The organism is Actinacidiphila sp. bgisy160 (assembly GCF_057707815.1).
The window spans coordinates 1-56,449 of record NZ_JBYIQW010000013.1 but is presented as its reverse complement, the minus strand read 5'-3'; the positions used below and the strand labels follow the sequence as shown (position 1 = coordinate 56,449).

51 protein-coding genes and 2 pseudogenes (1 of these 53 cut by a window edge) are annotated in these 56,449 nt (G+C 71.9%); 16 read left to right on the top strand and 37 right to left on the bottom strand.

Annotation, left to right across the window (positions count from 1 at the left end; all coding sequences use genetic code 11):
- The 7 genes from AC3EUJ_RS13810 to AC3EUJ_RS13780 form a co-directional block, all read right to left on the bottom strand.
- Nucleotides 1-537, bottom strand: the 5' portion of a protein-coding gene (locus AC3EUJ_RS13810) for a potassium channel family protein (RefSeq protein ID WP_431961462.1). The gene continues 120 nt to the left of window position 1, outside the view; the window shows 537 of its 657 coding nt (coding positions 1-537); the start codon lies at nt 535-537; its stop codon lies off the left edge, out of view.
- Nucleotides 534-1,193, bottom strand: coding sequence for a potassium channel family protein (locus AC3EUJ_RS13805; RefSeq protein WP_431961461.1), 660 nt, complete (start codon nt 1,191-1,193; stop codon nt 534-536). The genes AC3EUJ_RS13810 and AC3EUJ_RS13805 overlap by 4 nt, the downstream gene beginning before the upstream one ends.
- The gene (locus tag AC3EUJ_RS13800; protein WP_431961544.1) at nt 1,190-3,922 is read right to left on the bottom strand and encodes a cation-translocating P-type ATPase; all 2,733 of its coding nucleotides are present in this window, start codon (nt 3,920-3,922) and stop codon (nt 1,190-1,192) included. The genes AC3EUJ_RS13805 and AC3EUJ_RS13800 overlap by 4 nt, the downstream gene beginning before the upstream one ends.
- Nucleotides 3,923-4,133: 211 nt before the next feature.
- Nucleotides 4,134-4,403, bottom strand: a complete 270-nt coding sequence (locus tag AC3EUJ_RS13795) for an SHOCT domain-containing protein (protein ID WP_431961460.1) — start codon at nt 4,401-4,403, stop codon at nt 4,134-4,136.
- 10 nt (nt 4,404-4,413) lie between these two features.
- On the bottom strand, nt 4,414-5,133 hold the full coding sequence (locus AC3EUJ_RS13790) for a CBS domain-containing protein (protein ID WP_431961459.1): 720 nt from the start codon (nt 5,131-5,133) through the stop codon (nt 4,414-4,416).
- A gap of 27 nt (nt 5,134-5,160) precedes the next feature.
- Nucleotides 5,161-7,860, bottom strand: a complete 2,700-nt coding sequence (locus AC3EUJ_RS13785) for a bifunctional acetate--CoA ligase family protein/GNAT family N-acetyltransferase (RefSeq protein WP_431961458.1) — start codon at nt 7,858-7,860, stop codon at nt 5,161-5,163.
- A gap of 249 nt (nt 7,861-8,109) precedes the next feature.
- Nucleotides 8,110-8,787, bottom strand: coding sequence for a CBS domain-containing protein (locus AC3EUJ_RS13780; protein ID WP_431961457.1), 678 nt, complete (start codon nt 8,785-8,787; stop codon nt 8,110-8,112).
- A gap of 227 nt (nt 8,788-9,014) precedes the next feature.
- On the opposite strand from AC3EUJ_RS13780, the gene AC3EUJ_RS13775 reads away from it, so the two are divergent.
- Both AC3EUJ_RS13775 and AC3EUJ_RS13770 read left to right on the top strand, forming a co-directional pair.
- The gene (locus AC3EUJ_RS13775) at nt 9,015-9,896 is read left to right on the top strand and encodes a universal stress protein (RefSeq protein ID WP_431961456.1); all 882 of its coding nucleotides are present in this window, start codon (nt 9,015-9,017) and stop codon (nt 9,894-9,896) included.
- A 145-nt stretch (nt 9,897-10,041) separates the two neighbouring features.
- On the top strand, nt 10,042-12,441 hold the full coding sequence (locus AC3EUJ_RS13770) for a glycoside hydrolase family 65 protein (RefSeq protein ID WP_431961455.1): 2,400 nt from the start codon (nt 10,042-10,044) through the stop codon (nt 12,439-12,441).
- 572 nt (nt 12,442-13,013) lie between these two features.
- Here the strand turns inward: AC3EUJ_RS13770 and AC3EUJ_RS13765 are convergent.
- The 9 genes from AC3EUJ_RS13765 to AC3EUJ_RS13725 all read right to left on the bottom strand — a co-directional run bounded on the left by AC3EUJ_RS13765 (nt 13,014) and on the right by AC3EUJ_RS13725 (nt 20,665).
- Nucleotides 13,014-14,378 (bottom strand): Ni/Fe hydrogenase subunit alpha, encoded by a 1,365-nt coding sequence (locus tag AC3EUJ_RS13765; RefSeq protein ID WP_431961454.1) that lies wholly within the window; start codon nt 14,376-14,378, stop codon nt 13,014-13,016.
- A complete protein-coding gene (locus AC3EUJ_RS13760) occupies nt 14,375-15,166 on the bottom strand; it encodes an NADH-quinone oxidoreductase subunit B family protein (RefSeq protein WP_431961453.1) in 792 nt (263 codons plus the stop codon). Before AC3EUJ_RS13760 ends, AC3EUJ_RS13765 begins: the two co-directional genes overlap by 4 nt.
- A 1-nt stretch (nt 15,167) precedes the next feature.
- The gene (locus tag AC3EUJ_RS13755; protein WP_431961452.1) at nt 15,168-15,977 is read right to left on the bottom strand and encodes an FAD/NAD(P)-binding protein; all 810 of its coding nucleotides are present in this window, start codon (nt 15,975-15,977) and stop codon (nt 15,168-15,170) included.
- Nucleotides 15,974-16,450 carry a cyclic nucleotide-binding domain-containing protein gene (locus AC3EUJ_RS13750; RefSeq protein ID WP_431961451.1) on the bottom strand — a complete coding sequence of 159 codons (477 nt, stop codon included), beginning with the start codon at nt 16,448-16,450 and terminating at the stop codon, nt 15,974-15,976. The genes AC3EUJ_RS13755 and AC3EUJ_RS13750 overlap by 4 nt, the downstream gene beginning before the upstream one ends.
- Nucleotides 16,447-17,616 carry a 4Fe-4S dicluster domain-containing protein gene (locus AC3EUJ_RS13745; protein ID WP_431961450.1) on the bottom strand — a complete coding sequence of 390 codons (1,170 nt, stop codon included), beginning with the start codon at nt 17,614-17,616 and terminating at the stop codon, nt 16,447-16,449. The genes AC3EUJ_RS13750 and AC3EUJ_RS13745 overlap by 4 nt, the downstream gene beginning before the upstream one ends.
- Nucleotides 17,617-17,740: 124 nt before the next feature.
- Nucleotides 17,741-18,247 carry a hydrogenase maturation protease gene (locus AC3EUJ_RS13740; protein WP_431961449.1) on the bottom strand — a complete coding sequence of 169 codons (507 nt, stop codon included), beginning with the start codon at nt 18,245-18,247 and terminating at the stop codon, nt 17,741-17,743.
- An 88-nt stretch (nt 18,248-18,335) separates the two neighbouring features.
- Nucleotides 18,336-18,695 (bottom strand): universal stress protein, encoded by a 360-nt coding sequence (locus AC3EUJ_RS13735; RefSeq protein ID WP_431961448.1) that lies wholly within the window; start codon nt 18,693-18,695, stop codon nt 18,336-18,338.
- 130 nt (nt 18,696-18,825) lie between these two features.
- Nucleotides 18,826-19,107 carry a dsRBD fold-containing protein gene (locus AC3EUJ_RS13730; protein WP_431961447.1) on the bottom strand — a complete coding sequence of 94 codons (282 nt, stop codon included), beginning with the start codon at nt 19,105-19,107 and terminating at the stop codon, nt 18,826-18,828.
- Between the two features lie 49 nt (nt 19,108-19,156).
- Nucleotides 19,157-20,665 carry an AAA family ATPase gene (locus AC3EUJ_RS13725; protein WP_431961445.1) on the bottom strand — a complete coding sequence of 503 codons (1,509 nt, stop codon included), beginning with the start codon at nt 20,663-20,665 and terminating at the stop codon, nt 19,157-19,159.
- Between the two features lie 298 nt (nt 20,666-20,963).
- Here AC3EUJ_RS13725 and AC3EUJ_RS13720 point away from each other — a divergent pair, with 298 nt between their 5' ends.
- Genes AC3EUJ_RS13720 through AC3EUJ_RS13680 form a run of 9 tightly spaced genes read left to right on the top strand, consistent with a single transcriptional unit; the run spans nt 20,964 to nt 28,634 of the window.
- Complete coding sequence (locus AC3EUJ_RS13720) at nt 20,964-21,410, top strand: hypothetical protein (protein WP_431961444.1); 447 nt, start codon at nt 20,964-20,966, stop codon at nt 21,408-21,410.
- Nucleotides 21,407-22,333, top strand: coding sequence for a hypothetical protein (locus AC3EUJ_RS13715; RefSeq protein ID WP_431961443.1), 927 nt, complete (start codon nt 21,407-21,409; stop codon nt 22,331-22,333). The genes AC3EUJ_RS13720 and AC3EUJ_RS13715 overlap by 4 nt, the downstream gene beginning before the upstream one ends.
- Complete coding sequence (locus AC3EUJ_RS13710) at nt 22,320-23,726, top strand: V-type ATPase 116kDa subunit family protein (protein ID WP_431961442.1); 1,407 nt, start codon at nt 22,320-22,322, stop codon at nt 23,724-23,726. Before AC3EUJ_RS13715 ends, AC3EUJ_RS13710 begins: the two co-directional genes overlap by 14 nt.
- Nucleotides 23,723-24,145 carry an ATP synthase subunit C gene (locus AC3EUJ_RS13705; protein ID WP_431961441.1) on the top strand — a complete coding sequence of 141 codons (423 nt, stop codon included), beginning with the start codon at nt 23,723-23,725 and terminating at the stop codon, nt 24,143-24,145. The genes AC3EUJ_RS13710 and AC3EUJ_RS13705 overlap by 4 nt, the downstream gene beginning before the upstream one ends.
- A gap of 2 nt (nt 24,146-24,147) precedes the next feature.
- Nucleotides 24,148-24,369 (top strand): hypothetical protein, encoded by a 222-nt coding sequence (locus AC3EUJ_RS13700; protein ID WP_431961440.1) that lies wholly within the window; start codon nt 24,148-24,150, stop codon nt 24,367-24,369.
- On the top strand, nt 24,366-24,869 hold the full coding sequence (locus tag AC3EUJ_RS13695) for a V-type ATP synthase subunit E family protein (protein ID WP_431961439.1): 504 nt from the start codon (nt 24,366-24,368) through the stop codon (nt 24,867-24,869). The genes AC3EUJ_RS13700 and AC3EUJ_RS13695 overlap by 4 nt, the downstream gene beginning before the upstream one ends.
- A complete protein-coding gene (locus tag AC3EUJ_RS13690; protein ID WP_431961438.1) occupies nt 24,857-26,602 on the top strand; it encodes a V-type ATP synthase subunit A in 1,746 nt (581 codons plus the stop codon). Before AC3EUJ_RS13695 ends, AC3EUJ_RS13690 begins: the two co-directional genes overlap by 13 nt.
- Nucleotides 26,599-27,990, top strand: a complete 1,392-nt coding sequence (locus AC3EUJ_RS13685; RefSeq protein WP_431961437.1) for a V-type ATP synthase subunit B — start codon at nt 26,599-26,601, stop codon at nt 27,988-27,990. The genes AC3EUJ_RS13690 and AC3EUJ_RS13685 overlap by 4 nt, the downstream gene beginning before the upstream one ends.
- Entirely contained in the window at nt 27,987-28,634 is a 648-nt protein-coding gene (locus tag AC3EUJ_RS13680; RefSeq protein ID WP_431961436.1) for a V-type ATP synthase subunit D, read from the top strand. Before AC3EUJ_RS13685 ends, AC3EUJ_RS13680 begins: the two co-directional genes overlap by 4 nt.
- A gap of 29 nt (nt 28,635-28,663) precedes the next feature.
- Here the strand turns inward: AC3EUJ_RS13680 and AC3EUJ_RS13675 are convergent, their stop codons facing one another.
- The 13 genes and pseudogenes from AC3EUJ_RS13675 to AC3EUJ_RS13615 all read right to left on the bottom strand — a co-directional run bounded on the left by AC3EUJ_RS13675 (nt 28,664) and on the right by AC3EUJ_RS13615 (nt 40,921).
- Complete coding sequence (locus AC3EUJ_RS13675; protein ID WP_431961435.1) at nt 28,664-29,542, bottom strand: universal stress protein; 879 nt, start codon at nt 29,540-29,542, stop codon at nt 28,664-28,666.
- Between the two features lie 54 nt (nt 29,543-29,596).
- The gene (locus AC3EUJ_RS13670) at nt 29,597-30,496 is read right to left on the bottom strand and encodes a universal stress protein (RefSeq protein ID WP_431961434.1); all 900 of its coding nucleotides are present in this window, start codon (nt 30,494-30,496) and stop codon (nt 29,597-29,599) included.
- Between the two features lie 18 nt (nt 30,497-30,514).
- On the bottom strand, nt 30,515-30,985 hold the full coding sequence (locus tag AC3EUJ_RS13665; RefSeq protein ID WP_431961433.1) for an Hsp20/alpha crystallin family protein: 471 nt from the start codon (nt 30,983-30,985) through the stop codon (nt 30,515-30,517).
- Nucleotides 30,986-31,115: 130 nt separating this feature from the next.
- Nucleotides 31,116-32,603 carry a bifunctional aminoglycoside phosphotransferase/ATP-binding protein gene (locus tag AC3EUJ_RS13660; RefSeq protein WP_431961543.1) on the bottom strand — a complete coding sequence of 496 codons (1,488 nt, stop codon included), beginning with the start codon at nt 32,601-32,603 and terminating at the stop codon, nt 31,116-31,118.
- 109 nt (nt 32,604-32,712) lie between these two features.
- Nucleotides 32,713-33,591, bottom strand: a complete 879-nt coding sequence (locus AC3EUJ_RS13655; protein ID WP_431961432.1) for a universal stress protein — start codon at nt 33,589-33,591, stop codon at nt 32,713-32,715.
- A 187-nt stretch (nt 33,592-33,778) separates the two neighbouring features.
- A complete protein-coding gene (locus tag AC3EUJ_RS13650) occupies nt 33,779-34,765 on the bottom strand; it encodes an Acg family FMN-binding oxidoreductase (protein WP_431961431.1) in 987 nt (328 codons plus the stop codon).
- A gap of 62 nt (nt 34,766-34,827) precedes the next feature.
- Nucleotides 34,828-35,073 carry an acyl carrier protein gene (locus AC3EUJ_RS13645; RefSeq protein ID WP_431961430.1) on the bottom strand — a complete coding sequence of 82 codons (246 nt, stop codon included), beginning with the start codon at nt 35,071-35,073 and terminating at the stop codon, nt 34,828-34,830.
- Nucleotides 35,070-36,413, bottom strand: a complete 1,344-nt coding sequence (locus AC3EUJ_RS13640) for a dihydrolipoamide acetyltransferase family protein (protein ID WP_431961429.1) — start codon at nt 36,411-36,413, stop codon at nt 35,070-35,072. Before AC3EUJ_RS13640 ends, AC3EUJ_RS13645 begins: the two co-directional genes overlap by 4 nt.
- A 1-nt stretch (nt 36,414) precedes the next feature.
- Nucleotides 36,415-37,407: an alpha-ketoacid dehydrogenase subunit beta gene (locus AC3EUJ_RS13635; RefSeq protein WP_431961428.1), complete on the bottom strand. Its 993-nt coding sequence runs from the start codon at nt 37,405-37,407 to the stop codon at nt 36,415-36,417.
- Complete coding sequence (gene pdhA / locus AC3EUJ_RS13630) at nt 37,404-38,438, bottom strand: pyruvate dehydrogenase (acetyl-transferring) E1 component subunit alpha (protein ID WP_431961427.1); 1,035 nt, start codon at nt 38,436-38,438, stop codon at nt 37,404-37,406. The genes AC3EUJ_RS13635 and pdhA overlap by 4 nt, the downstream gene beginning before the upstream one ends.
- On the bottom strand, nt 38,435-40,231 hold the full coding sequence (gene acsA / locus AC3EUJ_RS13625) for an acetate--CoA ligase (RefSeq protein WP_431961426.1): 1,797 nt from the start codon (nt 40,229-40,231) through the stop codon (nt 38,435-38,437). The genes pdhA and acsA overlap by 4 nt, the downstream gene beginning before the upstream one ends.
- 100 nt (nt 40,232-40,331) lie before the next feature.
- Nucleotides 40,332-40,520 (bottom strand): annotated as a pseudogene (locus AC3EUJ_RS13620) (DUF1918 domain-containing protein); the annotation flags it as partial.
- Between the two features lie 44 nt (nt 40,521-40,564).
- The gene (locus AC3EUJ_RS13615) at nt 40,565-40,921 is read right to left on the bottom strand and encodes a DUF5335 family protein (protein ID WP_431961425.1); all 357 of its coding nucleotides are present in this window, start codon (nt 40,919-40,921) and stop codon (nt 40,565-40,567) included.
- A gap of 348 nt (nt 40,922-41,269) precedes the next feature.
- Between AC3EUJ_RS13615 and AC3EUJ_RS13610 the strand changes: the two genes are divergently transcribed.
- A complete protein-coding gene (locus tag AC3EUJ_RS13610) occupies nt 41,270-42,604 on the top strand; it encodes a nicotinate phosphoribosyltransferase (protein ID WP_431961424.1) in 1,335 nt (444 codons plus the stop codon).
- Nucleotides 42,605-42,650: 46 nt separating this feature from the next.
- Here AC3EUJ_RS13610 and AC3EUJ_RS13605 read toward each other — a convergent pair whose 3' ends face one another.
- A complete protein-coding gene (locus tag AC3EUJ_RS13605) occupies nt 42,651-43,970 on the bottom strand; it encodes a PP2C family protein-serine/threonine phosphatase (RefSeq protein ID WP_431961423.1) in 1,320 nt (439 codons plus the stop codon).
- A gap of 533 nt (nt 43,971-44,503) precedes the next feature.
- Between AC3EUJ_RS13605 and AC3EUJ_RS13600 the strand changes: the two genes are divergently transcribed.
- Nucleotides 44,504-46,000: a DUF1254 domain-containing protein gene (locus AC3EUJ_RS13600; RefSeq protein ID WP_431961422.1), complete on the top strand. Its 1,497-nt coding sequence runs from the start codon at nt 44,504-44,506 to the stop codon at nt 45,998-46,000.
- A gap of 30 nt (nt 46,001-46,030) precedes the next feature.
- Here AC3EUJ_RS13600 and ftsH read toward each other — a convergent pair whose 3' ends face one another.
- The gene (gene ftsH, locus AC3EUJ_RS13595; RefSeq protein ID WP_431961421.1) at nt 46,031-47,968 is read right to left on the bottom strand and encodes an ATP-dependent zinc metalloprotease FtsH; all 1,938 of its coding nucleotides are present in this window, start codon (nt 47,966-47,968) and stop codon (nt 46,031-46,033) included.
- Nucleotides 47,969-48,357: 389 nt separating this feature from the next.
- Here ftsH and AC3EUJ_RS13590 point away from each other — a divergent pair, with 389 nt between their 5' ends.
- Complete coding sequence (locus AC3EUJ_RS13590; RefSeq protein WP_431961420.1) at nt 48,358-48,603, top strand: hypothetical protein; 246 nt, start codon at nt 48,358-48,360, stop codon at nt 48,601-48,603.
- 221 nt (nt 48,604-48,824) lie between these two features.
- On the opposite strand, the gene AC3EUJ_RS13585 is transcribed toward AC3EUJ_RS13590, so the two are convergent.
- From AC3EUJ_RS13585 to AC3EUJ_RS13570, 4 genes are all read right to left on the bottom strand, one after another.
- Nucleotides 48,825-49,820, bottom strand: a complete 996-nt coding sequence (locus tag AC3EUJ_RS13585; protein ID WP_431961541.1) for a lysylphosphatidylglycerol synthase transmembrane domain-containing protein — start codon at nt 49,818-49,820, stop codon at nt 48,825-48,827.
- A 260-nt stretch (nt 49,821-50,080) separates the two neighbouring features.
- Nucleotides 50,081-51,718 carry a hypothetical protein gene (locus AC3EUJ_RS13580; RefSeq protein ID WP_431961419.1) on the bottom strand — a complete coding sequence of 546 codons (1,638 nt, stop codon included), beginning with the start codon at nt 51,716-51,718 and terminating at the stop codon, nt 50,081-50,083.
- Between the two features lie 313 nt (nt 51,719-52,031).
- Nucleotides 52,032-53,441: an amino acid permease gene (locus AC3EUJ_RS13575; RefSeq protein WP_431961418.1), complete on the bottom strand. Its 1,410-nt coding sequence runs from the start codon at nt 53,439-53,441 to the stop codon at nt 52,032-52,034.
- A 181-nt stretch (nt 53,442-53,622) separates the two neighbouring features.
- A complete protein-coding gene (locus tag AC3EUJ_RS13570; RefSeq protein ID WP_431961417.1) occupies nt 53,623-54,039 on the bottom strand; it encodes a CBS domain-containing protein in 417 nt (138 codons plus the stop codon).
- 1,077 nt (nt 54,040-55,116) lie between these two features.
- Here AC3EUJ_RS13570 and AC3EUJ_RS13565 point away from each other — a divergent pair.
- A pseudogene (locus AC3EUJ_RS13565) lies at nt 55,117-55,284 on the top strand (IS21 family transposase); the annotation flags it as partial.
- An 18-nt stretch (nt 55,285-55,302) separates the two neighbouring features.
- Here AC3EUJ_RS13565 and AC3EUJ_RS13560 read toward each other — a convergent pair.
- Nucleotides 55,303-55,896, bottom strand: coding sequence for a hypothetical protein (locus AC3EUJ_RS13560; protein WP_431961416.1), 594 nt, complete (start codon nt 55,894-55,896; stop codon nt 55,303-55,305).
- Nucleotides 55,897-55,946: 50 nt separating this feature from the next.
- Between AC3EUJ_RS13560 and AC3EUJ_RS13555 the strand changes: the two genes are divergently transcribed.
- Entirely contained in the window at nt 55,947-56,141 is a 195-nt protein-coding gene (locus AC3EUJ_RS13555) for a hypothetical protein (RefSeq protein WP_431961415.1), read from the top strand.
- Nucleotides 56,142-56,261: 120 nt separating this feature from the next.
- Here the strand turns inward: AC3EUJ_RS13555 and AC3EUJ_RS13550 are convergent.
- Nucleotides 56,262-56,449: hypothetical protein (locus AC3EUJ_RS13550; RefSeq protein ID WP_431961414.1), on the bottom strand; the 188-nt coding region annotated here is incomplete at its 5' end.

The window sequence follows — 56,449 nt, the reverse complement described above, 5'->3', positions numbered from 1 at the left end:
GGTGGCGATCACACTGCCCTCCGGCATGACCACCTCGGCCAGCGGGCGGCCCGCGGCCCGGGACGCCGTGCTGATGGCGGTCTCGATGACGTTGATCCCTGCCTTGCTCAGCCGCAGCAGGGCCACCGTGTCGGTGGCTCCCGTCGCCTCCTCGATCAAAGAGATCAGCGGTGTGGCGGCGGGCACCGCGGCGTCCACCCCCCACGTGCCGTCGAACAGCCAGGCGTTCTCCTCGTCGTTGACACGGGCCGCCACCCGCGGGACGCCGAAATGCCGCTTGGCCAGGAGGCTGATGACGAGGTTGTCCTCGTCCTCCCCGGTGGTGGCGATGAGCAGGTCGGTGTTGAGCGCGCCCGCGTGCTCGAGCAGGTCGGGGTCGCATGCGTCACCGGTCAGCATCCGGACGGGGAGCCGCCGGCCGAGTTCTGCGGTGCGTGCCTCGTCGCGTTCGACGACGGTGACGTCGTACCGGGCGGCAGCGAGCACCTGGGCGACTTGGGCGCCGAGCCGTCCGGCGCCGGCGACGATGGCTTTCACGTCCCGAGCTCCTTGCCGAGGAAACCGCGCAGACGGCCGAGGGCGCCGGCGGCGACGGTGAAGGTGACCACGTCCCCGGGCTCGGCCAGGGTGTGGTGTGAGGGAACGAGGGAGTGCCCGCCGCGGGTGACCTCCGCGACGCGGATCTCGCCGTCCACCTCGAACGCCGACAGGGGCCGGCCGGTGAGGTAGCCGGGAAGACCGGAGCGGATCAGCAGCGTCTCGCCGTTGCCGAATCCCAGTTCCGGCGCGAGGTGCCGGTGCGACAGCAACTGGTGCAGCCGGTGGACGGTCCAGCTGACGCCGCTGATGGTGCGGATGCCCAGGCCACGGTATATCTCCGCCCTGCGCGGGTCGTCGATGCGGGCCAGGACGACCGGCACATGGTAGGCCTGTCTCGCCACGCGGGCGGTGACGATGTTGCCGTTGTCCCGGCCGGTGACGGCCACCAGGGCGTCGGCGTGTGTGATCCCGGCGGCGTCCAGCACCGCCCGGTTGTAGCCGTTGCCCTCGAGGAAGTGCCCGGTGAACCCGGCGGGCAGGGCTTGCCGGGCCTGTGCACGACGGTCGATGACCCAGGTGTCGTTGCCTTCCGCGGTGAGCCGGAGGGCCAGCGCGGCGCCGACGCGGCCGCAGCCCACGATGATCACCCTCATCGTCGTGCTCCTTCCGCGAGCGGAGCCGCAGCCGGCGGCCTGAACCGGCGCAGCCACCACTTGCGCAGTTCCTCGGCGGCCAGCAGCAGCGCCCCGAACGCCACGAGCACCGCCCAGTCGGCGGCGTCCAGCGGCGCGGTGTGGAAGACGGCCTGCAGGAACGGCACGTAGGAGATCGCCGCCATGATGGCGACGCCGAGCAGTCCTGCGGCGATCAGCGCGGGGTTGGACCACAGGCCGACGCGGAAGACGCTCTCGCGGTCGGTGCGCACTGCCTGGGCGTTGAAGAACTGGCTGACCACGATGCCCGCCTGGACCATGGTGATCGCCTCCCGGTAGACAGGGTTGCCGGCTGTGAAGTCCGCGTACGGAATGCCGGCGGAGCTGATGTGCCAGAAGAAGACAGCGCACACTCCCAGTGCCTGGATGCTGCCGAGGAACAGGAACCGTCGCACCACGGCTGCGGAGAACAGCGGTTCGCGCCGGGGACGCGGCGGGCGATCCATTACGTCCGGCTCCGGGGGTTCGGCGCCGAGGGCGAGCGCGGGCAGCACGTCCGATCCCAGGTCGATCGCCAGGATCTGCACGGCGGTGATCGGCACGAGCGGGAATCCCACGAACGTCGCGACCAGGATCGGGACCAGCTCGGCGATGTTGTGGCTGAACAGGTAGATCAAGAACTTACGGATATTGCGGTAGACCGAGCGGCCGAGCCGGACCGCCGCGGCGATGGACGCGAAGGAGTCGTCCAGCAGCACCATCTCCGCGGCCTCCCGTGCCACGTCGGTGCCCCCGGCACCCATGGCCACCCCGATGTCGGCATGCTTGAGCGCCGGGGCGTCGTTGGCGCCGTCGCCGGTCACCGCCACCACCTGGCCGAGCTCCTGCAGTGCCGCCACGGCCCGCATCTTGTGCTCGGGGCTGACCCGGCACAGCAGCAGCTCGGCGGGACGCCCCAGCAGGTCGCGCAGTGCCGCCGTGTCCATGGCGTCCAGATCCGTGCCCGTCACCACCGTGGGCGCCGGCTCGCGGACGATCCCCACCCGCCGCGCGACCGCCTCGGCGGTGAGCGGGTGGTCTCCGGTGACCATCACGATGCGGATCCCCGCGCGACGGCAGGACGCGACGGCGTCGGTGACCTCCGGCCGTGGCGGGTCCTGCATGCCCGCCAGGCCCAGGAACACCAGGTGAGACTCGGCTTCCTCCTGCGATCCGGCCACCTGCCCGGGCGGCAGCGCCCGCTGTGCGACCCCCAGGACACGCAGGCCCTGAGCTGCCATCGCGTCGTTCGCCTCGTTCACCGTGCGCCGGATCGCGGCGGTCAGCGGCTCGGGCCCGCCGTCGCCGGCGATATGGGTGCAGCGCGCCACCAGTTCCTGCGACGCGCCCTTCACACAGGCCATGCGGCTGCCGTCCGCGAGGGCGTGGACGGTGGACATCAGCTTGCGTTCGGAGTCGAAGGGGAACTCCATGACGCGCGGTGTCCGCTGCTCTTCTTCAGAGATGTCGACCGCGGCCTTGGCGGCCGCCACCAGCAAAGCGCCTTCCGTGGTGTCGCCCAGGACGCGCCAGCCGCCCCGCTCGTCCGGCGGCAGCAACCGTGCGTCGCAGCACAAAGCCGCCACGCGCAGCAGCTCGCGCACGGTGCCGGGATCGGCCACTGCCCCGGCGGGTTCGTATCCGACGCCGGACACCTCATGCCAGGCCCCCCGCGCCCACAGCCGGGTCACGGTCATCTCCGCCTGGGTGAGCGTGCCGGTCTTGTCGGTGCAGATCACCGTCGTCGACCCGAGTGCCTCCACCGCCAGCAGCTTCTTGACCAGCGCGTGCCGCCGGGCCATCCGCCGCACACCGATGGCCAGCGACACCGACAGCGTCGCCGGGAGTCCCTCGGGAACCAGGGCCACCATGACCCCGAGAGCGAAGACGAACGACGCCACCACCGGCTGCCCCGACGGGATCCGGATCGCGAACAGCGACGCGCCGATCACCAGCGCGGCCAAAGCGACCCGGCGTGCCATCACCGCGACCTGCACCTGCAGCGGGGTCCGCTGCCGCGGCGCCCGTGCGGTCATCTTGAAGATCCGGCCGAACTCGGTCGCCGTGCCGGTCGCGAAGGCCACGGCCTTTCCGGCCCCGGCCACCACGTCCGTGCCCATGAACAGGCAGTTGCGGGCTTGGAGCAGCGGGCCGGGTGGCACCGCGTCCGCCGTCCGCCGTGCGGGTTCGCTCTCACCGGTGAGCGCGGCGTTGTTCAGCGCGACCGCCCGCGCCTCGACCAGCCGGCAGTCGGCGGGCACCGCGTCACCGGCCTGGAGGACCAGTAGATCACCGGGAACCAGGTCCCGTACCGGCAGCACGGCGCGCTCCCCGTCGCGCAGCACGGTGCAGGTGCGCGGCACCATGGCCTGAAGAGACTCTGCGGTGCGTTCGGCCGAGTACTCCTGGGCGAATCCGATCACCGCGTTGAGCAGCACCACGGCCGCGATCGCGAAGGCGAGCTGGAGCGTCCCCTCGTCCCGGGGCGTCTGCAGTCCGTAGGCGAGGAAGGTGATGCCGGAGGCGATCAGCAGCACGACCGCGAACAGGTCGGTGAACTGGGACAGCAGCCGCCGCCACAGGCCCCGCCCGGCCGGCGCCGGCAACTCGTTCGGGCCGTGACGCGCCAGGTGAGCGGAGGCTTCTGCGGAAGTGAGACCCCGCGTCGAACTGCCCAGCGCCGCAAACACCTGTTCCGGCTGCAAACAGGGAACAGCCAGGTCACCGCCGCGTGTGCTTGCGGCAACCGGAAGCTGCTGCGAGGTGGCTGCGGCCATGGTCGCCCTCACCTCACGCGAGGCCGGCACGGCGCCGGGCGTGACCCATCACGAGTGGTGCGATGACAGGCCCCTCGGCGGCTCACTGCCGGGTCGCGGGGACGCGCCCGCCGACCGTGTCCGGTCACTTCGATTCCTGCCGGTGACCGATGGCCTGTCCCAGGACCTCCAGCCGCCGCCGGTACTCCTCGTCGTCGATCTCGCCGGGGGCGTAGCGTTCGGCGAGCAGCTCCCGCGGACTCCGGTCACGCCGGTCGGCAGCGCGGCCGGGACCGCCGTCGGCGGTGTGCCGCAGCAGCACTGCCACGGCCAGGCCGACGAGGACCAGCAACACCAGCCAGCCCTGTGACATCAGGGCCCAGCCCCAGCCGTTCATGTGGTTGTGGACGAACATCGTGTCCTCCTCACACACTGCGCAGCCGGTCGTCGGCGACCCCGTGGACCGTGGGTTCCACGGGTCGCTGGTGAGTGTCGTCGAGCCGGTAGGTGAGCCGGTTGACCACGGCGACCACGCCGTCGACCTGGCGGGTCATGGCCTCGGCCAGCGCGACCTCGGTGCGGCGCTCCAATCGGCCCTCGAGGCTGACCACCCCATGGTGGACGCTCACCCCGATCGCGCGCGGGGCGAGCCACAGCGCGCGGACGACGACCTCGTCGACGATCTCGGCACGGATGTCGGGATCCGGGCGAAGGAAGACCTGGAGCAGGTCGCCGCGGGTGACGATGCCGACGAGACGGTCCTCCTCGTCGACCACCGGCAGGCGGTTGACGCGGTGTTCCGCCATGGTGCGCGCCGCGACCGCGACGGTTTCCCCCGCCCGTACGGTGACAGCCGGAGTCGACATCAGCTGCCCCGCTGTCCGAGCGCGCGCCCGGGCGGCCTTCCTCCGGGCGGCGGCCGACAGCGTCGGCAGGCGCCGCCGGGGACCGTCCTCCTGGGATGCCTGCCGCAGCATCAGATCCGTCTCGGAGACGACCCCGAGGACCTTCTCGTCGTCGTCGACCACGGGCAGACCGCTGATCCGGTGCCGTGCGAGCAACGCCACGACGTCCTTGAACGGGGCTCCCTCGCGGACGCTGACGACGTCCGCCGTCATCACGTGCCCGGTCTTGCGGTGCTTCATCGTCCTCTCCTCCTTGCCGCGGCGGTCTCACCGCAGCCGGCGCAGGTACGGGTCATGGGCGTGCCGTGGGAGCACGCGGATGCGGACATCGAGGGCCTCCACACCGTCCGGGCGCGCGACGACGGGATTGAGGTCGGCTTCGGCGAGCTGCGGCAGGCCGGACGCCATCGCCGACAGCCGCAGCAGCAGTTGCTCCAGCCCCTGCAGGTCGGCCGCCGCGCCACCGCGGTGACCGAACAGCAGCGGCGCACACCGAGGGGCGGTGATCAGGTCGTGGACGTCCAGGTCGGTGAGCGGGGCCAGGCGCGCCGCGTGGTCGGCCAGCACCTCGGTGGCCGTGCCGCCGAGCCCGAACAGGACCAGCGGTCCGAACACCTCGTCCTGTACGAGGCCCGCGAACCATTCGGTGCCGCGGGCCGCCATCGGCTGCACCAGCACGCCCGTCAGCACTTCGCCGAAACGTCGGGCCAGCTCGCGGTACCCAGCCCGGACCTGCTCCTCGCCCTGGAGATCGAGCAGGACCGCTCCGTGCTCGCTCTTGTGCACCAGCCCCGGCCACTGGGCCTTGAGCACCACCCGCTCGCCTGGTCCGGCGAGCCGCTCCGCCGCGTCCACGGCCGCCTGTTCGTCCGCCGCCATGGCCTGCGGTACGCGGTTGATGCCGTAGCAGTCGAGGAGCTCGCCGCAGGCGCGCGGGTCGAGCCAGCCCCCTTCGGGGTGTTCCGCGAGGAAGGCCTCCACCAGGACCCGCGCGGCGGCCGGGTCGGTGCCCGTCAGGGCGGGGACGGTGCCCGGCGGCCGAGCCAGTCGGCGGGCCCGCGTCGCCGCGTGGGCCAGGGCCTGCGCCGCGGCCCGCGGATCGTTGTAGGCCGGTACCGCCCCGCCACCGGAGGTGCGCAGCAGGCGTACGCCCTCGGGCTGGTCGAGCAGGACCGCGGCCACAGTCGTGGACCGCTGGTCGGGGCCGCCGTGGGTGAGGGCCCGCACCGGGTCGTCGCCGGTCGCCGCCGCGAGGGCGGTGGGCACCAGGGTCAGCAGGACGGCGTCCACGGACGGGTGGCGGGCGAGTCGGTCCACACAGGCGCGCAGCGCGCTCTCACTCACCGCGGCGGTCGTGTCCACGGGGTTGGCGGCACTGGCACCCCTGGGCAGAAGCGCGAGCAGGTCCCGGGTCACGGCGTCCGGCAGCACCGGCACCGTGAGCCCGGCCTCCTGGCAGGCGTCGGCCGCCAGCACCCCGGCGCCGCCCGCGTTGGACACCACGGCGACGCGGGTACCGGCCGGGAGGGGCTGGGAGTGCAGCAGCGCGGCGGTCTCCAGGAGTTCGCCGATCGTACGCGTCGCGATGACGCCCGCCTGGATGAAGAGCGCCTGCCGGGTCATCGTCGGTGTCGCGGCGGCCGCCGTGTGCGAGGCCGCGGCACGCCGTCCGGCCTCGGAACGTCCCGCGTCGACGGTCAGCACGGGCATGACGCGCGCCACCCGGCGGGCGGTGCGGGAGAAGGCACGCGGGTTGCCGAAGGACTCCAGGTGCAGCAGTGCCATGTCGGTGCGGCCGTCGCTCTCCCACCACTGCAGCAGGTCGTTGCCGCTGACGTCGCACTTGTCGCCGAGCGAGACGAACTCCGAGACGCCGATGCCGAGCCTGGTCAGCCCGCCGAGCAGGGCGATACCCACCCCGCCCGACTGCACGGCCACCCCGGCTGTACCCGGCAGCGGCCGGTGCGCGGCGAAGGTGGCCTCCAGCCGTACGTCGTCGGCGGTGTTGGCGATGCCCAGGCAGTTCGGGCCCACCAGGCGCATGCCGTGCCGGCGGCAGGCGTCCAGGAGCGCCCCGGCCTGGCCCGCGTCCAGCCCCGAGGTGACGACGACCAGCGCGCGCACCCCCGTGGCACCGCACTGCCGTGCCACCTCGGGTACCGCCGCGGCCGGGACGGCGAGCACCGCCAGCTCGGGAACCCGCGGCAGCTCGGTCACGGACGGGTACGCGGGGACGTTCTCAATGGCGTCGGCGTGCGGGTTGACCACGTACAGCGGGCCGGTGAAGCCGCCGCGGCGCAGGTTGCGCACCACTGCCCGCCCGACCGATGACGGTCTGGTGCCGGCCCCGATGACCACCACCGACCGCGGGCGCAGCAGCGGCCGCATGCTCGCGGTGTCGGCGCCGCGGCCCCGCTCGTCGCAGGCCGCGAGGTACCGCTCGTCGGGGTCGAGGCGGATGGTGCAGTGCACGTCGGGGCCGTCGAAGTGGCGGGCGGTCCGCAGCCCCAGATCGGCGAAGACCTTGAGCACGGCGCGGTTGTCCGCGAGAGCGTCGGCGTCGAACACCTTGATGCCCTCGGAGCGGGCCGCGTGCACCAGGTGTTCCAGCAGCAGGGTCCCGATGCCGGTGTGGTGGACGTCGTCGGCCACGGCCAGCGCCACGTCGGCCGCCTCGGGGTCCTGTCCGGTGGCGTACTCGGCGACACCGACCAGCCGGTCGCCGAGAAGCGCGAGAAGCGTCAGCCGGCCCGGCCGGGCCGGATCACGGAGACGGTCGGCGGCGAGCTGCCCGGAACGTCGCCCCACGCAGAAGAACCGCAGCCGCAGGTTCTCCGCCGACATGCGCGCGTACAGATCCTGCACCCGGTCGTGGTCGTCCGGCCCGGCGGCCCGGATCTCCACGGTCCTGCCGTCCGCCAGCAGAGCATGGGCCGGCTGCAGGTGGCACAGCGCCGTGTCCGTCATCACTGTTCCCCTCTCCTTGGCTCACCTCCACCATCGGGCGGCCGCCGAGGTACTCCCAGGGGTCGGCCGGGGCCCGGCCTGGGGCCGTTGGGCCCTTATCGACTGGCGGCTGAAGGAAAGGGGCGTCAAGACGGTGTCTCGTCCCGTCACGCAGCGACAAGGCCGGGAGAGGGCCAGAGCGCCGGCGAGGTCGCTGTGAAGGTCGAGGGCATGGGGCCAACCGGACCGCTCTCACCACGGCCCGGCGGGTCACCGGTGCGCGGGGGCCTGCCGGACGGTGTCGTCGGCCTTGTAGCCCAGGCGCGCCTCGACGTCGACGACGCCGTCCACGCCGCGGCACAGCTCCGTGACCACCGGCACGAGGCTGCGACGGTCCACCACGCCCTCAAGCGACACCTTCCCGTCGACCACCTGAACGGTGACGGCGCCCGGGGCGAGTCCGAGCGTCCTCACCAGCAGATCACCGGTGATCTCCTCGCGGATGGCGCTGTCCCTGCGCAAGAAGACCCGCAGCAGGTCGGCGCGACTCACTACGCCCACCAGCCGGCCCGTCTCGTCGACCACGGGCAGTCGCTTCACCCCGCGGTGCTCCATGATCCGGGCCGCCTCGACCACGGACCACTCGGGCCGCGCGACGACCGGCGGGCTGCTCATCAGCCCCTCCGCGGTGGTGGCGGCGATACGGGAACGCTCGCCCGGCCGCGGGTGCCGGGCGGGCAGCAGGCCGGCCGGGTCCGGCTGCCCCGCTTCCTTGCGCAGCAGGTCCGCCTCGGACACCACGCCCACCGGCCGGTTCCCTTCGTCCACGACGGGGACGGCGGTGACGTCGCGCTCGGCGAGCAGCTTCGCGATCTCCTTGAACGGCGTGTCCGGCCGTATCGATACGACCGCCTTGGTCATCAGATCGCCGACGTTGCGGTGGTACATCGTCCCCGCCTCCTGCACGGTTGTCTCAGGGCCATGCCCGCCGCCGGCGAGCTTCGCCTCGTCCGGTCTCACTGTCGGTTGATTCCACTGTGACTCGCATGGGCCGGTGGGGCCACCGCCACGGCCAGGCGTCCCTCCGGTCGGGCCGATCGGCCCATGCGCGCACGTGGGTCCACTCGGCAGTGTCGTCCATACAGCAGCCGCAACATCGAGAGGCGGTGGAGGCCATGACGCTTCCCCTGGTCGTGGGCACCGACGGATCGGACGCCTCCCTGAAGGCAGTCGACTGGGCCGCGGACGAGGCCGTCGTGCGGGGAGTGCCGCTGCGGATCGTGTACGCCTCCCTGTGGGAGCGGTACGAGGGACGGGCGCCCTCCTTCACCCGGGAACCTCCGGAAGGAGAGATCCTCGCCCAGCACATCGCGAGCTCCGCGGAGGAGCGGGCCCGCTTGCGCCGGCCGGGCCTGGAGGTCTCGGCCGAGGTCCTCGCCGAGGACACTCAGTACGCGCTGCTGCGCGAGGGAACCCACGCCACCGCCGTGGTGGTGGGCCATCGCGGCCGCGGCGGCATGGCGGGCCTGCTGCTGGGTTCGGTCGGCCTGACCCTGGCCGGCCGTGCGGAATGTCCGGTGGTCGTGGTGAGGGGCGATCGCGACGAAAGCGGCACCGGTGACGGTGAACGCTGGATCGTGCTCGGCGTGGGGCCGGACGACAACTCCTCAGCGGCGGTGGAATTCGCTTTCCGCGAGGCCGAGCTGCGTGGCTGCGGGGTGCGGGCCGTCCACGCGTGGCGAATACCGCCGGGCGAGGGCGCCGAATGGACCGGTTACGAGGACGAGGCCGTCAAGGCACACCAGCGCGGCGCCGAAGAACACCTCGACCAGGCCCTGCGCGCCGCCGCGACCGCTCGCCCCGGCGTTCGCTACCGGCGGTGCGCGGGCGAGGGCCACGCCCGAAAGATCCTGCTGGCGACACTGGACAACGCGGATCTGCTGGTCGTCGGTGCCCGCCGCCGCAACAACCCGTTCGGTCTCCAGCTCGGCCCGGTCAACCATGCGATGCTCCACCACGCGCCGTGTCCGGTGGCCGTCGTTCCGCAACCCAGCTGACTCGGCGCCTATGCACCTGCCCCGCCCCCGGGGCGGCAGGTGCGTCCGCGGAAGACCGTGGCGAAGGGCCTGCCGAACCACCTGCGGCGCCAAAAACGCCGTGCAGCGGACGTTGCCCGGCAACCGGGTCCCGGAAGGGGTGACGATGGGGGAGTGGACATGGTCGTACGAGGGGTACGACCCCGCCGAGGAGCGGCTGCGCGAGGCGCTGTGCACCCTGGGGAACGGCTACTTCGCCACCCGCGGCGCCGCCCCGGAGACCACCGCCGGCCCCCATCACTACCCCGGTACCTATGCCGCCGGCTGCTACAACCGGCTCCCTTCCACCGTCGCCGGACGGAAAGTCCGCAACGAGGACATGGTCAACCTGCCCAACTGGCTGCCCCTGCGGTTCAGGCTCGGTGACGGCGGGGCGTGGTTCACCCCCGACGACGGCTCGCTGCTGGAGCACCGGCAGGATCTCGACTTCCGACGCGCCACCTTGACCAGGACGTTCCGGTTGCGGGACCCGCGCGGCCGGATCCTCGCCGTCGAGCAGACCCGGCTCGTGCACATGCACGACCCGCACCTCGCCGCACTGCGCACCGTCTTCCGCGCGGAGGGCGGCTGGTCCGCGGACCTGGAGGTGGAGTCCGCGCTCGACGGCGACGTCAGCAACGCGGGTGTCGCCCGCTACCGGGACCTCAACGGCCGTCACCTCACCCGGATGCACACCGGTACCTCGGAACCGGACACGGTCTGGCTGCGGTGCCGTACCACCGCCTCCGACATCCGCATCGCGCTTGCCGCCCGGACGCACGCCACCTCTCATCCGCGGCCGGCCGGTTCACTGGACGCGGGGGAGCGCACGGTGGTCCACCGGCTGACCGTCCCGGTCGCTCCGGACCGCCCGGCCGTCGTCGAGAAGACCGTCGCCCTGCACACCTCCCGGGACCCGGCGATCAGCGACCCGCTGCACGCCGCACTCGACCGCGTCGAACGAGCCCCCGACTTCGCCGGCCTCCTGGCCACGCACGCCGCCGCCTGGGAGCAACTCTGGCGCCGCGCCGGCCTGGACGTCCCGGGCGAAGCCGGGCGGGTCCTGCGGCTGCACACCTTCCACGTCCTGCAGACCCTCTCCCCGCACACCGCGGAGCTGGACGTGGGCGTGCCCGCCAGGGGCCTGCACGGCGAGGCCTACCGCGGTCACGTCTTCTGGGACGAGCTGTTCGTCCTGCCCTATCTCGACCTGCACTTCCCCGAGGTGTCCCGGTCCCTGCTGGAGTACCGCCACCGCCGCCTGGACGAGGCGTGCCGGGCAGCGACACGCGCCGGCCGCGCCGGGGCGATGTATCCGTGGCAGAGCGGCAGCGACGGACGTGAGGAGACCCAGCTCCTCCACCTCAACCCGAGTTCAGGACGGTGGCTGCCCGACCACACCCGGCTCCAGCACCACGTCGGCTCCGCCGTGGCCTACAACATCTGGCGGTACGGGCAGGCCACCGGCGACACGGAGTTCCTGTACACCAAGGGCGCCGAGATGCTGCTGCAGATCGCCCGCTTCTGGGCCTCTTCCGCCAGCTGGGAGGCGCAGTGCGAGGGCACCGGCCGCTACCGCATCCGCGGCATCGTCGGGCCCGACGAGTACCACGACGCCTACCCCGGCTCCACCACGCCCGGCATCGACGACAACACCTACACCAACGTCACCGCCGCCTGGGTGCTCACCCGCGCCCTGCACCTGTGGCGCGTCCTGCCCGCCCCGCGCCGCGAGGAACTGCGCGAGCGCACGTGCCTGGGCGTGGGGGAGACCGACCGCTGGGAGGACATCTCGAGGAAGCTGTACGTTCCCCGTCACGCCGGTGTGATCAGCCAGTTCGCCGGCTACGACGAGCTGGAGGAACTGGACTGGGCGGGATACCGGGCGCGATACGGGGACATCCGCCGACTGGACCGGATCCTGGAGGCCGAGGGGGACTCGGTCAACCGCTACCAGGCGTCCAAACAGGCCGACGTGCTCATGCTGGGCTACCTCTTCCCGCCCGCCGAACTGCGCGGCCTGTTCGAACGGCTGGGGTACGAGCTCGACGACGGCACCTGGCGGTCCACGGTCGACTACTACCTGCGGCGCACCAGCCACGGATCCACCCTCAGCGGAGTGGTGCACGGCTGGGTGCTGGCCCGGGCCCACCGGGCCGACGCTTGGTCGTATGCGCAGGAAGCACTGATCGGCGATGTCACCGACATCCAGGGCGGCACCACCGAGGAAGGCATCCACCTGGGTGCCATGGCCGGCACCCTCGACCTCGTCCAGCGCGGCCTGACCGGTCTGGAAGCCCGCGAGGACGCCCTGTGGCTCGAGCCGGCGCCGCTGCCGCAGCTGTCACGCTTCGCTTTCAACATCCGCTACCGCGGCCACTGGGGCGTACGGATCCACGTCGACGCCGACCACCTCGGCATAGCCGTCCCCACCTCCGACGCAGCACCGGTCCGGGTCCGGCTCGGCGGCCGGACATGGTCCGTCCCACCGGGCCGCTTCCGGCTGCTCGACCTGCCGGACCGATGAACCCCGCTCCGCACGCCCCGCCGGCGCGGGCAGTGGGTGCGCCGCTGGTTCCTGCCGATGCCACCGAACCGAAGGCGCCGGACGTCAGCGGGGGCGACGGAGGATCACAGGCGGTCCTCCGCGTTCTTTCGCCCGGCGCGCCTTGGATCCCTGGCAGGCGCACCCTGAAAGTGCGGCCCCGCTCCGGACTCGAATCCGCCCATGGGGCGGGGCCGGCTCCGACCTCACCCTCATCGCCGGGCACCTGGCGGCAGCCCGCGGCGGTGGTCAGGCCAGGGCACAGCTGGCCTGCGTCGTCCCCGGTCAGGAGTCGGCTTCGGCGCTGTCTCACAGGGGCCGGCGAGCCTTCTTGACGCGCGCTCCAGCCGGCGGGCGCGCACCCTGGAAGTGCGGCCCTGTGGGTCCCTCCACATACGCCCGCAGGCCGTCCGGGAAATGAGGGAGGCCCCCGCCGCCTGTGGGCTGTGCGGCGGGGGCCTCGCCCGGAGCGCACGCGGAGGTGCTGCCTCGTGCCCGGGCAGGCCCGGACCGGTCGAAGTTCGCCGCACCCGCGATGGGGTGCCCGATTCCTCTCACGCCCCGGCAACGCGAGAGATGTCCACATCCAGGAAGTGGGCCGAACAAGAGATGCACGGGTCGTGGTTGCGGATGATGCGCTCGCACAGCTGGGCCAGTGCCTCGTCGGACGCGGGGCCTCGTTCCAGTTCCTGTTGGACGAGGCGGCGAAGGTCGTCCTCGATGGCCCCCTGGTTCTGGGCGGTCGGCGGAACAATGCACGCGTCGGTGACACGGCCTTGGCCGTCGATGGCGTAGTGGTGGTACAGCAGTCCGCGAGGCGCTTCGGTGGCGCCGTGCCCCACCCCGGCCCGGGGCGGTACGTCGATGTACGGCCGGGGAGGCGGCTCATAGTCGTCGATGATGCGCAGGGCTTCCTGCGCCGCGTACAGGACCTCCACGGCGCGCACGATGATGCTGCGGTAGGGGTTGGGGCGAGGTCCTGCCCCGGTGAGCCGAGGGGGTTCGGCCAGCCCGGCCTCCCGGGCTGCCTGGAGGGCCAGGGGTGACAGGAGGTGGCCGCTCACGGCGTAGCGGGCCAATGACCCGGTGAGGTGCCGGCGGCCGTCCAGCCGTGAGTGGAGCGCTGTGGAGTGCGGAACCTGTTCCTCGGTGACGTGGGCGCGGAAGTCGCAGACGGGGAGGCCGCACGTCGCCGTCCCACCGGCGCGCATGACGGTGGGCACACCGGACTCGATGGCGTAGGTGTGGGTCTCGGCGAGGGCGAACAGATCGGCATGGCACTCGGCGTCCGGGAAGTCGAAGCCGGCCACCCATCGAACGGTGTCCCAGGCGTCGTCGAGGGCGACCCGCAGCCTTTCCGCCAGGGGCCGGAGTTCGGCACGCGTGGGGGTGCGGTGGAAACCGCCGAGCCGGACGTTGACGGGATGGATCGAGCGGCCGCCGAGCAACTCCATCACGGCGTTGCCGGTCTGCTTCAGCCGCAGGCCGCGCTCGACGTGCAGCCGGTGGTCGCGGGCCAGGCCGATCACGTCGTCATGGCCGAGGAAGTCCGGGGCGTGCAGGAGATGGATGTGCAGGGTCTGGCTCTCGATCCACTCGCCGCAGTAGAGCAGACGTCTGAGCGCGGCCAGTTGGCCGTCCACGGCCACCCCGCACGCGTCCTCGACGGCCCTGCATGCCGTCAGCTGGTAGGCGACGGGACAGATCCCGCAGATGCGGGAGGTGAGGTCGGGTGGCTCGGTGTACGCGCGGCCCCGCAGGAAGGCCTCGAAGAACCGTGGCGGTTCGTAGACCGCGAGTCGGGCTTGGGCGACCGTGCCCCCGCGGAGCAGAAGGCGCAGGGCTGCCTGGCCTTCGACGCGTGCGATCGCGGGAAGCCGCAGGATGCGTGACTCGTCGCCGGCGTCGCTCACGTTCATCGTGGGTCCTCCTGCTGGACCCTTGCGAACGCGGTGACATTGAAGGTGTGCAGGAGGCGTCCGGTGTCCTCGTCGCTCAGGCCGTCGCGCCGCAGGAGCGGGATGAGCGCGGGAAGGTTCGTCGTGCCCGCGGGCCCGAAGCACCCGTAGCAGCCACGCCCGTAGGCCGGGCAGAGGGCACCGCAGCCGGCGTGGGTGGCGGGACCCAGACAGGGCGTGCCGTGGGCGACGACGACGCACACCGCGCCACGCCGCTTGCACGAGAAGCACACGCTGTGGTCAGGGGTGTCCGGCTTGCGGCCGGAGAGGAAGGCGGTGATGACCTCGAGCAGCTGGCCACGGTCGATGGGGCAGCCGCGCAACTCGAAGTCGACCCTCACATGAGCGGAGATCGGGGTGGAGGTGGCGAGGGTGGCGATGTAGTCGGGGCGGGCGTAGACCGCTGCCAGGTACTCCGTGGCGTCCGCGTAGTTCCGCAGCGCTTGGACGCCGCCCGCGGTGGCGCAGGCGCCGATGGTGACGAGATGACGTGATTCGGCGCGGACACGCCGGATGCGGGCCGCGTCCTCGGGGGTGCTCACCGATCCTTCGACCAGTGCGAGGTCGTACGGTCCGGGTGCAACGTCGCCGGAGGCCTCCAGGAAGTGAGCGATCTCCATCTCGTCGGCCAGGCAGAGCAGTTCGTCCTCGCAGTCCAGGAGCGTCAGCTGACAGCCGTCACAGGACGCGAACTTGAACACTCCCAGTCGTGGGCGGGAGGTCCTCCCGGGGGTGGTGGAGGGGGTCATGTCACAGCTCCCGTACGGCCAGCAGCGGTCGGGCCAGGTCGTAGCGGACGACGGGGCCGTCACGGCAGAGCAGCAGGGGGCCGAGTTGGCAATGACCGCAGTGACCGGTCGCGCATCGCATGTTCCGCTCCAGGGAGATCTGTACGCGGTCGGGCCGTACGCCGAGGTGGATCAGCCGGCGGGCGGTGGCGCGGATCATGACCTCGGGGCCGCAGACGAAGGCCGCGGTGTCCTGCGGCGTGAACGGGGCCTCGCCGAGCAGTCCGGTGACGACGCCGACCCGCCCTCTCCAGTCCGGAGTGGGCCGGTCGACGGTGACCGCTGCGAAAGGCTGCCGCCAGTCAGGGAGTTCGTCCTGGTACAGCAGATCCTCCGGGGTCCGGGCACCCACCAGGACGTTCAGCCGGCCGTACGCCCGCCGGCGGGCCAGGACGGTGTGGACCAGCGGGCGCAGCGGGGCCAGGCCGATCCCCCCGGCCACGAGGAGCAGGTCGTGTCCGAGCGCGGCCGTCGTGTGCCAGCCGGTGCCGAAGGGTCCGCGGACACCGACCGTCGCTCCCACGGTGGCACGGCACAGCGCCGCGGACACCGCCCCTACGGACCGGATGGTGAGCCCGAGGCGTCCTCCTTCGGTCATGCGTGACACCGAGACGGGGATCTCACCCACGGCGAAGGCATGGACCATGGCGAACTGGCCGGGAGCGAAGGGCGCGAGCACCTGCGTGACCGGTGCCAGTTCGACGGTGACCGTGTCGGAGGTTTCTCGACGCCGGCCGACGACGCGGTAGGGCAGGGGGACGACGTCGCTCATGCCGCCGGCCCGCTTCCCCGCGGGCCGTACAGGTCGAGCAGCCGGTCGCGGGTCGCGCGCAGCCGGTGCCCGATCGTCTGGGCGACCAGGGTGACCAGCGCCAGTCCGAGAGCCGGTTGCTCGGCGCACAGTCCGCGGACGGCCACGGCGTCGAACTGCCAAGCCGTGACGGCCTCCCGGGTCTCGGCTCCGAGATGCCACCGGCGGGGCGGGCACAGCCACGACCAGCCGAGAAGTGATCCGCTGTCGAGGGTTTCGATGACGTCCCGGCCGCGGCCCGGGTGCTGCACGTCCAGTGCGACGCTGCCGGTGCGGATGATCCAGAAGCGGTCCGCCGGCTCGTCCTCCTCGAAGATCCGCGCGCCTGCCGGGAAGGCCACCTCCTCGGCGAGGGGCATGAGCCGGTCCCGGTGCTCGGCCGCGAGGGCGGCGAGGATGCCCTTGGGCTGCGTGGGGCCGGCTTGCGCGGTCACCGGGGGTTCTCCTCGGCCGTGGCCTCCTCGTGCAGGGCGCGCGCTTCGACCGTGAGGTCGATTCCGGTGGGGCACCAGACGATGCACCTGCCGCAGCCCACGCAGCCGGAGCTGCCGAACTGGTCGTGCCAGGTTCCGAGTTTGTGGGTCAGCCACTGCCGGTAGCGGCTGCGCGCCGATGCGCGCACGGGGACGCCGTGCAAGGCCGAGAAGTCCAGGTCGTAGCAGGAGTCCCAGCGTCGCCACCGCTCGGCGTGGTCACCGGTGATGTCCGAGACGTCCTCGGTGGTCGTGCAGAAGCAGGTGGGGCAGACCATGGTGCAGTTGCCGCAGCTCAGGCAGCGGGAGGTGACATCGTCCCAGCGGTCGGCCTCCAGGTTGTCGCGCATCAGGACGCGCAGGTCCACCGCGGGCATGCTCCTGCCCATGCGCTGGGCGGCGCCGCCAACCGCGGCCGCGGCGGAGCGCCTTGTCGCGTCGTCAGAGGGGCGCCGGGGGAGTTCGGCGAGCACGGCGGCGCCTTCCGCGCTTCCGCTGCGGCACAGCAGGCGGTGGCCGTCGGCGTCCAGCACTTCGGTCAGCGCGAGGTCGTAGCCCCCGTCGACGGCGGGCCCCGCGCCCATGGAGACGCAGAAACACGTGGCACCGGGCTCGGTGCACTCCACCGCGATGAGGAAGGCCCCGGTACGGCGCGCACCGTAGACGGGATCGCGGTGGCGGCCCCCGGTCAGCACACGGTCCAGGATCCGGATCGCCCGCAGGTCGCAGGGACGGACTCCGAGGAACGCGTAGGAGACGGGGTCAGGCTTCTCCTCCCGTACGGTCAGCTCCTCGTCGGGACCACGGTCCGCGCTCCACTGGCGTACCCGCTCCGGGTGCAGAAACGACTTCCAGGACTGAGGACCCGCGCTGTGCGCGAAAGCAGCGGTGTCCGCACGCCTGCGGATCCGGTACCGGCCCGCCTCCAGTTCGACCCCCCAGCCGTGCGGCAGTTCCGCTGCGGACTCCAACTCGGCCAGGACGATGGCGCCGTCCCTCACCGTGGGACCGACCACGGTCCGCCCACGCTGTCGGAGCACCCGCACCAGTGCCTCGAGGCCGTCCCGGTCCAGCACGGCCTCGGCCGGCTCGTGGGTGACCGCTCCGGTGTCTCCCGAGTGCGTCATGTCATTCCTCAGCCTCCGCGCTCCTGGCCGGCAGGGTGGCTCGGAGCAGTCGCCGGGCTCCACTGCACCACGGGGTCACCGCGTTCGGGGCCGGACCACGACGTTGCCGCGCGGGGTTTCGCCCTTACGGCCCCTGTCGGTCGGCCGGGTCTGACGCGAGCTCCCGCGCGACGCGTTCCGCCAAGGGCCGGACGGCGCCCGCGACCGCAGGGGTGAGTCCTCTCCCCAGTGACCGGTCGGCCCCCTCGACGGCGTACACCACCAGGCTGGCGGGAAGACGACCCAGGGCGTCGGCGAGTCGGAGGGCATGGACGAGGCCGAGTCCGTGTGTGCTGTGCCGTCCATCCTCGGGCGACGGTACCTCGCCGGGCGACGGGCACCAGCGGTGGACACGCCCGGGACAGGCGGCGGAGGGGAAGCAGGCGTCGACGACGACCGCCCGACCGGCCTCCTCCCACAGGTCGATGAGCTGCGCGGGGTCCCCGGCCGACTCCCGCAGCACCGTCCCCCTCGGCAAGCGGACCCCGGCGGAGTGACCGCGCAGCGCCTCGACGAGGGCCCAGCCGACGCCGTCGTCCCTCCGGAACACGTTTCCCACCCCGATGACCACCGCATCCGAACGATCGTGCATTGTCGCCTCCTCGCGGGCCATTGCACCACCCTCGAGGCCGGCTCACGCCCCGACGCGGCGAGCGGACGGGGGCCCGGCCTGGCCCCCATCACCGTCCGGGTACCCGAACGGGGACGACCGCCACTGGGCAACGGGCGTGGTGCGGTAGGGCGTCGGTGACCGGCCCCAGCCGCATGCCGATCCTGCCGGGGCGGCGGTGCGCGGCCGCCACGATGAGACCGGCGTCCCCGGTCGCCGCGACCAGCGCACGTGCCGCGCCGTCGCACACCGTCTCGATGTCCGCAGCCACCTCGCGGTTTTCCGCGCGCGACTGGGCCACCGCGTTGACCGGCACGGCCTGCTCGGCGCGTGCGCGCTCGGCGAAGCCCGTCGCCGCCCCGGCCGGATGACCGGGCCTGGCGGTGGACCGGCCGGTAGGTCCAGGCGCGCAGCACCGCCAGCGGGACATGGCGGCGTCGGGCCTCGTCGAAGGTGAAAGCGGCCGCCTCGGCGTCCGCGTCGCTTCGTAGTCCCAGCAGCACGCGGCCGTCCGCAAGCGCCCTGGCGGGAAGGGCGCCAGAGGGGCCGTCGGCCGAGCGCTATCCGCCCTCGGCCGTGGCACCTTGCCGGGCCTGCCACTGGGCCGAGCCGCCACGTGCGTCGTCGGCGGCCGCGGCCTGCACCCGGCGGCCCAGGTCCTCCAGGGCCCGGCCGGCGGCGAGTTCGTCACCGATCTCTGGGACGGCGTCGGCAGACGTACGTCGAGCCACACCCGTGCCGGCGACGTTCGAGGTGTCCCGGGTCGTCAGGACGGCACGGGCGTGCGTCTCGTCACCGTGCTCGGTGATGTAGATCTGAACGCTCCACTGCTTCGCTTCCATGAGATCACTCCTGAGCTGCTTCCTGCCGGACGCTGACCGGGTCCGTGCTCTACTCACCCTGATACAGACGCTCGAGGCCGACGAGGACGACCCTCCCGCGCAGCTCGGCCTGGTGGAGGCCGGCACTGAAACCCGCCCCGCCGTAGCAGACGGGCCCGGCGTGGCTCACGTCCTCTCCCCGCTCGGACAGGTCGGACAGCACGTGGTGGAGCCGCTCCAAGTGCTCCAGCCCCATGACCCCGTTCCAGCGGGCCGTGCCGACTGACAGCAAGACCCCCGGACGGTTGCCCACCCGGCCGCGGACGCCCACGTCCACCTCGATGCCGGTGCTCCGTCCCGGGACCGGAAGGGAGCCGGACGACACCGCGGTGACCACCGCGTCGGAGGTCGTCGGCGCGCCGAAGGTCGGGGCGGCGGCGAACCGCTCGGCCCATTCGCGGCAGACGTCCGCGAAGTGACGTGCGGCGGTCTCCGAGTGGAACGTGCCGCGGACCCGCTGCCACACCGTGGCGGCGGGTTCCCGTTCGAGGACCGAATCGTGGGGACGGACGATCGCGTGGTCGAAGGCGAGCAGGGGCTCGACGATCCGGAACCGGCCGGCGCCGGCGCGGAGGATGTCCCGGCTCTCCTCGAGCACGCCGTGGTCGCGCAGGGCGGCAAGGGCGTGGGAGACGTCGGTGAGGGGCCGCTCCAGATGGTCGGCCACGTCGCCGGCGGTGACGTGGCCCGAGGCGATCGCGGTGAGCACGGAATGGCACAGGGCCCGCTCCCGGTGGTCCGTCGCCTCCTCCACCAGGTGACCGGCCTCCCGGAACAGCGGGCGTCGCGGATTGAGGACGGTCCTGCACACCCAGTCGTCGAAGTCGTCCAGTCCGGCCGGTACGTCGCCGCAGACGAAATCACCCCGGTAGGCCGGTGTCCCGCCCACGACCGCGTGCACCAGCATCGCCAGCCGGGGATCGTCAATGCCCCAAAAGCGCGCGGCCTGCCGGAAGTCCAGGGACGGCACGACGAGTTCCAGCCGGACATGATCACGCAGCGGTGACGGAGCCCCGAAGAGCCTGCGCATGACCGGTGTGGAGTTCCCGCACAGGAACAGACGAGTGCGGGGCGGCCGGGGGCTCTCCTCGGCGTCGCGGAGCGCCCGGTGGAGAACCGCGGGCAGGGACGGACTTTGCTCCACGAGACCCGGGACCCCGTCGACGACCACCGGCATGGGGCGGTCTTCCCCGAGAGCCAGCAGCGCCTCGACGGCGTCCTTCCAGCTGTGTGGATCGCGGGTCGCGGACTTGCCCATATGGCGGTCCAACTGGTCGCCGAGACGCTGCAGGGTCTGAGCCACCGACTCGTCCTGACCGCAGAAGTAGAAGCCGCCCATGGACTTCGCCAGGGACTCGAGCAGGAAGGACGTACCCTGTCGCGGCCGGCCCGTCACGACGCCGAGTGCGGGTCCGGGCCTCGGGTCGCGGGCGAAGTCGGCGAGGGCAGCCCACTCGGACTCCCGGTCGAAGATCTTCTCCGGTCGTGCGGGACGGGCCGCCGCACCAAGTGATGGCACCGGTCACTCCCCTCCACGAAGGACGCGCCCGGCCGCGGACGACCGACGGGCCGGGGGGACGACGGCAGCTGTGAGGCGGTCGGAACCCCGGCCGTCGCGAGAACCCCGGGCTGCGAGTGCACGCCCTGCCCTCATCGTGGTCGCCGCCGCGCGCGGTCGCAATTCGTGCACCGGCCGCCGGGCCGCGAGGGGAAAGGGACGGAGGCCGCCCGCCGCCCCTGCTTGAACAGGCGCCGGCCGCCGTCGACGGGGACAGTGGAGAAAGGGGGAACCGTGGGAACGCGAGGAGCATCGTGTGGTGGCATTCCGCGATTTCCTGATGCGCTTCCGGCCGACCGGCCTGCCGGGTGCCGCTGCCGCCGGAGGGGTGCCCGCCGACCGCAGCGCCGAGCTCGCGGACGAACTGGAGCCCGCGCTCGCCGCCCTGGACTCCGCCGGGGCACGGGCCCGGACGATGGTCGAAGCGGCGAACCGTGAGGCCGCACGACGTCGCGAGGCAGCTCGTCGCCGGGCCGCTGAGATCGTCCGGGCCGCGCACGACCGGGCGGAGGACGAATCGGCTCGCGTCAGGGACGGGGAGCGATCCGCGACGCAGGCCGAGCTGGCGCGGATGCGCGGCTGCGCCGAGCGGGAGCTGGGCGAATTGCGCTCCCGCGTTGAGCGCCGCATGCCCGGGCTTGTCGACCGGCTGGCCGCCGACACCGCTGAAGCGCTCCTGAGCGGGCTGGAGGCGCGGGATCCATGAGTGCCGTGCAAGTGGCGGGCACGGTGCGCGCCCGGTCGATGCTCTCGCGATGCCTGGCACCGGCCGCCGTCGCCGGCGTGGCGGGCGCCGCCACGCTGCGCGAGGCCTTGGCCCGTCTGACGGCCACCCCCTACCGCCACGACCTGGCCCCGGCGGCGGGCCTCGCCGAAGCGCAGCGGTCCGTCGCGGCCACCCTGCTGTGGCATCTGCGCGTGCTGGCCGGCTGGCAGTCGCGCTCCGGCGCCGCCGCGGTCCGCCTGCTGGCGTCGGGTTTCGAGATCGCATGCGTCGAGGCACACGCCCGGGCCCTGCACGCCGGAGTCCCCTCCTACCCGCCCTACCGGCTCGGCACGCTGAACACGGCGTGGCGCCGGATCTCGGCGACGACGTCACTTGACGGGTTGCGGTCCGCGCTCGCCGCGTCCGCATGGGGCGACCCAGGCGCCCCCACCGCGGCCGCGCTCGCGATCGGCCTGCGGGTGTCCGCCGCACAGCGCACCGCAACCGCGGTCCCCGGCGCCGCGGCCTGGGCTTCCGGCCGGATGGCTCTGCTGGTGGCACGCGAGACCTACCTCATGGGCAGGGAACTGCCGGGGCCCTCGGCGCGGCGCGCGGCGCGGACCATCGGGCCGGCAGCCGTGCGGGCGCTCGGCTACGACGACTTCGTCCGCTGCCTCCCCGCCGACGCGCGGTGGGTCGTCAGCGGCATCGAGGAACCCGGTGAGCTGTGGAAGGCGGAGTTGCGCTGGTGGGACAAGGTCGAGCGGGACGGGCGGGGAATGCTCCGGCGGGCGGACCTCGGCTTCGCCCCGGTCCTCGGCGCGGTCGCCCTCCTGTCCGTGAACGCCTGGCGGGTCCGGGCCGCGCTGGAGCTGGCCGCCCGTGGCGGTGGCGATCCGGAGGCCTTCGATGCGGTGGACTGAGCGGGCACTTCCCGTGCGTATGCAGCGGGTGGCGGTGGTGGCTCCCTACGACAACCTGCGCGAGACCCTGATCCGGGTCGCCGAGAGCGGCTGTGTGCAGATCGACCTGATCGACGACCCCGCGCACGTCACCCCCGGTCCCGCCGCCCATCGTCTTGGCGCTGTGCGGGGCGCCCACGTGTCGCCGGTGCTGGCCGAGAGCCCGCCCGACCTCGACATCCTCGAACGCGACCACCGCATCGACCTGCTGACCGGCGAGCGTGAAATGGAGGAGCGGATGGACAGCGCCGTACGGCGTGCCGAGGTCGCGGCCCTGGCGGGGTGGTGCCCACGCGACCGGATGGCGGCCGCGGCCGACCGCCTGGCCGCCTGCGGGGGATCACTGGTGGCGCTGCCCCTGCCCCCGGGATCCGAGCCGCCGACCCTCCTGCGGGGCGCCGGCTCCCTACGAGGTTCCTTCGCCCCGTTGATCCGGGTCTACGGGACCGTGCCCTACCGGAACCTGGACCTCACGGTGCTCGCCGGGGTCGTCTACGTCGTCCTGTTCGGCGTGATGTTCGGCGACGTCGGATATGGGGGCCTGCTCGTCCTGGGGGCTCTTCTCCTCCGGCGGGGAAAGCCCGGCCCGCTGGCGAAGTGGCGCCATCTCTGGCCGTTCGTCGCCGCGGCCGGCGCGGCCGGCGTCCTGGCCGGGGCCGCCTACGGCGAATTCTTCGGTCCCACCGGCGTACTGCCCGTGCTGTGGCTCGATCCCCTGCGGGAGCCGATGCGGATGCTGCTTTCCACCCTTGTCCTCGGCGGCGTCCTGCTCGTCCTGTCCTACGTGGCCGGAGCGGTCAACCGGTGGAGAGAGGGGGGAGGCACGACGGCCCTGTACGCCCTGTCGGGGATCGCAGGCGCCGTGCTGTTCACCGGGCTGGTCTGCGCCGGTGCCGGCCTCGCCCTCGGCCGCACCAGCTGGTGGGCGATCGGTGGCTCGACGGCGACCGCGGGACTGGTCCTCGCCGGGACCGGGCTGTACGCGTCGACCGCCGGAGGCGCATCCGGAGTGCTCCAGGCCGGGATCCAGCTCGTCGACGGTGTCATCCGCATCGGCGCCAACGTCTTCTCCTTCGCCCGTCTGGCGGCGTTCGGGCTGACGCACGCGGCACTCGCCACCGTCGTGTGGCAGGGCACGCGCGCGCTCGCGGCCCACGGCGCACCCGGCATCGTCGCGGCCGTCGCCCTGTTCTTCGTCGGTACCGCGGTCGCCTTCGCCCTGGAAGCCCTGGTGGCCGGGGTCCAGGCGCTGAGGCTGGAATTCTACGAGCTGTTCTCACGGGTCTTCGAGGGCGAGGGCCACCCCTTCGAGCCCTGGCACCCACCCGTTCAGCGCAAGGAGACGCCACCGTGATCGCCTGGCTCATCGCCCTGCCCGCCGTCGTGGCGGCCTTCATCCTCACGCACCGGGCCCTGCGCCGCAGGGGACGCGCGGTGCTGCGGGTGATCACCGTGATGAACCTGCTGCTGCTGGCCGGGGCCGTCGCCCTGGTGGCGGTCGCGCTCACCGACACGCCCGCCGCCGCCAGCGGCACGCAGACGGCCGTCGCGTCGTCCGGCAGCAACACGGCTGCCCTCATCGGCGCGGCCATCGCCGTCGCCGGAGCCTCCATCGGGGCGGCCATCGCCGTCGCCTACACCGGAGCGGCCGCCCTCGCCGCGCTGAGCGAACGCCCCGAGCTGTTCGGCCGGGCCGTCGTCGTCGTGGGACTGGCCGAGGGGATCGCCATCTACGGTCTCGTCGTCGCGATCCTCCTGATCGGGAAGGCCTGACGATGGGACGCGTCGCCGCCGTCGGAGAACAGCCCCGAGTCGCAGGTCTGGCCCTGGCCGGGGTCGACGTCATCGTCGCCGAGGGCGCGCAGGCCGTCCACGAAGCCTGGCAGGCCCTGCCGGCGGACGTCGATCTCGTGATCCTCAGCCCGGCGGCGGCTGCGGTCCTGGGATCCGAGCGGCTGTCGCGCGGCCACCCCTTGACGGCGGTGATGCCGCCATGACGGACTCGTTGCAGCCCGTACGGGACAGCTTGCTGCGTCGTGCACAGGCGGAAGCCGACGAGCTCCTCGCGAGGGCCGACAGCGACGCCGAGGCGACCTTGGCCGAGGCCGATGACCTCGCCCGGGCGATCATGGCCAAGGGCCGCCGCGATGCCGAGGCCGAGGCTGCGAGAGCCCGTGCCGCCGCGATCACGGCGGCACACCGGCAGCAACGCGCCAATCGGCTCGACGTACAGGCCAGGGCCTACCGCGAACTGCGCCGCCAGGTCGCCGAGCGGGTCCTGACGCTCCGCGAGGGACCGGACTATCCCCGCCTCCTCGACGCACTCACCCGGCGGGCCCGGGCCCTGCTCGGACCCGACGCCGATGTCCGGGAGCATCCCACAGGAGGCGTGGTGGCCCGGGTGCCGGGACGCCGCGCCGACCTCACCCTGCAGTCGGCAGCGCTGCGGGTGGTGGACGGCGCGGGCTGCCTGCTGGAGAGCCTGTGGACGCCCTGAGCCCCGGCGGCCCGTCCGGTCGCGTGCTGCGCGTCACCGGACCGCTCGTCGAGATCGAGTACAGCGGCGGCATCGCGATGCACGACCTGGTTCTCCTCGGCGGCGCAGGGTTGCACGGTGAGGTCGTGGGCATCGAGGCGGGGGTGGTCACCGTCCAGGCCTACGAGTACACCGGCGGTCTCGCCCCGGGGCACCCCGCCCGCGGGGCGGGACACCCGCTCTGCGCACGCCTGGGGCCGGGGCTGCTCGGCGGGATCTTCGACGGTCTGCTGCGCCCGCTGACCGGGATCGGCGACCGTATCCGGCCGGGTGCGGCCGTGGAGGCCACGGGCCGGGAGGGCGACGGGCGCTTCGTCCCCGGTGCCCGCCCGGGACAGCGGGTCCGTGAGGGCGAGGCCATCGGGGAGGTGCGGACGGCGGGGCCGGTGGCCTTGCGCGTCCTGGTGCCTCCCGGCGTCACCGGCGACGTGGAGTGGATCGCGCCCGCCGGGGACCGTGAGGGCGATGCGGCGGTAGCCGTCGTGGCGGGAACCAGGATCGCGATGACCAGTTCGTGGCCCGTGAGGCGTCCGCGTCCGGTACGCGCGCGACGGATCCCGTGGCAACCCCTCACCACCGGCCAGCGCGTCATCGACCTGCTGTTCCCCATCGCCCGAGGCAGTACCTCGGCCGTACCCGGTGGGTTCGGAACCGGCAAGACCATGTTGCTGCAACAGGTCGCCAAATGGTCTGACGCCGACGTGATCGTCTACATCGGCTGTGGCGAGCGCGGCAACGAGATGGCCGACGTCATCGAGGAGCTGGCCGAACTGGAGGATCCCCGTACCGGCGGGAAGCTGGCGGATCGCACGGTCACCGTCGCCAACACCTCCGACATGCCGATGATGGCCCGCGAGGCCGGTGTCCACACCGGCATGACGGTGGCCGAGTACTTCCGGGACATGGACCTGGACGTGGTGGTCATCGCCGACTCCACCTCGCGGTGGGCCGAGGCGCTACGGGAGTTCGCCTCACGCTCGGGAGAACTCCCCGCCGAGGAGGGCTATCCGGCGCGTCTGGCCTCCAGCATCGCCGCCTTCTACGAACGCGGAGGCGCGGTGACCACGCTCGGTGGCGGGCAGGGCTCCGTGACCGTCATTGGCGCGGTCTCGCCGCCCGGGGGCGACACGGCCGAACCGGTCACCGCGCACACGGAGCGCTTCGTCCGTTGCCTGTGGGCGCTCGACCGCGACCTGGCCTACGCGCGTCACTATCCCGCCGTCTCCTGGGCGGGATCGTTCTCCAGGGACGCGTCGGCGCTGACCGTAGGGCCGGCGGCGGGGGACGCGGCCGGCCATCGCCGGCGTGTCGGCGCCTTGCTCGCGGAGGCCGACCGCCTCGCGTCCCTGGTCGACCTCGTGGGCATCACCGCGCTCCCGGCACAGGAGCGGATGAGCGTGCTCGCGGGCCGCCTCGTGCGCGAAGGACTGCTCCAGCAGAACGCGTTGTCGGCACGGGACGCCTACAGCGGCCCGGAGAAGACGGCCGCGCTGGCCGGTGCCGTGCTGGCCGTCACCGACCGGTGCCGCGAGATCGTCGCCGCCGGAGGAAGCCCCGAGGCCGTCGAGCAGACGGACTTCGGGCCGCTGCTGCGTGCCCGTGAGACAGCCGGACCCCATGACGCCGCAGAAGTGGAGCGCCGGCGCGACGCGACGCTGCGGGCACTCGACGCGCTGCGAGAAGCCGTGCCATGACGGCACGGGGCGAGGTGGAGTACACGGACGTCCGCGACGTGCGCGGACCGCTCCTGGTCGTCGAGGGAACCGAGGGCGTCGGATGGGACGAGTTCGCGGTCATCACCCTCGGCACGGGGGAGCGGCGGCACGGACTCGTCCTGGAGGCGGACCGGGACCTCGCGGTGGTCCAGGTCCTGGAGGACACGGCCGGAATGGACCCGCGGCGGCTGCGCGTGGCCTTCACCGGCCGCCCTCTGCACATCCCGGTGGGGCCCGGGTGGCTCGGCCGGGTGTGCAATGGCCGCGGCGAGCCTGCCGACGGCGGTCCGCCGGTCACCGCGGCGGAGCAGGCGGCCGTGGCCGGCGACCCGATCAATCCGGCGCGCCGCCGGCCACCCGCGGAACCGGTGCTCACGGGTGTGGCGGTCGTGGACGGGCTCACCACTTTGGTCCGTGGCCAGAAACTGCCCGTGTTCTCCGTCGCGGGGCTGCGGCATCTGGAACTCGCGGTGCAGATGGCCGCCCAGGCCACCGTTGGTGGCGAGCCGTTCAGCGTGGTCTTCGCCGGCATGGGCCTGACCCACGCCGACGCCTGGTTCGTCAGGGAGGCGCTGGAGGAACGGTCGGCCGGCGGTGAACTCGTGCTGCTGGTGAACACCGCCGACGAGCCGGTGATCGAACGCCTCCTGACCCCGCGTGTCGCCCTGACCGTCGCCGAGCACCTGGCGTTCGCCATGGGCCGGCACGTCCTCGTCGTCATGACGGACATGACCAGTTACGCCGAGGCGCTGCGCGAAGTGTCCGCGGCCCGCGGAGAGGTACCCGGCCGCCGCGCCTACCCCGGATACCTCTACAGCGACCTCGCGTCGCTGTACGAGCGCTGCGGACGGCTGAAAGACCGCCCCGGCTCCGTGACCGTACTGCCCATGCTGACCATGCCCGCGGGGGACATCACCCATCCGGTTCCCGATCTGACGGGATACATCACCGAGGGGCAGATCGTGCTCTCCCGCGATGCCGCGGCACAAGGTGTCTATCCGCCCGTGGACGCGCTGGCATCCCTGTCCCGCCTGATGCGCAAGGGTGCCGGTCCCGGCCGCACCCGGCCGGATCACCTGCAGGTGGCCGCCCAGCTCCTGGCCGCCCTGGCCCGCGCCCGCCAGGTTCGGGAACTGGCGGAACTGGTGGGACTCGGCGCGCTCAGCCCGGCGGACCACCGCTACGTGGACTTCGAGGAAGCCTTCCTGCGCCGATTCGTCGACCAGCGCCCCGACGAGGCGGTGACGCTCGACGAAACTCTCGAACGCGCCTGGGACGTGCTGCTCGCCCTCGGGCCCGAGCAGTTGACGGTGCTCCCACCAAAGCTGCGCCAGGCTCACGGCTGGCACACGGAGCGCCCCAGGTGAACGGCGGCCACTGCGCACCGGGACGAGCGGCACGCCTGCGGCTGCGGCGCAGCCTGCACGTCGCCTCCCACGGTGCGCATCTCCTCGACCGCAAGCTCCATCTCCTGCAGAGGGAGCACAGCGCCCTGACCCGTGTGCAGCGGGACTGCGCGGCAGGCTGGCGGGCCCGCGTCGCCGACGCCGAGACCTGGCTGCTGCGCGGGGTGCTGCTCGGCGGCGAACATGCCCTGACCGCGGCCGCCGCGGGTGCGGGCGGCCCCGCCGTCGTCGCGGTGCAGTGGACCACGTCCCTCGGGGTACGCCGGCCTGCCTCCGCCGCGGTCCAGGTCCCGCCGCGCGCGCCGGACACGGCGGCTCCCGGCAATACGGCCCTGGTGCGCGCCGAGGCCGTCTACCGGGAGGTGGTGAGATCAGCGGCCTCGTATGCGGCGGCCCAGGCGGCGGTGCGCATCGTGGAAGCCGAGATGAGTCGCACACAGCGTCGAGTGCGTGTGCTGCGTCGTCACTGGATTCCGCGGCTCCAGCGCGAACTGGACCGAGTCGAGCGCGTCCTGGAACAGGCCGAGCACGAGGACGCGGTGCGGCTGCGCCGGGCACACGCATGGCGGGGGCACGGCGGCGGGGGTACCGCGGGCCGGGGGTGAGGGCGGCGGCCCATGGCTCGTACGGTGTGTCACCCGCGCGGCACCAGCGCCACGGGACACGCCGCGTGTTCCAGTACCGCCTGGGCGACCCGCCCCACCGGGGCCGAGAAGGGCCCGGTGGCAGCACGGCTCCCGAGCACCAGCAGATCGACGTGCGTGGACTCCGCAACCAGGGCGCCCGCGGCCGACGGGACCTGGACCACTTCTTGCGCGACCCTCACGTTCGGATACTCCTCACGCACGGCGGCCACGAGGGGTGCGGCGTGGTCGGCCTGCCGCTCGGCCACGGCCCGGACGGACGCCGCCATGGGTGCCATGCTCTCCAGATGGTGCGTCAGCGTCCATGCGCCGAGCACCCTCAAGGCGGCATCGCGCCGCTGGGCGTACAGCGCGGCGAAACGCACCGGGAGGATGTCGCGGGCATCCCGGGCACCGGCCAGGACCGTCCGTGCCGGTGTCCTCGGTTCCCCGCGCACCACCACGACCGGTCCGGTGGCCCACCTGGTCACCTGGCGTCCGACCGAGCCGAGCAGCAGCGACGAGAAGCCGCCGAGCCCGCGGGACCCCACGACGACGGTTCCCCTCGCCCCGGCGGCTTCGACCAGGCTCTCCGCCGGATCGCCGCGGCTTATGGACGTCGTCACCTTCAGCCCCGGAACGCGGTCGGTCGCCTTCCTGGCGGCCGTGTCCGCCCTGTCCGCCGCCGTCTCCAGGATGGGACGTATGACGTCCTCCGTGAGTTCGTCGGGGAGCAGATCGACGTGCGTGGCGCAAAGGATCTGCAAGGGCCGGCCACGCGCGGCGGCCTCCTCGGCCGCCCACAGCACCGCGCGGGTGGCGACGGCGGAGCCGTCGGTGCCGACGACGACCGGGCCATCGGGAACGGGCGGCCGGGAACGCTCGTCCATGAGGGATCTCCTGTACGTACAGGGGGCCGGCAGCCCGGGCGGCCGACAGGGCCGCTAGGCGGCCGCCGTGCCCGACGGCGGGACGGTGATGACGGGACAACGCGCGTGATGGAGGACGCCCTGGCTCACCGACCCCAGAAGCAAGCCGCTGAAGCCGCCTTGCCCCCGCGTTCCCACGACGAGCGCACACGCCCGGTCGGACGCCTGGGCCAACGCCCCCACCGGGTGACCCCGTACGACCTCCTGAGTGAGGTCCACCTCGGGGTACGCGGCGCGGTGCCCCGCCACCGACTCCGACAGCAGACGGCGGCATTCCCGCTCGGCGGCCTCCTCGTCCAGGACGCCCGGCAACGGCGGGTGCCACACGTACAGGGCGCGCAGGGCCGCCCCGTGCAGCGCGGCCTCCTGGAACGCGAGGTCGACGGCCGCGGCGGAACGCGGGTGTCCGTCGACACCCACCACCAGGTAGGGGGACCGCTCGTCGGGTACCTCCGGTTCCTCCGGTTCCGGCACCACGACGACGGGGCACGGGGCATGAGCGATGACCGGCAGTGCCACGGAGGCCGAAGTGAACAACTCCCGCACGACGCCGAGGCGCCACGACCCGAGGACCACCATGGCGGCCCCCGGTGCCATCTCCCGTACCGCCCAGGCCGGATGACCTTCCATCAGTTGCGTGGTGACCACCACGCGGGGCTGCCGGGAACCGACGTACGCGACCGCTTGTTCGAGCAGCCGCTCGCCCTCCACGTGCAGGGCAGCGTTCCAGCGCTCCCAGGAAGGAAGGACCTCCCCCGAGGTGTAGCCGCCCGTCGGCACTCCCTGGGCGTGGACCAGAGTGAGCGGGAGATTCCTCAGCGCGGCCTCGTCCGCGGCCCAGGTCAGCGCGTTGCGTTTTGCCGGGTCCGGGTCGACACCGACCACGACGGGCCGGGGTCCCCATGTACCGGACATGATGCGGTCGGCTGCCCGTCAGCTCTCGGTGATCTCGACGTGCCGGGGCTTGGCGCTCTGGGCCTTGGGAACGGTGACGGTCAGGACGCCGTCGGACAACTGGGCCTTGACTTCCTCGGCGTTGACGCCGGTGGGCAGCAGGGCGCGGTACTCGAAGTGTCCCGTCCGCCGGGTGCTGCGGCGCAGGACGCCTTCGCGTTCGCGTTCCTTGTACTCGCCGGTGATGCGCAGGTGCTGGTCGTCCATCTCGACGTCGATGTCCTCGCACTTGATGCCGGGCAGCTCGGCCTCGATCACATAGGCGTCGTCGGTCTCGTGCATGTCCGCCAGGGGCGACCAGGCGCCCGCGGGAGCCGCGGCAGCCGAGGCCAGCAGCTCGTTCATCCGGCTGAAGAGTTCGTCGAACTCGGACGCCATGGGCTCGCCCCAGCCAAGGGCGGGAAACCTTTCCATGAGCCGGCCGGGCCTGTGGTGGGCGGGCAGGGTCATCGCGGTTCACCTCCGTGATCGGACGGCAATGGCCTTGTTTCCATACTGCGCCCGGCTCGTCGGGCGCAGCCAGCCGGGGCGGTCCCCCGGACGAGGCACGGCCGGTCGGCGGGGCCGCCTGGTGTCCCGCTCAGCCAGGTTCCATGTACGGCCGGCGGAAGGGCGGGGCCTGGGCCGTGCCCTTCGGGCGCATGGCGCCCAGTGCCTGCGCCACCGCGGATTCCAGAGATCCGCTGGTGTCGACCGCTACGGCCTCCTCCCACGGCGGTTCCGCTGCTGCCAGCGCCCGGGCGATGGCCGGGTCGGCGTCCGATGCGCCGGGGCCGCGGGCACGCAACCGTGCTGCGGACAACTCGTCGGGAACCGCGCAGTGCAGGGCGATCAGGTCGGCGCCCGCGTGTTCGGCCGTCCGCAGCGCCGCCTCACGCTGTCCTGGATCCGACCAGGTGGCGTCCAGGACCACGGACTCGCCGTGGGACAGAAGGGCGGACGCGCGGTCGAGGAGCCGCTCGTACGTCCTGCCGGTCCACTCCGGGGTGTACAGGCCCTGGAGGTAGTCGGCCGCCGCGGATTGCTCCACCGGGATGCCGGCCAGCTCCTTGCGGAGGCGGTCGCTGCTGAGCAGGGTGAGACCGAGCCGGTCGGCCAGCGCTCCGGCGAGAGTCGACTTGCCGCTGCCGGGCAGGCCGCCGACGACGGTGAGGCCGACAGCGGAGGTGCGCAGGTGGCGCAGTGTCGCCGTGAGCAGCCGCCGGTACGCGGTGGCGCCGTCGGTCGCGCCCTGCGTCGCCTGGACCAGGGAGACCTTGGCGCGGACGAAGGCGCGGTAGGCGACATAGTGGTGCCACAGGGATCGCGGTGCGGGGTCCCCCGAGTACTCGCTGTAGCGGCTGAGGAAGAACGAGGCGGCCTCCGGGGCGCCGAGCTGTTCCAGGTCCATGGCGAGGAACGCGGCGTCGTCCAGACCGTCGACGAAGCGCAAGTGGTCGTCGAACTCGAGGCAGTCCAGGACGCGGGGACCGTCGTCGAGGCAGAAGACGTCGTCGGTGAGCAGGTCGCCGTGGCCGTCGACGATGCGGCCCTGCTCGATGCGGGCGTCGAACAGCGGCTTACGGCCTCCGAGATAGCGCCCGACGAGTCGCTCGGCCTCGTCCAGGTCGTCACTGACGCCGCGGTCGAAGCGGTGGTCGCCGGCCAGGTCCCGGACCTGGGCGAAGCTCGCCGACCAGCGCCCGGCCAGCGCGTCCCGGGTGCCCTGCTCGTCGATCTCGCTGCTGCGGGGCGCGTCGGCGTGCCGTGCGGCGAGCAGCCGTGCGACGGCGCGCAGGACGTCGTCGACGGCGACTCCGTCGCGGACGAGGCGGGACAGGCGGCGGTCCGCCGGCAGGCGCCGCATCACGACCACGGGCTCCGGCGCGTCGGTGTCCGGGCTGCGCAGCTCTCCCACACCCAGGTAGACGTCCGGCGCGAAACGCCGGTTGAGGGTGACCTCGCGCTCGCAGGCGGCGCGGCGGGCCGCCACCGAGGTGTAGTCGAGGAACGTCAGGTCGACGGGCTTCTTGATCTTGTAGGCGTGGTCGCCGAGGAAGATCAGCACTGCGGTGTGGGTCTCGCAGATCTCCGCACGCGCAAGTGACGGTCCGGCCGTTCCGGGGTCCCGTCCGGGCGGCGCGACGGACGCATCGGTCTGCGGCGGTGGCGCCGTCACATCGTTGCCCCGGCCCTCCTCAGTCATGCGGGACGACCGCCACCGGGCAGCGAGCGTGGTGGACGGCGGCCGATGCCACCCCACCCAGGTGCGGCGCGAGGGCGGGCCGGTGCTCGCGCCGGCCGACGACCAGCAGCGCGGCGTCGGTCGCCGCCTTGAGGACGGCACTGGCCGGGCTCTCCAGAAGCACGGTGTCAGCCGCGACCACCTGCGGGAACTTCTCCTGCCACGGACGGAGCACCTTGAGCAGATCCGCGTGCGCGTCCTTGCGCATCCCCTGGGTGAGATCGTGGTCCACCCCCCAGGGGACGCGCGCGTGCAGAGGCAGGCTTCGGCCGTGGACCGCGCGAAGCGGCGCGCCCAGCGCCGCGGCGCTCATGAAGGCGAACTCCAGCAGGTCGTCGCAGGGGCCGTGCAGTTTCAGCGCGACGACCACCACCCCTCCCAGGTCGTGTGCGGGCGGCTCCTGCTCGGTGCCGGGACTTCCCGCGCGCACCAGGACGACAGGGCACGCGGCACGTGAGACGACGGGCATGCCGATGTCGCCGAGGAAGTAGCTGGCGACCGGCTCCAGGCCGCGGGAGCCGAGGACGACCATCTCGGACTCCGACGCCGCCTGGAGCAGGGCGTGCTCGGCGTCGTCGGCGACCAGGTTGCCGACGATCACGAGACCGGGATGACGGTCCTGCAACTCGGCGCGCGCGTTGTGGACCAGCCGTTTCGCCCAGTAGTTCTGGTCGACTTCCGCCGGCAGACGCGTCGGTTCCGGCGCGAGCATGGGCCAGGCGTGCAGCAGCCGCAGGGTGAGCCTGCGCCGTTCGGCTTGCCCGGCCGCCCAGCGAGCGGCGGCGAGGCTCTCGGGCGAGCCGTCGAGACCCACCGTGACGACCGGATCCATCGTGCTGCCTCCCTTCCGTGAGTACCCCGTGTCGCGGCTCGGGCGCGGCGCACGGGACTGACGGCCGTATCTCCTCCTGGCACCCGGGCCGTGCGGTGCCACGTTCGAGGACTACCGCATGGCCTTGTCGAGCGCACCCGGACGGGGCCGCGGAGGTGCCGCCGACGCCCGCGCGGGCGGGGCCGGTTCACCCGATGTCGAGCACGTCGGCCACGGGCCGGCGTGGCGTGGCGGCGCACTCGGGTCCGTATCCCAGGCGCAGCACCATCTGGGGGTGGCCGACCGGTGAACGAGGGTCGCGTACGGCCCAGCGCAGGTCGGACCATTCAAGTGCCTGGGAGGTGAGCGCGGTGGACAGGCCGCTCAGGGTGGCCGTGAGCAGGACGCGTTCCATTGCCTGCCCCGCGCGCAGCCAGTCGGCCGGTCCGTCACCGGTGGTGCAGAGCAGCGCGAGGTGCGGCGTGTCCTCGAAGGCCACCGCCTCGCGCCCGGGGACGGGCCGCCTTCCGGCGAAGTCCCGGACCGGGGTGTGTCCGTGCCGCTCGCCGGGGCCGAACGCGTACTCCGGCACGCCGTCGGTGGCCGTCTGCGCCTCGGTGCCCCTGCGGGTCCAGTGTTCGAGTTCCTTCAGGCGCCCGGGGTCGGTCGCGTCGCGCCCTTCCGCGTCGTGGACCAGCTCCAGCAGCTCCCGTGCGTGCCAGTCACCGGGGAAGACCAGCTGCGCGTCCTCCTGACGGGCCGCTTCCTGCAGCGTCGCGCGGACCGCGGGTGGGACCTCTCTCGCCTCGAACGGGGAGCGGCTGGTGTGCCGGCGATGTACCGCGGGATACAACCGCGCGAGTCCGGGGTCCGGGTGATCCGTGCCGGACAGGCGCACCGCCGCGAGGAGTCCCCGGTCCCGGGGGTCGGGAAGCAGCGTGACGGTCGCTTCCAAGCCCGCATGGGCGGCTGCGGTCCGCAGGTTGCACAGGGCGGCCCCGCACCCCAGGTGGAGCCCGCGGTCGTCGGGGTCCGCGAGGGGCATCCGCCGCGCGGGGTCGGCACGTAGGTGCAGCGCGCCTTCCGCCGGCAGGAAGCGGAACCTCCACGGCTGGGCGTTGTGCATGGACGGTGCAGCGACGGCGGCCTCCACGAGGGCCGACGCGGTGCTCGTGTCGATTGCGTGCCCGGGCACCTGACCATCTCCTTCCGTTGCCTGCCCGGCTTCCACGCCCGCGGGTCGACGCTGCCGGGACGTCACGCCGTGTGCGCGACGAGGAAGTCGGCGCTGTCCGAGAGCGTGGTGAGCGCGGGGTAGTCGTCCTCGTCGATGTCGACGCCGGTCCGCTCCACGAGGGTCTCGACGAACCCGAGGAAGTCCAGGGAGTCGAGTTCCAGGACCTCCCGGAAACTGTCGTCCGGTCCGAGGTCGGTGAAGTCGGCGTCCGGCACGATCCGTGCGATGGATTCCTTGACGGTGTCCATGGCTTCGGTTCGGTTCACAGTTCCTCCGGTCGTTGCAGCAGACGGTCCACCGTCGTCAGGTAGCGGCCGCCGATGGCTCCGTCGGTGGCCCGGTGGTCGGCCGAGAGGGTGGCCGTCACGGTGGGCCGTACGCCGATGAGCCCGTCGACGGCGCAGGGCCGCTCGACGACCGCTCCGAAGCCCACCAGGGCCACCTGCGGCGGATAGATCACTCCGAAGACGGACTCCACCCCTTGATCCCCGAGGTTGGTGACGGTGATGGTCGCCCCGGTGGTTTCCGAGGCGCGCAGTCTTCCGGCGCGCGCCCGGTCCACCAGGTCCTTGAGCGCGGCCATGAGATCGGCCAGGGGCAGGGTGTCCGCGTCGTGCAGCGCCGGGACCAGCAGGCCACCGCCGCGCAGCGATATCGCCACACCGAGGTGGACGCCGGAACCAGGCACGAAGGTGCCCTCCTGCCAGAAGCCGTTGAGTTCCGGGACCCGATGGGCGGCCGTGGCCGCTGCCTTCAGCAGCAGTGCCGCCGGTACCAGCCGCCGGGAGGCAGGTCGGTTCCGGTTCTGCTCCCGCATCCAGCCCAGGGCGCCGGCGAGGTCGATGCTCGTGGACAGGTAGTAGTGCGGGATCTCCCGCTTGGAGCGGGCCATGAGGTCGCCGGTGGTGCGGCGCATGGTGGCTGGACGGTCTGGTCGTCGCTGGGCCCGGTCCGCGTGTGGCTCCGGTCGGGGCGTCGGGGTCCCGGCTGCCTTGCGCACGTCCGAGGCGCGCACCACGCCGTTCCTGCCGGTTCCGGGGACGTCTTCGAGAGGTACCTTCAGTTCCCCGGCGAGGCGGCGGGCAAGCGGGGAGGCGTGTACGCGGGGTGCGGGGTGCGGGGCCGCGTGCTCGACGTCGGCCTTGGTGACGCGGCCACCCGGTCCGCTGCCGTGCAACCGGGCCAGGTCCAGGCCCTTCTCGCGGGCGAGTGCGCGGACCAGAGGCGTGGCCGCGGGTTCGCCGACCCCCTCCGGCCTCTCCGGGGGAGTGCGCGGTGTCCCGTGGGGCCGGCCGGCCGGAGCCGGTTCGGCAGGAGGCGGTTGTGACGGCCGGGCGGATCGCGGTTGCCGTGCCGTCCGCCGTTGCGGCCGGTCGGCGCCGATGACCGCCAGCGCAGTGCCGACGGGAACCGTCGTCCCGGGTTCGACGAGGAGTCGTTCGACGGTCCCGGAGTGGAAACACTCCGCCTCGATGGTGGACTTCGCGGTCTCGATCACCGCCACGACGTCACCCTTGTCGACGTGCTGACCCGGTCGTACGAGCCACTCCTGCACCAGACCCTCGTCCATGTCGGCGCCCAGTGACGGCATCGTGAATTCGGGCATGTCAGCCGACCACCCGGTGCGCCGCGGCGACGATGTCGCCGACCTGGGGAAGCGCCGCCTCTTCCAGCCGCCGCGCGTAGGGCATGGGAACCTCCGCGCTGCACACGCGCTCCACCGGCGCGTCGAGTTCGTAGAAGACCTGCTCGGCGAGGCGCGCGGAGACCTCGGCGGCGAGGCTTCCGCTGCGCCAGCCTTCGTCGACGACCACTGCCCGATGGGTCCTGGTCACGGAACCGGTCAGGGCGGTGTCGTCCAGGGGACGGAGGGTGCGAAGGTCGACGACTTCGGCGCTGATGCCCTCGCCGGCCAGTTCGTCCGCCGCGGCGAGGGCCTTCGGCAGCGACCCGCCGTAGGCGATGACGGAGAGGTCGTCGCCCGCGCGCCGGATGGCGGCGTCGTCCAGCCCTACGGGAGGAGAGTCCGGACGGAGGTCGCCGGAGGCGTTGTACAGGGAGCCGTGCTCGAAGATCAGCACCGGGTCGGGGTCCGCGAGCGCCGGGGCCAGCATGCCGCGCGCGTCCTCCAGCGTGGCCGGGGCGAGCACGCGGATGCCGGGGATGTGGGCGTACCACCCTTCGAGGCTGTGCGAGTGCTGGGCGGCCAGTTGACGCCCGGCGCCGGTGGTCATGCGGATGACCAGCGGCACGGAGAACTGCCCGCCGGACATGTGCAGCATGGTGGCGGCGGTGTTGAGGATCTGGTCCAGGGCGAGCAGGCTGAAGTTGACCGTCATGATCTCCACGATCGGCCGCATGCCGGCCAGGGCGGCGCCGATGCCCGCTCCCACGAAGGCGGACTCCGACAGGGGGGTGTCGCGGATGCGCTCCGGCCCGAACTCCTCCAGCAGACCCAGGCTCACGCCGAAGCAGCCTCCGTACCGGCCCACGTCCTCACCCATCAGGAACACGCGGTCGTCCTCGCGCAGGGCCTCGCGCAGTGCTTCGCGCAGTGCCTCGCGGTACGTGGTCTTCGTACCGTTCCCGGGGTCGCTCACGGCGCGCTCGCCTCCCCCCTCTCCTGGGGCGGGCTCGTCACCTGGCGCAAGAGTGCCTCGACCGGTTCGGCCGGAGCCCGCTCGGCTGCCTCGACGGCCGCGTCGATCTCCTCGCCGATCCGCTGCTCGATACCGGGGAGTTCCCTGTCGACGGGCTCTCCCGCGGCGCGCATCCGCCCGAGGAGGAGGCCGATCGGATCGCGTTCCTTCCACCGCTCGATCTCGGCCTTGTCGCGGTAGCGGTCGGGGTCGTACATGGAATGGGCGCGGAAGCGGTAGGTGCGCAACTCCAGGAAGTGGGGCCCGTTGCCCGCCCGGAGGCCCTCGACCGCCCGGCGGGTCGCGCTCGCGACGGCGTGGACGTCCATGCCGTCCACCGCCCACGCGGCCATGCCGTAGGAGGCCGCGCGCATCGCCAGGTCCGTCTGGGCGTGCTCCCTGGGCAGAGCCGTGCCCATGGCGTACTGGTTGTTCTCGCACACCAGCAGCAAGGGCAGGTCCCACAGCGCCGCGAGGTTGGCGGTCTCGTGGAACTCGCCCTCGGCCATGGCCCCGTCACCGAAGAAGCAGCACGTCACCCGGGGTCGGTCGCACATGCGGTCGGCGAGTGCGAGGCCCGCGGCCAGCGGCAGGCCACCCCCGACGATGGCGTTGCCCCCGTAGAACCGGTGCGCCGCGTCGAACAGGTGCATCGACCCGCCGTGTCCACGACTGCAACCGGTCACCTTGCCGTACATCTCCGCCATGACCGACTCCGCCGGGATCCCGCGCGCCAGGGCGTGCCCGTGCTCGCGGTAGGTGGACACCACGGCGTCCTCGGGCGTCAGGGCGGCGCAGACGCCGACGGCCACGGCTTCCTCGCCGATGTACAGGTGGACGAAGCCCCGGATCTTCGCAGCGCTGTACAGCTCCACACAGCGCTCCTCGAAGCGGCGGATGCGCAGCATCGCGATCAGCGCGTCGCGGTCGGGCGTGCTCCTGGGCGTGGCCTTGCGGGGATGCGTCCGCGGGGGGCGCGCGGCGGCGGTCACGATGATCCCTCCAGTGTCGAGGTGTCCCCCTCGGGCAGTCCCAGTTCGCGGGCCCGCAGAAGGCGGCGCATGACCTTGCCGCTGCGGGTCCTGGGAAGGTCCTGATCGAACGCGATCTCGCGGGGGGCCACGGCCGGGCCCAGCCGGCGCCGGGAGAAGGCCAGCAGTTCCCGCCGCAGGGCCTCGTCCGGTCGGTGGCCGGGCCGCAGGGAGACGAACGCCTTCACGACGGCCCCGGCCACCGTGTCGGGCCGGCCGATGACGCCGGCCTCCGCGACCGCCGGGTGCTCCATGAGCGCGCTTTCCACCTCGAACGGTCCGATGAGATGACCGGCCGATTTGATCATGTCGTCGGCGCGTCCGACGAACCAGTACCAACCGTCGGTGTCCTGCCGAGCCACGTCCCCGGTGAGGTACCAGCCGTCGGCGAAGGCGGCGTCGTAGCGTGCTTTGTCGTGCAGGTAGCCCCGGAACATCGAGGGCCAGCCGGGCCGCAGCGCGAGTTCCCCCTCCGTCCCTGGTTCGCGTACGACGGTGACGCGGCCGTCGGTCACCCGGGCCCGGCCGTCCTCGCCGCGTTCCAGGACCGCCGCCTCGACGCCCGGCAGCGGGCGGCCCATGGAACCGGGGCGGATCTCGGTACCCGCGAAGTTGGCGATCATGATGGCTCCGGTCTCGGTCTGCCACCAGTTGTCGTGGATCGGCAGACCGAGCGCCTCCTGGCCCCAGAGCACTGCCTCCGGATTGAGGGGCTCCCCGACCGAGGCGATGAAGCGCAACGCGGACAGGTCGTACGCACGGGCCATCTCACCGGCGCCGTGCAGCGACGTGCCCCGCATGAGCATCCGCACGGCGGTGGGGGCGGTGTACCAGACCGTCACCTTCTCCTCGGCGAGGATCCGGAACCAGCGCCGCGCGTCGTAGTCACCCTCGTCGACCACCACGGGCACCCCGTGGACGAGGGGGGCGATGACGCCGTACGACATGCCGGTGACCCAGCCGGGGTCGGCGGTGCACCAGTACACGTCCTCGGGGTGGAGGTCCAGGGCGTAGCGCGCGGAGGCATGGTGGGCGACGACGGCCTCGTGCACATGCACCGCACCCTTGGGCGTGCCCGTGGTGCCGCTCGTGAAGTGGAGCAGGGCCATGTCCTGCGGATCCGTGGGAGGAATGGTGAAGTCGTCGGCGGCGGCGGCCATGAGGTCGTCGAACGAGCCGGTGCCGGGCAGCGGCTGCGCCGGGCGTGGCCCGGTCAGCAGCACGTGTTCCAGACCGGGCAGTTCGTCGCGCCGGCCGGCGACCTTGCGGCGGTAGAGCGCTTCCGTGGTGACCAGGACGCGCGCGTCGCCGAGCCGCAGCCGCTGAGCCACCGGATCCGGGCCGAAGGCGGGGAAGAGCGGACACAGCACGCTGGTGTTCTTCAGCGTGCCCAGCACGGCGACGTAGAGCTCGGGACAGCGGCCGAGCAAGGTGAAGACGCGGTCACCGCGTCCTGTGCCGAGAGCCCGCAGGACGTGGGCGAACCGCGAGGAGGCGCGGGCGAGTTCAGCGTAGGAAACGGACGTCGTGGTGCCGTCGCGGGCCACGCAGCGCAGCGCGGTCCGGCTACCGGAGCTTCCTCCCGCGTGCCGGTCCACGGCCTCGTGGGCGATGTTCAGGCCGCGGCCGTCCGGCAGGCCTGCCAGGGCAGCACGCGCCCACCGCCACGAGAAATCCCGGCAGGCCTGCTCGTAGTCGGTCAGATTGGGCGTCACGCGCGGATGCGGGTCCTTACGGATCGTCTCCCATGCCACAGGACACTCCCTCCATGGCCTGGCCGCGAGGACGGGGACGTCGCGGTCCGGCCGTCATGGGCCGCTCGGCCGTGCGCCCTCACCTCGTGTCCGGGGAACGCCGTTCGAGATGGTGGACGTGGGCGTCGGGTCCCGGGAAGATGAGAGACGTCCGGTCCGTGTCCGACCAGCGGACGTCATACGGCGGCGTTCCGTCATCGTGGTGCAGTCCGACGATCTCTCCCTCGCGGCGGGTGGCCCCCGTGCTCGGGCTCTCCACGATGAGCTGGTCGCCGAGGTGGGCGTGCATCGTCATCTCCCGTCCTGCGTCGAATGTGACGTCCGCCCCGGCCGTCAGGCTCCGCGTGGCCGAGCCGGGTAGAAGGTGACCAACGTGGGAGTGCCGTCCTCCGCGACGATCCGTACAGCCGTCTCGGGCACGTCCATGGTGGCGATGTCGATCTCCTGGGGATGCGCGATCATGTGACGCAGGACGACCGGGTACCTCGGAGGCCGGCCGCCGACCGCGGCGATCACAGCGTCGTCCCTGGGGTCGTAGTCGAGGTAGGAGAAGGGCAGCCGCTCGGCTTCGTGCTGGGGCCCGAGCAACGGGTCCAGCACCTCGATGGTCACGAGTTCCCCCTCATGACGAGCGGTGACTCCCTCGAGCACCATCTTCCAGTCGCTGCGGTGCAGTGTTTCGCTGTCCATGATCGCCATCCTGAGTGCCGGCCCCCCGCCGTCGGCGACGGGAGCGCCACCGGGTCCGTCATTCGCCGTAGCCCGCCCAAGGCGGGCCGTGTCACGACGGTCACACGCCTCCCTACCACCATGGTGCTACGCGGAGGGCCGACGCACCCTCCGAGGAGGCGGCGGGAACCATCAGCGGGGGATGGGCCGATCGGCCCGGGAACCTGCCCACTCGGCACTGCCGCCGTCCGGCGGTCCGCGTTGGACTGGGAGACGCGCCCAGGTCCCCGCCCCGGCGGCCCGTTCGTCCCGCACACGGCACGGGGCCCGCGAGGCCGGGCGTCCCGGCCCTCCGAGGAGGCGGCACCGATGTCCCGAGCGCTCACCACGGACCTCTACGAGGTGACGATGGCCCTGTCCTACGTCCACGAGGGGATGACGGCGCCCGCGACCTTCAGCCTGTTCGTCCGGGACCTCCCGCCCGAGCGGGGCTTCCTGGTCACCGCCGGCCTGGACTCGGTGCTCGACTACCTGTCCGGGTTCCGGGTGCGGCCTGAGGACGTCGCGGCCTTCGCCGACCTGCTGCACCGGCCGCGCGGCGACCTCACCCCCCTGCAGGGGACCGGCTTCGACGGCGAGGTCCGCGCCGTACCGGAAGGCAGGATCGTCCTGGGCGGGGAACCCCTGCTGGAGGTGACCGCACCCCTGCCCCAGGCCCAGCTCGTCGAGAGCTACGTCCTCAACCAGATCAGCCACCAGACCGCGATCGCCTCGAAAGCGGCCCGGTGCGTACTCGCAGCCGACGGACGTCCGGTCGTGGACTTCTCCCTGCGCCGCACCCAGGGCATCGAGGCGGCGATGAAAGCGGCCCGGCTGGGCGCGATGGTCGGTTTCACCGCGACGAGCAACGTGGCCGCCGCCCACGCGTACGGGCTGACCGCCACCGGCACGATGGCCCACTCGTACGTCGAGGCCTTCCGCGACGAGGAATCGGCCTTCCGCGCGTTCGCCGTGACCCACCCCGGCCCCGTGACCTTCCTCGTCGACACCTACGACACCGTGGCGGGAACGGCCACCGCCGCACGTGTCCTCAAGGAACTGGGCCCGCCCCCGGGATGCGCGATACGACTGGACAGCGGCGACCTCGCAGCCCTGGCCGTGATCACCCGTCGTGTCCTCGACGACGCCGGACTCCCCGACGTGCGCATCGTCGCCAGCGGGGGCCTGGACGAGTACCGCATCGAGGAACTGGTCCGCGCCGGCGCACCGATCGACACCTACGCCGTCGGTACGCGTGTGGGAGTGTCGGCCGACGCTCCGTACCTGGACTCGGCCTACAAACTGGTCAGCTACGACGGCCGGCCCGTGATGAAGCTCTCCACCGCGAAGGTGACCGCTCCGGGGCCCAAGCAGGTCATCCGGCATCCGGGCTGCGCCGACGTCATCGCGCTGAAGGACGAGGACGTCCCGCCGGGCGCCGAGCCGCTGCTGGTCACTGTCATGTCGCACGGCCGGCGGACCTCGAAACCGGAGCCTCTGGCCTGGGCGCACGCGCGGTTCGAGGCCGATCTCGCGGCACTGCCGCACCATGCCCGAAGGATCCACGGCCCCATCCCGCCGCAGGTCACCCGCTCGGCGGCCCTGGAAGAGCTCACGCGACGTGTTCGCCGCCGGATCGAGGACGACGTGCTGGCCGCCATGTAGCGGCGGGACGACGCGAGGTGCCGGGGCGTGGACGGCCCGCACGATCTCAGGAGGCGGGGATGCGCAGGGCCAAGATCGCCATGTCGTCCCGGCCGTCACTGGGGTGCTCGTCGGCCAGCCTTTGCACGAAGCAGTCGAGGGGCAGAGCGGCGTGGGCGGTCGCGACGGCCATGAGGCGGTCCAGCCCCTCCTGGTAGGGCCGTCCGCGAAGTTCCACGAGGCCGTCGGTGAAGAAGAGCACCGTGGCTTCCGGCGGAAGGGCGTGCACATGGTCGTGGCGCGGCTGGCTGGTGTCGACCCCCAGAGGCAGATCAGGCTCGGCCTGCAGGTATCCGGCCCGCCCACCGGGGGCGATGACCAGCGGCGGAGGGTGGCCCGCCGTGCTCCAGCGCAGCGTCCAGCCGCCGTTGCCGGGCTCCACGCGGGCGAGGCAGGCGGTCGTGACCGGGTTGTCGGTGATGGCCTGGAGGGCACGGTCGAGGTGGGCGAGGACGACGCTGGGCGGGGTGCGCTGGTCGTACAGCAGGACACGGAGCATGTTGCGTGTCTGTGCCATGGCGGCGGCCGCCTGAAGGTCGTGTCCGACGACGTCTCCGATGACCATGGCGCAGGCCCGGTCCGGCACCAGCAGGGCGTCGTACCAGTCGCCGCCCACGTGGTCGGGCGCGAGGGCCGGCCGGTAGGCGGCGGCGGCGTGGAAGGGGCCGAGGTCACGGGGGAGCCTCGGCAGGAGCAACTGCTGGAAGCGTTCGGCGTTCCGTCGGGTCTGCTCGTACAGACGAGCGTCGTCGATCGCCAGGCCGGCGGCGCCCGCCAGTGCGACGATCAGTGCTTCGTCGCGGGCTTCGAAGGGCCGCCCGTCGCGCCGCTCCGCGACGTACAGGTTGCCGAAGATGCTGCCGCGAATGCCGATCGGAGCACCCAGGAGGGTTCGCATGGGTGGATGGCCGGTGGGGAAGCCGACAGAGTCCGGGTGGGCGCTGATGTCGTCGACACGCAACGGCTCGGGGTGGGTGATGAGACGCCCGAGCAGGCCGTGCCCGCGTGGCAGCTCGACGTCGGCCAGGTCGCTCCTTTCCTGCTCCGACAGGCCCATCGGGACGAACAACGCGAGGCTTTCCTTGTCCTCGTGCAGCACGCCCAAGGCGCCGTACCTGGCGCCGACGAGGTCCATGGCGGTGGACACAACCAACTTGAGCACGTCGGACAACCCCGCTTCCCTGCCCAGGACGGCCTCGTAGAGCTCGTGGAGCTCGTCCTGAACCCGGGCCAGTGCCTTGAGCTGGTCGGCGATCCGCTCCAGTTCGGTCCCCAGACGCAGCCGGGGCACCGGCGGCCGGCCCGGCAACTCGTCGTCGCCGGACATCACCGGTGTCCGGGGCGTGGGCCGGTCCGGACGGACCCGGTCACGACGACGCGGTCGCGCACGTCGAGGTCCACTTCCCACCCCACCGGCGTGACCCCAGGAGGGCGGGCGGGCAAGCGGCGTGAGGCGCTTCTTCGCGTGCCGCCGGTCCACGTCCTGACATCTCGGGCCAACCGATGCCCATGAGCCGTCCGGCGGCGGCGGCACGTCCGCCCTTCCGGTGCCATGCACGAGCGGTCCAAGCCGCCTCCCCTCACGACGGTGCCCCGCCAGCGAGCGATCACGCTAGAGACGTAAGCCCGGCATCGCAATGCGACACACAGAGTGCGTGCCCGGTCCGTCCTGGTGCGGGTGCGCTTCGCCATACGCGCGCGGACAACCGCCGTCGCCTCCAGCGCGCCCGCCGGCATCCCTGCGTTGGCCCGCTGGAGCGGAAGCACGCAGCATGGAAATAAGCCATGAATTCGGAGCGCCCTTCCCCCAGGGAAGCCCTTTCAGTGTGAAGTGATGTGGACATGACTGAAAATACGAAGATGCGACATCGACGCGGCATGGCCGAGGACATCGCGGTGGTCGCGGCAACGGCAGCACGTACCACCGGGCATGCGGTTCTTCACCCCAAGGCGACCCTCCGACAGGTGCGCCGGCTGTCGGACATGATTCCTGCGCTGCGGCAGGCGGTGGGTCCCATCGTGACCGGAAACGTCGAGGACTGGCACAGCGAATACGCCTACACGCTCGGTGAGCAGGCATTCGTCTACGGGTTCCCGTACATGTACAACGCTCAACTCCGATACGACTGGGTGACACAGCCGCGTAATCCGGCCACGGTGCCCTATGCGCCCGTCAACCATTTCTGGCACGCCGAACGTCTCCTGGACGCCACCTATCGCGACGGTGGATGCCCCAACAACGACACCCTGTACTCCGTGGCGTGGGTCGACCTCCGCGCAGAGCCGGTGATCCTCTCTCACCCTGACATGGGCGACCGCTACTTCGCCTTCGAGTTGATCGGGATCACGTCGGACAACTTCGACTACGTCGGGCAGCGCACCACCGGCTCGGCCGCGGGACACTTCGCTCTCATCGGCCCTGGCTGGACGGGGGAGTTGCCGCCGGAGGTCCGCCCACTGGAGAAGGCGCCCAGCCCCTGGGTGCTCGTCCTCGGCCGGACCCTCGTGGATGGGGCGCACGACGTCCCCGCCGTGCGCGCACTGCAGGAACGCTACCGGCTCACCCCGCTCGGACTGTTCGGCGAACCGGATGCGCACGTCCCCGAGAGCCGTGACGTCCTCAAGCCGGTCACCGCCAAGGAGGATCCGCTCGGACCCTGGAGGACCTTGAACGCGATGCTGGCCGAGAACCCTCCGCCGGCCCACCACGAGATCCTCCTCAAGCAGTTCGCCCAGATCGGTGTGGGCCCAGGCCTCGACGTCGAGGCGCAGCCCGAGGCGGTCAAGCGCAGCCTCATCAGGGCGGCCGCGGTCGGCCTGCCCATGCTCAAGCAGCAGACCCTGAGCGGTGACTGGGCACACCTGGTCCACGGCTGGCGCTACCCGCCCCCGCAGATGGGACGCTTCGGCGACGACTTCCTCAAACGTGCCGCGGACCAGTCCCTGCTCGGGGTGACGGCCAACGACCCCGCCGAAGCGGTGTACCTGACCAATTTCCAGGACGCCGACGGCAACAGGCTCAGTGCCGGCGGCCGCTACGTCCTGCACTTCGACGCGGACGCCATGCCTCCCGCCGAGGCCTTCTGGTCGCTGAGCGCCTACGGCGAGGACATGAACCTCATCCCCAATGAGGCCGGCCGCTACTCCATCGGTGACCGGACCCACGGCCTCACCTGGGATGCCGAGGGCGGGCTGACCATCCACCTGCAGAATCGGTCTCCCGGGAGCGACAAGGAGGCCAACTGGCTGCCCACCTCCAGGCACGGCCCCTGGTTCGTCGTGCTGCGGATGTACCGGCCGCGCCCCGAGGTGCTCGACGCCACCTGGGAATGCCCTCCGCTGGTCCGCGTCGGGTGAGGCGACGGGCTGCGCGCGCGACGTGCGCTTTCACTGATGTGCTCGCGCACGGCGTGGGGAGACACCTTGCGCCGATGCACCGTTTTCCAGGACGTCGAGGACCACCGATCCGTCGACGGTCTCGCGGGTGACGAGGAGTCCGGCCAGGGCCTCAAGGGCCCTCCGGTGTTCTCGCAGCAGGGCGACGGCGCGTTTCTCGGCCTCCGTGACCAGGCGCGCGGTCTCTTCGTCGACGATCCGCTGGGTGTGCTCGGAATAGCTCCGCCCGACCGCCTCCTTCCCGTTGTCCTGGCCGAGGTAGCGCGGTGTGCCCGAGGCATAGCCGACAGGGCCCAGCGCCTGTGACAGCCCGAATTCCGTGACCATGCGGTCGGCGATCTGGGTGGCCCCCGCCAGGTCGTCGGCCGCGCCCGTCGAGCCCTCGCCGAACACGACGAGCTCGGCGGCCCTGCCACCGAGCCGGACGGCGAGAAGGTCGGTGAGGTAGCCCTCGGTGTACAAGTGCCGTTCGGCCTCGGGGAGCTGCTCGGTGGCGCCCAGCGCGGGCCCCGAGGGGAGGATGGTGACCTTGGCGACCGGGTCGGCGTGTTCGCACAGGGCTGCGACGAGGGCATGGCCGGATTCGTGTACGGCCACGGCGCGGCGCTCCTCGGGGAGCAGGGCGTTGGAACTCTCCCTCCGCCCGAGCAGCACGCGGTCGCGCGCGGTGGCCAGGTCGTCGGCATCGATCACCGCGCGGTCGGCACGAACGGCGTTGATGGCGGCCTCGTTGACGAGGTTGGCCAGGTCCGCACCGGAGAAGCCGGGTGTGGAGCGCGCGACGATTCCCCAGTCCACGTCCGGCGCGAGTGTCTTGCCCCGGGCGTGGACAGCGAGGATCGCGGTCCGCTCGGCCTGGTTCGGCAGCGGGACCGTGACATGCCGGTCGAAGCGGCCGGGTCGCAGGAGGGCCGGGTCGAGGGCCTCGGGCCTGTTGGTCGCGGCGAGCACGACGATGCCGCTGCCCTGATCGAAGCCGTCCATCTCCGCGAGGAGCTGGTTGAGGGTCTGTTCACGTTCGTCGTTGCCGCCCAGCCGGTTGCCGGCGCGGCGGCTGCCGACTGCGTCGATCTCGTCGATGAAGACGATCGACGGTGCCCGTTTGCGGGCTTCGCCGAAAAGGTCACGGACACGTGAGGCACCCACGCCGACGAACATCTCGACGAACGCGGACCCGGTCACGGAGAGGAACGGGACCTCCGCCTCACCGGCGACGGCCCGGGCGATGAGGGTCTTGCCCGTGCCGGGTGGTCCCACCATGATCACCCCCCGCGGCCCCTTGGCCCCCACCACCGCGTAGCGCTCGGGACGGCGCAGGAAGTCCACGATCTCGCTGATCTCCTGTTTGACGCCCTCGTAGCCCGCGACGTCGTCGAAACGGGTGGTCGGGCGCTCAGCTTCGATGATCTTGGCGCGTGACCGTCCGATGCCGCCGAGCCCACCGGTCAGCGTCTGCGCCGCCTTGCGGCCCGACCACCAGAACAGCATCACGATGAACAGCAGGGGCAGCAGCAGTACCAGCAGCGTCGTGAGCCCGTCGCCGCCACTGCTCTGCGACGCGGTGATCTCCACCTTCTTGTCGCGCAGCTGCTGCTCCAGGGGGCTGGTGTCCAGGGCGGTCGGGATGCGCGTGGTGAACCTGGTGCCGTCCTTGAGCGTCCCGGCGACAGCTCCCTTGTCATTGATGTCTACGGTCTTCACCACGCCGGCCTCGACCTTGCCGACGAATGCGCTGTAGGGGAACGTGGTGCTGCGTGACGGCTGGGCCCGTGCCACCAGGATCAGGATCACGACCAGAGCGGCGAGCGGCAGGAGCCATGGCCGCCAGGACGGCGCGGTGGGCGTGGCCGGCTTCGGTGGCTCGCGCGGCGGCCCTGGCTTCGCCGACCGCGACGCGTGCCGATCCGGCAGGCGGACCTGTGTGAGCACGGGAGCTCCTCGCGGGAAGAAGGTCTTTGGGTGGTCGCCCTGCTTCCAGGATCGGCCCTCGCGGTGGAACCGGCACGACCTGCAGGTGGCATGGCGGGCCTGCGGGCCGACGGGCAGGCGCGAACGGTGTACCGCTGCGGCAGGGCCGCCTGATCGGGCCGTTCGGCCCTATCGGGTTCGGCGCGCGCGGGATTACCTGGAAGGCGGATGGTCCCTTCGGCGGGGCGGGCGGCTTGCCGCCGCCCCTCCCGCCTCGGCCTGTAGTCGGCTTCGCCGGCGGCAGTGGCGCACCGGTTCAGGCACACCGTCCCGGGTCGTGGGCGGGTTCCGATTCCGCGCCGGGCGCCCGGGCCGGCCGACATCTTCCCGACTCTCACCGGAGGTCCGAGATGGCTCACACCGAACAGGACGCGCCGGACATGCCGACCCGCCCCCTCAGGCACGGCGACGGAGGCCCGCAGACACCCGAGATGCGGCTTGAACGGCTGGAAGCGCAGGTGAACACGCTTGCCGAAGCGGTCCGGGCGCTCGCCCACGGCCTCGAGGCCATTCCTTCCCAGGACACGGCCCTCGCGGACGAAGCGGCACGCGGTGCCCGTCTGGCCCACGAGCTGCTGCTCTCACAGAAGCTGTAGGCGGGGCTTCTGTCCGGCCGAGCCGTGCGTCGCGCGGCACTGATGGCCGGGCATGAACCGCCCCACTTCCGCATGGCGGTGTGGTGCCCCGCCTGGAGGCGCCCGCCGACGGGCGCGCCCATCGGCGGGCGGCGTGATGCAGCGACGGTGCCGCGAGGCGGAACCTTCCACGATGGCTCCGGTCAGCACGTGAGGCATGGGCCGTGAGCGCGTCACCACGCTCACCGCGGACGGGGGCCGGTGGAACGTCGCCGGGGCGTGCCGCGCTGGGCGGTCACCGCCGTCCAGCAAGCCCATCCGATCGGCTGGAGTGCCCAGTAGCTGATGGCGCGGTACAGAAGGGTAGCGGCGATCGCCGAGCCGGAGTCCAGGCCGTAGAGGACGAGCAACGCGGACAAGCCCGCCTCGAGGACACCCAGGCTGCCCGGCGTCAGCCGCAGGCTCCCGGGGAGCTGGGCGAGTCCGTAGGCGAGGAGGAGTCCGTGCCAGGGCACGGCGATGCCCAGTGCCCACATGCAACACACCAGGCACGCGGCGTCCATGATCCAGTTCATGAGGGCCAGAAAGGCGGGCCACAGCCACGGGCGCAGGCCTGGCTGGAGGCTCCTGGCCTGCTCCACGACGGCCGCCAGCGCTTGCTGACCGCGATGTACGAGTGCCGAGCGCCGGCCTGCGGACACCCAGGTTCGCCTCACGGCGGCTCGGAATCGTGGTGACCGTGACAGAACCATGAGTACCGCCACCGCAGCGGACGCCGCCAGCAGGACACCGATGACAGGCCGTACGAGCGCCGCTGTCCCGACGACGGTGCCGAGGCCGACCAAGCCGGCGGCGACGAGCAGCGTCAGTCCGGCGGCCGACAGTGCGCCGCCGGCGGCCAGTACGGCAACGGCCATGGCGGGGGGAACGCCCCGGCGGCTGAACTGCCGGTACACCCAGGCGCCGGCGAAGGCGGCTCCACCGGGCAGGGCACCCGCCACGGCATTGCCCGCCATAGTGATCACGGCCATACGACCCAGACCCCAGCGCACGCCGCCGCCGGCCAGCAGCCGGCGTGGGACGGCGGCGAAGCACAGGAGCGAGAGCGCCTCGCAGGCCACCGCGGCGGTCAGTGCCGGTCCGCGGACATGTGAGATGAGGACGTAGGCCTGTGCCACCTGCTGCCGGTGCGAGCCCGCCAGAAGAGCCACCCCGGCCACGATGACCCCGGCCCCCACCCACCGGACCCATCCGGGCCACCGGGCCACCGGCCGCCTCCCCGCACCGAACCGGGCCTTCTGCGGGTCGGGCGCCGTAGCGGGGCCTTCATGTGCGCACAAGGGCCACGATGCCTCACGCCGTCCGCGGATGCCGAGCGGTCGTTCTGCGGCGTCGCGCCGGGAAGGCGGCGCCTGTTCCCCCTCCCGCTTTCCCTCGGCCGACGGCGGTCGCCGCTTTCCGACGGGCGGGCCGGCGGCCAGGTCCGGGTTTCGGCACGCTACTTCGCCGACTGGGTGAACGTGAGGATTCTCGGAGTCAGCAATTGGGAGGAGTCCGGCCCGCGTGCGGTTCCCGGCTTGACGTAGTCCCGCAGCGAGGCCATGAACATGCCGTGCAGAGCGGGGTCGCCCATCGCGGTGGTGTCCGCGCGTGAGGGCAGCATGTCAGTGGTGATGCCGGTGCAGCTCTTCGGCCAGTCGGGTACGCCCCGCAGGACCGAGCAGTCCCGGGTGAAGTAGTGCACGAAGAACTTGTCGCTGTGTTCGACCGTTTTCGTGTAGTCGTCCGCGGAACCCTTGAGGCCGGTGTCCAGAACGTTCGCCACGCCGGCCAGCAGCGAGGCGTCGTTGACGGACAGGGCGCTGTATGTGGCGTTGCCGGTTTCCGTGGCGAGGGTGCCCACCACGGCGTACACCTGCCCGGCGTCGAGGGGGAGTGGCCGGGACAGGAAATAGGCCGCGTCCTGCTGGTCTCCCAGGCAGTTCATGCCGATCTCGCGGCAGTACGGCCCCGTCCACCCGAAGTCGCGCACCAGGTCGGGGATCAGGGTGGATGCCGACTGCTGGTTCCCGCAGTCACCCGTGTGCAGGTGCGCCCGAGCGCGGACACGGTCGCACACCGCGTCGACCAGGTTACGCAGGTCGCCTGCCAGGTGAGCCTCGCTGTTCGCCGTGCGTTTGCCGAAGGTCAGCGCTCCGTAGCGCCGGACGGACCCCAGGGAGTCGGGGGCCCGTACACGCATCACCGTCAGAGGGGGAGCCTTCCGCCACTTCTCCGCTGCCTGCTCCTGGCCGGGGTCGGGGACGGCGTACCGGAACGCGGTGACGAAGTCGACGGCGTTTTTTCCCATGCCCAGTGGCCCGATCGGGCCGTGCTCGTCGCGGGCGGGAATCTGTTCGGTGAAGATGTCCGCGCCGGGAACGCCCTGGGCCTGCAGGGCCCGGCGGACGGCCTGGTCGGTGGTGGAGCTGGGGGTGATGATGAAGTACCGGTCCTTCGCGAAGGAGTAACCGGATTGCCGTTCCATGACGACGTTGTTGACGGTGTCCCCGAGTGCGGACGCACTCTGGGTGCGCGCCGACCGCCGGCCATCGGGTGGGATCGTGTCGAACAGGTACTCCAGGGGAACGGGCTGACCGGCCGTGTGCTCCCACTTGAGGTAGTCGGCGGTCCTCCATTGCCCCGTCTGGCTGAATTGCCAGGTCTGCAGGCTCATGTAGCGACCCGGGGGTGGCATCTTCCCGTAGATCACGACCGCGTCCCGCGGATCGAGCCGGTACGTCGCGCTGTAGCCGGGTCGTATCCGGCCGAACGCGTTCACCGTCGCGGGGTCGACGTATTCGTTCGGCCAGGTCTTCAGAACGGGCGTCACGTAAGGCGCCGCGGGGTTGTTCGCGAGGCAGTTCTTCAGCAGGGGGTACGTGTTGTCCTTGCAGTCCTGCTGCGTGTACAGCCTGGCGTATCCCGGGTTGACCCGGAAACCGCTCTTCTCCAGTTCGGCGGCCAATCCCGTGGTGATCGCATCGTCGGCCGTGTCTTCGCCGGCGCCGGCCGGGCGCTGACCGCACCCGGCCATGGCGCACAGCAGCACGGCGCACGCCAGTGAGTACCGGATTCCCAGCGCGAGGTTGTCCACGGTCGGCTCTCCTGGCGGTTCGTTGTCTCAGGTACTGCGCAGCCGGGTCGTACCGGCCGCCACTCATCGGCAGCGTGCATCGCTTTCTGCTTGACGAGCATCACCGTGTGCACTCGAACGGGCAAGCCGAGTGGGGCAGCCGGGCGAGAGCAGGCCCGTGTCGGCCGGCGCGGAACCGGGGGAAGGGGCAGGACGCGCAGCTGCGGAGCTCTCCTGCGGGCGGCCGGTCGAACGATCAGGCGGCCGGCACGGGGCGGGGCGAGGGTGGCTCCCGTTTCTGGTGGCGTCCTCTGGCGCGGCCGGCGGTATGCCCCTACCGCCGAGCCAGCTCCGCGTGCCGGCAGGAGTATCCGAAGTACACGCCGAGCCCGATCACGAACCACACAGCGAACCGCACCCATGTCTGCCACTGCAGGAAGGTGATGAGCCAGAGCGAGAAGACGACCCCGATCGCGGGCACCAGGGGCATCCCCGGTGTACGGAAGCTGCGGGGCAGGTCCGGCTGACGGTAGTGCAGTACGACGACCGCCACGCACACCACGACGAACGCCAGCAGAATGCCGATGTTGGTCAGCTCGGCTGCCTCGGCGATCGGCAGGAATCCGGCGATTGCCGCCGACGCTCCTCCTGCGATCCAGGTGATGCGCGTGGGTACGTGCCGGGTGGGATGCGTTCTGGCGAACCATTTCGGCAGCAGTCCGTCGCGGCTCATCGCGAACCACACACGGGTGACGCCCAGCATGAAGGTGAACATGACGGTGAGGATGCCGATGATCGCGCCGGCCGCGATGACGTCCGCGATGCCGCTGAGCCCCGCTGCCTTGAACGCCGTTGAGAACCCGCTCTTGGGGTCGATGTCCTGGTAGTTCTGCATACCCGTCAGGACCAGGCAGGCCGCGACGTAGAGGACCATGGAGACGGCGAGAGAGTAGACGATCGCCTTCGGCATGTGGCGCTGGGCGTCCTTGGACTCCTCGGCCGCGGTGCTCATCGCGTCGTACCCGAACACGGCGAAGAAGACGGTTGCGGCTCCGGTGAACGCTCCGCCGACGCCGTAGGGGAAGAACGGGCGGTAGTTGGCGGTGTCGATGTGGAAGACGCCGATGCCGATGACGAGCAGCACGACGAGGACCTTCAGTCCCACCACAGTGGTCTCGAAGCGTGCCGCGCTCTTGATGCCCAGGTTCAGCAGGTACGCGATCAGCAGGCACAGCAGGGCGGCGAACAAGTCGACGCGGTGTCCGGCACCCGTACCAGGGGCTCCCATCATCCACGCCGGAGGATTGGCTTCTGTCTCGCCGACCAGGAAGCCGAAGTATCCGGAGACGCCGATGGCGACCACGGCCACGATCGCCGTGTACTCGAGCAACAGGTCCCAGCCGATGAACCAGCCCGCAAGTTCGCCGAGCACCGCGTACCCGTAGGTGTAGGCCGATCCCGCCGTCGGGATCATGCCTGCGAACTCCGCGTACGACAGTGCCGCGGCGGCGCTCGCCCCACCCGCGATGAGGAACGACACGACCACGGCGGGCCCGGCCGTGCCGCTCGCGACCGCGCCCGCCAGTGCGAAGATGCCCGCACCGATGATGCCGCCCACACCGATGGCGGTCAGTTGCCACAACCCCAAAGACCGCTCCAGTCGGGCGCCCTGGGCCCCTGGCTCATCGATGTGTCCGATGGGCTTGCGCCGCAGGACGCCCCGGCCCGCCCCGAGTCCGCCCAACGCACCTCTCCATCTCTCTCCGCACGGCAGTCACCAACGGCCGATCACGAAGACGACCGAGACCACCGCTCGATGTAGTGCCGAGGGCGCGAATGGGCCTCGAGGCGCCCCGGGACGTCACGCCCTTGACGTGGTGCAGTCGTGCACGAGCCGCGGGCGGGCTCGTTCGATCGGCGCCGCCTCAGGGCGCACACACGGCCTCGACGAGATGGCCGACCTGTTCCTCGGGCAGCCGCCGGGAGAGATCGGCTTCGCTGATCATGCCTACGAGCCGGTGGTCGGCGATGACAGGCAGCCTCCGGATCCGGTGATCCTGCATGGTGCGCAGCACCTTGTCGGCCGGCGCGTCGGCGTCGATGGTGACGGGCTTCCCCTGGGCGAGCTCGCCCGCGGTCATGTGCTTGGGGTCCTTGCCCCTGGCCAGGCACTTCACGACAATGTCACGATCAGTGATGATCCCGTGGAGCCGGTCGTCCGGCCCGCAGATCGGTAGCGCGCCGACGTCCAGCTCGCGCATCCGACGCGCCGCTGCTTCCAGCGTCTCGCTCTCCTGGACGCACTCGGCGCCCGCGTGCATGATGTCCCGCGCAGTGGTCATAGCTGCCTCCGTCGTGTTGTCGCGGGGCGGGACCCCGTGGGGCCGGGCCCTCACTGCTGGGTCGATTCATCAACAGGGTCAGAGGGGCCGCTGCGCCTGACGCTGCGTTTCGCGGTCGGTGCACGCGAACGGCACCTGCTCTTTCAACGATTGCACGTCGTGGACGCCACCGCCGCCGGCCTCCTGCCGCAAGGCATCGGTGCGAGAAGCGACGACGCCCCGGGCCTGGCGCCACGGCAACCGTCAGCCGGGTGGCGCGGGACCGGAGCCGCCCGCCCGTGCGTGGAGCCGGGCCGGGAAGGCATCACGATGTCGGGCGCCGCGTGGCACTGCGTGCGGAGTGATCCATGACAGGAGGGCGGGCATGTGGGACCTGCGAGGTGGGCTCCCTTCGCCGGCATTGTCCGGATCAGGTGGTGGAGGTCGCCGTCCGGTCTTGCGACCTTTCGGCCTCTCAGTCCGACCGTCGATGACCGGCTCTGCAGGAGTTGTTGCCTCCCACGTCCTCGCCGGCTGTTCCGGTCGAACTCCCTCGCTCGCCCCGCAGGCCACTTCCCACCATACGCCTTCGCGCGCCGGCCGCCAGGCCCGACCGGCCCCGTTCCCCGCTCCCATTCGGCCCCGACCGCTTGATGGGCCTGCGTCGTCGGCGGTGACCAAGGCGTGCAACGCCGCGGACAGGGGTGTCCCGTTCGTGACGGCCCGCGGCACCTCCGTCGTCCCCCGCTGCGGCAGGGCTACTGGCTGACATCTGTCCGCGCCACGGCGAGCGCCTCGGCCACGGCGCGGGCTGTGACGACTCCGTATGGTTACCGTCACAGTCGGTAGCCGGAAGGTCGCCGTGCCCGGACAGCGCCAGGGAGTCGGCGGCCTGCGAGAGCGGCATGTCGGTTGACGGCGGCGTCGGCCGCCGCTGCGTCGATGTCGCCGGCAGCCGCCGCTGGCCGCCGACGGTTCCGGTCCGGACGTTTCGGTACCGGCATACGACGGTCCAGCGAGCCATCCGAATACCAATAGGCGGCCTCAGGCGCGATCAGTGAAGGAGCCGTTGATCCTGTGGAGTCGGGCAAGGCCCCGCTGGAGGCGTTCGTCCCCCACAGCCACCAGCCCGGTCACGAGGCGGAGGTCGACTTCGGTGACGTGACGGGCCGTCCCGCCGGCGAGCTGGTGACCTGCCACCTGCTTTCCTTCCGCCTGTCGTATTCGGGCAAGGCCGTCCACCGCGTCTTCTGCACCAACGGCAGGAGCGTCGGAGGCCAGCTCCTATGCGGAGGAGGTGGCCGCCGGAGGCAGAACCTCAAGGACGACAGCCGTTCCAGCAACGGTTGAGTCTTCGTGCATCGTGAACACTTGACCGGGCTGAAGATGCCGCCAGTGCGAGGGCTCGAGAGGAGCAAGGCGTACCGAGGATCGCTCGCCGGGCCCCAGGAAGGGCGTGAACTCCACCCATAGCGCCGCTATGTTGAGGGTCGGTTCGCCGGTTGGGGTTCGGTGACCGATGTTCCACATCGGTCGCAGGACGCCGGCCCCGGAGAATGATGTTTGCCGACGACTCTCGCTGGCCGGTCGGAGGGTGAGGTCGGCTCGGATAATGCCGTTGCGGGTCTCGTAGCAACGCCAATGACACCAGGCCGCGCTCTTCTCCAGCCGCATCTGCTCCGCGGCGGTGGCCAGGGCCTCCCAAAAGCTGAGCGGAAGCGCGTGGACATCGCCGAGCTCCTCCAGCAGCGCGAGGCCCACTTCCCACTCGTCCTGGGCGAGGTACTCCCAGACATCGTTGACCGTGATGTCGTTCTCGGTGGCGATCTCTTCGGGGACGAGCAGGGAGGCGGCTTCCAGGAGCTTCAAGACATCCATGACCTGATTCTGGACCACGGCGTCCTGGCGGCGGCTGGAGATGCCCGGTGATGACGATCGAGCAGTTCGCAACGCTGGCAATGTTCAGCTCGACCTGGGCCGTGCTGGCCGTCGGTCACACCGTCGCGTGCCACGTCTTCGGCCTTCTCTGCACTCTCGAGGTCTCTGGTTCGCCGGGTGTGCCGGGCTGGCCGATGCTTCGCATCAGGAGTTGGCCGTGGCTCGCCGTGCAGGCCAGGAGATAGAACCTGCGCTCGCGCGCAAGAGCTCCTTGCCGGGGATGAGATGGTGATTGTTGTTGAGTCAGGTGCTGTCCATCATGCGCTTACGATCTCTACCTCGCCCACGCTGGTCAATGGAATTGTTCAGCTGAGGGAGCCGGGTCCGCTCTCTCCGTGCTCGGCCTGCCCCCGAAGGGGGTCGGTTTGCTTCTTCTGGTCGTTGATGTGCTGCAGGCTCTTCTTCAGTGCCGCGCCCTCTCCCAGCCACTGCATCCGGTGGGCTTCGTCGAGCCGTTCGCCGGTGTTGGCTTCGATCTCCAGCAGCCGGAAGA

Coding starts and splice junctions, on each gene's coding strand:
- AC3EUJ_RS13805 (WP_431961461.1), bottom strand. CDS start 1,193: ATGAGGGTGATCATCGTGGGCTGCGGCCGCGTCGGCGCCGCGCTGGCC.
- AC3EUJ_RS13795 (WP_431961460.1), bottom strand. CDS start 4,403: ATGTTCGTCCACAACCACATGAACGGCTGGGGCTGGGCCCTGATGTCA.
- AC3EUJ_RS13790 (WP_431961459.1), bottom strand. CDS start 5,133: ATGAAGCACCGCAAGACCGGGCACGTGATGACGGCGGACGTCGTCAGC.
- AC3EUJ_RS13785 (WP_431961458.1), bottom strand. CDS start 7,860: ATGACGGACACGGCGCTGTGCCACCTGCAGCCGGCCCATGCTCTGCTG.
- AC3EUJ_RS13780 (WP_431961457.1), bottom strand. CDS start 8,787: ATGTACCACCGCAACGTCGGCGATCTGATGACCAAGGCGGTCGTATCG.
- AC3EUJ_RS13775 (WP_431961456.1), top strand. CDS start 9,015: ATGACGCTTCCCCTGGTCGTGGGCACCGACGGATCGGACGCCTCCCTG.
- AC3EUJ_RS13770 (WP_431961455.1), top strand. CDS start 10,042: ATGGGGGAGTGGACATGGTCGTACGAGGGGTACGACCCCGCCGAGGAG.
- AC3EUJ_RS13765 (WP_431961454.1), bottom strand. CDS start 14,378: ATGAACGTGAGCGACGCCGGCGACGAGTCACGCATCCTGCGGCTTCCC.
- AC3EUJ_RS13760 (WP_431961453.1), bottom strand. CDS start 15,166: ATGACCCCCTCCACCACCCCCGGGAGGACCTCCCGCCCACGACTGGGA.
- AC3EUJ_RS13755 (WP_431961452.1), bottom strand. CDS start 15,977: ATGAGCGACGTCGTCCCCCTGCCCTACCGCGTCGTCGGCCGGCGTCGA.
- AC3EUJ_RS13745 (WP_431961450.1), bottom strand. CDS start 17,616: ATGACGCACTCGGGAGACACCGGAGCGGTCACCCACGAGCCGGCCGAG.
- AC3EUJ_RS13740 (WP_431961449.1), bottom strand. CDS start 18,247: ATGCACGATCGTTCGGATGCGGTGGTCATCGGGGTGGGAAACGTGTTC.
- AC3EUJ_RS13735 (WP_431961448.1), bottom strand. CDS start 18,695: ATGTCCCGCTGGCGGTGCTGCGCGCCTGGACCTACCGGCCGGTCCACC.
- AC3EUJ_RS13730 (WP_431961447.1), bottom strand. CDS start 19,107: ATGGAAGCGAAGCAGTGGAGCGTTCAGATCTACATCACCGAGCACGGT.
- AC3EUJ_RS13715 (WP_431961443.1), top strand. CDS start 21,407: ATGAGTGCCGTGCAAGTGGCGGGCACGGTGCGCGCCCGGTCGATGCTC.
- AC3EUJ_RS13710 (WP_431961442.1), top strand. CDS start 22,320: ATGCGGTGGACTGAGCGGGCACTTCCCGTGCGTATGCAGCGGGTGGCG.
- AC3EUJ_RS13700 (WP_431961440.1), top strand. CDS start 24,148: ATGGGACGCGTCGCCGCCGTCGGAGAACAGCCCCGAGTCGCAGGTCTG.
- AC3EUJ_RS13695 (WP_431961439.1), top strand. CDS start 24,366: ATGACGGACTCGTTGCAGCCCGTACGGGACAGCTTGCTGCGTCGTGCA.
- AC3EUJ_RS13685 (WP_431961437.1), top strand. CDS start 26,599: ATGACGGCACGGGGCGAGGTGGAGTACACGGACGTCCGCGACGTGCGC.
- AC3EUJ_RS13675 (WP_431961435.1), bottom strand. CDS start 29,542: ATGGACGAGCGTTCCCGGCCGCCCGTTCCCGATGGCCCGGTCGTCGTC.
- AC3EUJ_RS13670 (WP_431961434.1), bottom strand. CDS start 30,496: ATGTCCGGTACATGGGGACCCCGGCCCGTCGTGGTCGGTGTCGACCCG.
- AC3EUJ_RS13665 (WP_431961433.1), bottom strand. CDS start 30,985: ATGACCCTGCCCGCCCACCACAGGCCCGGCCGGCTCATGGAAAGGTTT.
- AC3EUJ_RS13655 (WP_431961432.1), bottom strand. CDS start 33,591: ATGGATCCGGTCGTCACGGTGGGTCTCGACGGCTCGCCCGAGAGCCTC.
- AC3EUJ_RS13640 (WP_431961429.1), bottom strand. CDS start 36,413: ATGCCCGAATTCACGATGCCGTCACTGGGCGCCGACATGGACGAGGGT.
- AC3EUJ_RS13615 (WP_431961425.1), bottom strand. CDS start 40,921: ATGGACAGCGAAACACTGCACCGCAGCGACTGGAAGATGGTGCTCGAG.
- AC3EUJ_RS13610 (WP_431961424.1), top strand. CDS start 41,270: ATGTCCCGAGCGCTCACCACGGACCTCTACGAGGTGACGATGGCCCTG.
- AC3EUJ_RS13605 (WP_431961423.1), bottom strand. CDS start 43,970: ATGTCCGGCGACGACGAGTTGCCGGGCCGGCCGCCGGTGCCCCGGCTG.
- AC3EUJ_RS13600 (WP_431961422.1), top strand. CDS start 44,504: ATGCGACATCGACGCGGCATGGCCGAGGACATCGCGGTGGTCGCGGCA.
- AC3EUJ_RS13590 (WP_431961420.1), top strand. CDS start 48,358: ATGGCTCACACCGAACAGGACGCGCCGGACATGCCGACCCGCCCCCTC.
- AC3EUJ_RS13570 (WP_431961417.1), bottom strand. CDS start 54,039: ATGACCACTGCGCGGGACATCATGCACGCGGGCGCCGAGTGCGTCCAG.
- AC3EUJ_RS13560 (WP_431961416.1), bottom strand. CDS start 55,896: ATGGATGTCTTGAAGCTCCTGGAAGCCGCCTCCCTGCTCGTCCCCGAA.
- AC3EUJ_RS13555 (WP_431961415.1), top strand. CDS start 55,947: ATGACGATCGAGCAGTTCGCAACGCTGGCAATGTTCAGCTCGACCTGG.